Origin of the sequence: Pseudomonas sp. FBF18 (assembly GCF_024261405.1) — a bacterium.
Classification (GTDB): Bacteria; Pseudomonadota; Gammaproteobacteria; order Pseudomonadales; family Pseudomonadaceae; genus Aquipseudomonas; species Aquipseudomonas palmensis.
In genome coordinates this window covers 424,101-480,479 of sequence record NZ_QKRS01000001.1, presented here as the reverse complement: position 1 = coordinate 480,479, position 56,379 = coordinate 424,101, and the positions used below count along the sequence as shown (strand labels likewise).

General features: G+C 65.0%; 55 protein-coding genes (2 of these 55 running past the window's edge). 33 read left to right on the top strand and 22 right to left on the bottom strand.

The features are described 5' to 3' along the window. Nucleotides 1-425 carry the 3' portion of an ATP-binding protein gene (locus DN387_RS02270; RefSeq protein ID WP_054914717.1) on the top strand. Its footprint begins 790 nt before the window's first position, so the window shows 425 of its 1,215 coding nt (coding positions 791-1,215); its start codon lies off the left edge, out of view; the stop codon is at nt 423-425. Here DN387_RS02270 and DN387_RS02265 read toward each other — a convergent pair. Beyond that, on the bottom strand, nt 364-1,281 hold the full coding sequence (locus DN387_RS02265; RefSeq protein WP_054914718.1) for a LysR family transcriptional regulator: 918 nt from the start codon (nt 1,279-1,281) through the stop codon (nt 364-366). The two genes, DN387_RS02270 and DN387_RS02265, sit on opposite strands and share 62 nt — an antisense overlap. A gap of 116 nt (nt 1,282-1,397) precedes the next feature. Between DN387_RS02265 and DN387_RS02260 the strand changes: the two genes are divergently transcribed. After that, nucleotides 1,398-2,156 (top strand): SDR family NAD(P)-dependent oxidoreductase, encoded by a 759-nt coding sequence (locus DN387_RS02260; RefSeq protein WP_043862595.1) that lies wholly within the window; start codon nt 1,398-1,400, stop codon nt 2,154-2,156. A gap of 4 nt (nt 2,157-2,160) precedes the next feature. Here DN387_RS02260 and DN387_RS02255 read toward each other — a convergent pair whose 3' ends face one another. The 7 genes from DN387_RS02255 to DN387_RS02230 form a co-directional block, all read right to left on the bottom strand. After that, on the bottom strand, nt 2,161-2,580 hold the full coding sequence (locus DN387_RS02255; RefSeq protein ID WP_043862596.1) for a DUF4375 domain-containing protein: 420 nt from the start codon (nt 2,578-2,580) through the stop codon (nt 2,161-2,163). Nucleotides 2,581-2,632: 52 nt separating this feature from the next. Further along, on the bottom strand, nt 2,633-3,490 hold the full coding sequence (locus DN387_RS02250) for an HlyD family secretion protein (protein WP_054914719.1): 858 nt from the start codon (nt 3,488-3,490) through the stop codon (nt 2,633-2,635). 11 nt (nt 3,491-3,501) lie between these two features. Beyond that, on the bottom strand, nt 3,502-3,708 hold the full coding sequence (locus DN387_RS02245) for a DUF1656 domain-containing protein (RefSeq protein WP_043862598.1): 207 nt from the start codon (nt 3,706-3,708) through the stop codon (nt 3,502-3,504). After that, complete coding sequence (locus DN387_RS02240; protein WP_043862599.1) at nt 3,695-5,683, bottom strand: FUSC family protein; 1,989 nt, start codon at nt 5,681-5,683, stop codon at nt 3,695-3,697. The genes DN387_RS02245 and DN387_RS02240 overlap by 14 nt, the downstream gene beginning before the upstream one ends. A gap of 243 nt (nt 5,684-5,926) precedes the next feature. After that, the gene (gene ccoM / locus DN387_RS26015) at nt 5,927-6,043 is read right to left on the bottom strand and encodes a cytochrome c oxidase subunit CcoM (protein WP_043862641.1); all 117 of its coding nucleotides are present in this window, start codon (nt 6,041-6,043) and stop codon (nt 5,927-5,929) included. Nucleotides 6,044-6,176: 133 nt separating this feature from the next. Next, nucleotides 6,177-6,338 (bottom strand): hypothetical protein, encoded by a 162-nt coding sequence (locus DN387_RS02235; protein ID WP_088513942.1) that lies wholly within the window; start codon nt 6,336-6,338, stop codon nt 6,177-6,179. A gap of 70 nt (nt 6,339-6,408) precedes the next feature. Further along, nucleotides 6,409-6,738, bottom strand: coding sequence for a hypothetical protein (locus DN387_RS02230; RefSeq protein ID WP_043862600.1), 330 nt, complete (start codon nt 6,736-6,738; stop codon nt 6,409-6,411). A 151-nt stretch (nt 6,739-6,889) separates the two neighbouring features. Here DN387_RS02230 and DN387_RS02225 point away from each other — a divergent pair, with 151 nt between their 5' ends. Beyond that, a complete protein-coding gene (locus DN387_RS02225) occupies nt 6,890-7,504 on the top strand; it encodes a hypothetical protein (protein WP_054914720.1) in 615 nt (204 codons plus the stop codon). Between the two features lie 6 nt (nt 7,505-7,510). Here the strand turns inward: DN387_RS02225 and DN387_RS02220 are convergent, their stop codons facing one another. Further along, nucleotides 7,511-8,209: a M949_RS01915 family surface polysaccharide biosynthesis protein gene (locus tag DN387_RS02220; protein ID WP_054914721.1), complete on the bottom strand. Its 699-nt coding sequence runs from the start codon at nt 8,207-8,209 to the stop codon at nt 7,511-7,513. 116 nt (nt 8,210-8,325) lie between these two features. Between DN387_RS02220 and rapA the strand changes: the two genes are divergently transcribed. Both rapA and DN387_RS02210 read left to right on the top strand, forming a co-directional pair. Beyond that, on the top strand, nt 8,326-11,172 hold the full coding sequence (rapA, locus tag DN387_RS02215) for an RNA polymerase-associated protein RapA (RefSeq protein WP_054914722.1): 2,847 nt from the start codon (nt 8,326-8,328) through the stop codon (nt 11,170-11,172). Between the two features lie 215 nt (nt 11,173-11,387). Beyond that, on the top strand, nt 11,388-13,640 hold the full coding sequence (locus tag DN387_RS02210) for a bifunctional diguanylate cyclase/phosphodiesterase (protein WP_054914723.1): 2,253 nt from the start codon (nt 11,388-11,390) through the stop codon (nt 13,638-13,640). Here the strand turns inward: DN387_RS02210 and DN387_RS02205 are convergent. Next, nucleotides 13,540-14,427: an NAD(P)-dependent oxidoreductase gene (locus DN387_RS02205; protein ID WP_043862605.1), complete on the bottom strand. Its 888-nt coding sequence runs from the start codon at nt 14,425-14,427 to the stop codon at nt 13,540-13,542. The two genes, DN387_RS02210 and DN387_RS02205, sit on opposite strands and share 101 nt — an antisense overlap. Nucleotides 14,428-14,625: 198 nt before the next feature. Between DN387_RS02205 and DN387_RS02200 the strand changes: the two genes are divergently transcribed. Then, a complete protein-coding gene (locus DN387_RS02200; protein ID WP_054914724.1) occupies nt 14,626-16,812 on the top strand; it encodes a hypothetical protein in 2,187 nt (728 codons plus the stop codon). A gap of 203 nt (nt 16,813-17,015) precedes the next feature. Here DN387_RS02200 and DN387_RS02195 read toward each other — a convergent pair whose 3' ends face one another. Continuing rightward, nucleotides 17,016-17,321: a DUF2288 domain-containing protein gene (locus tag DN387_RS02195; protein ID WP_043862607.1), complete on the bottom strand. Its 306-nt coding sequence runs from the start codon at nt 17,319-17,321 to the stop codon at nt 17,016-17,018. Between the two features lie 355 nt (nt 17,322-17,676). On the opposite strand from DN387_RS02195, the gene DN387_RS02190 reads away from it, so the two are divergent. The 5 genes from DN387_RS02190 to DN387_RS02170 all read left to right on the top strand — a co-directional run bounded on the left by DN387_RS02190 (nt 17,677) and on the right by DN387_RS02170 (nt 22,661). Next, a complete protein-coding gene (locus DN387_RS02190; RefSeq protein WP_054914725.1) occupies nt 17,677-18,795 on the top strand; it encodes a branched-chain amino acid ABC transporter substrate-binding protein in 1,119 nt (372 codons plus the stop codon). Between the two features lie 223 nt (nt 18,796-19,018). After that, the gene (livH, locus tag DN387_RS02185) at nt 19,019-19,942 is read left to right on the top strand and encodes a high-affinity branched-chain amino acid ABC transporter permease LivH (protein ID WP_043862609.1); all 924 of its coding nucleotides are present in this window, start codon (nt 19,019-19,021) and stop codon (nt 19,940-19,942) included. After that, nucleotides 19,939-21,195, top strand: coding sequence for a high-affinity branched-chain amino acid ABC transporter permease LivM (locus tag DN387_RS02180; protein ID WP_043862610.1), 1,257 nt, complete (start codon nt 19,939-19,941; stop codon nt 21,193-21,195). Before livH ends, DN387_RS02180 begins: the two co-directional genes overlap by 4 nt. Further along, on the top strand, nt 21,192-21,959 hold the full coding sequence (gene livG, locus DN387_RS02175) for a high-affinity branched-chain amino acid ABC transporter ATP-binding protein LivG (protein WP_054914726.1): 768 nt from the start codon (nt 21,192-21,194) through the stop codon (nt 21,957-21,959). Before DN387_RS02180 ends, livG begins: the two co-directional genes overlap by 4 nt. Further along, a complete protein-coding gene (locus tag DN387_RS02170; RefSeq protein WP_043862612.1) occupies nt 21,960-22,661 on the top strand; it encodes an ABC transporter ATP-binding protein in 702 nt (233 codons plus the stop codon). A 33-nt stretch (nt 22,662-22,694) separates the two neighbouring features. On the opposite strand, the gene DN387_RS02165 is transcribed toward DN387_RS02170, so the two are convergent. Then, the gene (locus tag DN387_RS02165; RefSeq protein WP_043862613.1) at nt 22,695-23,645 is read right to left on the bottom strand and encodes a LysR family transcriptional regulator; all 951 of its coding nucleotides are present in this window, start codon (nt 23,643-23,645) and stop codon (nt 22,695-22,697) included. Nucleotides 23,646-23,748: 103 nt separating this feature from the next. On the opposite strand from DN387_RS02165, the gene DN387_RS02160 reads away from it, so the two are divergent. The 4 genes from DN387_RS02160 to nhaA all read left to right on the top strand — a co-directional run bounded on the left by DN387_RS02160 (nt 23,749) and on the right by nhaA (nt 28,169). Then, on the top strand, nt 23,749-24,348 hold the full coding sequence (locus DN387_RS02160; RefSeq protein WP_043862614.1) for a short chain dehydrogenase: 600 nt from the start codon (nt 23,749-23,751) through the stop codon (nt 24,346-24,348). A gap of 70 nt (nt 24,349-24,418) precedes the next feature. After that, nucleotides 24,419-25,093 carry a COG3650 family protein gene (locus DN387_RS02155; protein ID WP_043862615.1) on the top strand — a complete coding sequence of 225 codons (675 nt, stop codon included), beginning with the start codon at nt 24,419-24,421 and terminating at the stop codon, nt 25,091-25,093. 105 nt (nt 25,094-25,198) lie between these two features. Beyond that, nucleotides 25,199-26,818 carry an NAD(P)/FAD-dependent oxidoreductase gene (locus DN387_RS02150; protein ID WP_054914727.1) on the top strand — a complete coding sequence of 540 codons (1,620 nt, stop codon included), beginning with the start codon at nt 25,199-25,201 and terminating at the stop codon, nt 26,816-26,818. A gap of 169 nt (nt 26,819-26,987) precedes the next feature. Continuing rightward, entirely contained in the window at nt 26,988-28,169 is a 1,182-nt protein-coding gene (gene nhaA / locus DN387_RS02145; protein ID WP_054914728.1) for a Na+/H+ antiporter NhaA, read from the top strand. A 91-nt stretch (nt 28,170-28,260) separates the two neighbouring features. Here the strand turns inward: nhaA and DN387_RS02140 are convergent, their stop codons facing one another. Continuing rightward, on the bottom strand, nt 28,261-28,725 hold the full coding sequence (locus tag DN387_RS02140) for a glycine zipper 2TM domain-containing protein (protein ID WP_043862618.1): 465 nt from the start codon (nt 28,723-28,725) through the stop codon (nt 28,261-28,263). 147 nt (nt 28,726-28,872) lie between these two features. On the opposite strand from DN387_RS02140, the gene DN387_RS02135 reads away from it, so the two are divergent. After that, nucleotides 28,873-29,109, top strand: a complete 237-nt coding sequence (locus DN387_RS02135) for a hypothetical protein (protein ID WP_043862619.1) — start codon at nt 28,873-28,875, stop codon at nt 29,107-29,109. Here the strand turns inward: DN387_RS02135 and pdxH are convergent. The 5 genes from pdxH to dinG form a co-directional block, all read right to left on the bottom strand. After that, a complete protein-coding gene (gene pdxH, locus DN387_RS02130) occupies nt 29,106-29,753 on the bottom strand; it encodes a pyridoxamine 5'-phosphate oxidase (protein WP_043862620.1) in 648 nt (215 codons plus the stop codon). The genes DN387_RS02135 and pdxH overlap by 4 nt on opposite strands. Before the next feature lie 18 nt (nt 29,754-29,771). Then, on the bottom strand, nt 29,772-30,749 hold the full coding sequence (locus DN387_RS02125; protein WP_054914729.1) for an OmpA family protein: 978 nt from the start codon (nt 30,747-30,749) through the stop codon (nt 29,772-29,774). Between the two features lie 98 nt (nt 30,750-30,847). Continuing rightward, nucleotides 30,848-31,993 carry a serine hydrolase domain-containing protein gene (locus tag DN387_RS02120; RefSeq protein ID WP_054914730.1) on the bottom strand — a complete coding sequence of 382 codons (1,146 nt, stop codon included), beginning with the start codon at nt 31,991-31,993 and terminating at the stop codon, nt 30,848-30,850. 108 nt (nt 31,994-32,101) lie between these two features. Further along, nucleotides 32,102-34,288, bottom strand: a complete 2,187-nt coding sequence (locus DN387_RS02115; RefSeq protein ID WP_054914731.1) for a beta-galactosidase — start codon at nt 34,286-34,288, stop codon at nt 32,102-32,104. A gap of 81 nt (nt 34,289-34,369) precedes the next feature. Then, nucleotides 34,370-36,514, bottom strand: coding sequence for an ATP-dependent DNA helicase DinG (dinG, locus tag DN387_RS02110; protein WP_054914732.1), 2,145 nt, complete (start codon nt 36,512-36,514; stop codon nt 34,370-34,372). 97 nt (nt 36,515-36,611) lie between these two features. On the opposite strand from dinG, the gene DN387_RS02105 reads away from it, so the two are divergent. Next, nucleotides 36,612-37,076, top strand: a complete 465-nt coding sequence (locus tag DN387_RS02105; RefSeq protein WP_043862625.1) for a CopD family protein — start codon at nt 36,612-36,614, stop codon at nt 37,074-37,076. An 87-nt stretch (nt 37,077-37,163) separates the two neighbouring features. Here the strand turns inward: DN387_RS02105 and DN387_RS02100 are convergent, their stop codons facing one another. The 4 genes from DN387_RS02100 to DN387_RS02085 form a co-directional block, all read right to left on the bottom strand. After that, nucleotides 37,164-37,922 carry a hypothetical protein gene (locus tag DN387_RS02100; RefSeq protein WP_054914733.1) on the bottom strand — a complete coding sequence of 253 codons (759 nt, stop codon included), beginning with the start codon at nt 37,920-37,922 and terminating at the stop codon, nt 37,164-37,166. Next, entirely contained in the window at nt 37,915-38,190 is a 276-nt protein-coding gene (locus DN387_RS02095; RefSeq protein ID WP_043862627.1) for a DUF1145 domain-containing protein, read from the bottom strand. The genes DN387_RS02100 and DN387_RS02095 overlap by 8 nt, the downstream gene beginning before the upstream one ends. 111 nt (nt 38,191-38,301) lie before the next feature. After that, on the bottom strand, nt 38,302-39,015 hold the full coding sequence (locus DN387_RS02090; RefSeq protein WP_054914734.1) for an OmpA family protein: 714 nt from the start codon (nt 39,013-39,015) through the stop codon (nt 38,302-38,304). A 90-nt stretch (nt 39,016-39,105) separates the two neighbouring features. Continuing rightward, entirely contained in the window at nt 39,106-39,798 is a 693-nt protein-coding gene (locus DN387_RS02085) for an OmpA family protein (protein WP_043862629.1), read from the bottom strand. Nucleotides 39,799-39,957: 159 nt separating this feature from the next. On the opposite strand from DN387_RS02085, the gene DN387_RS02080 reads away from it, so the two are divergent. The 16 genes from DN387_RS02080 to DN387_RS02005 all read left to right on the top strand — a co-directional run. Beyond that, on the top strand, nt 39,958-40,452 hold the full coding sequence (locus tag DN387_RS02080; RefSeq protein ID WP_043862630.1) for a DUF6231 family protein: 495 nt from the start codon (nt 39,958-39,960) through the stop codon (nt 40,450-40,452). Nucleotides 40,453-40,456: 4 nt separating this feature from the next. After that, entirely contained in the window at nt 40,457-40,927 is a 471-nt protein-coding gene (locus tag DN387_RS02075; protein ID WP_054914735.1) for a YchJ family protein, read from the top strand. Continuing rightward, complete coding sequence (locus tag DN387_RS02070) at nt 40,879-42,033, top strand: GTP pyrophosphokinase family protein (RefSeq protein WP_082405708.1); 1,155 nt, start codon at nt 40,879-40,881, stop codon at nt 42,031-42,033. The genes DN387_RS02075 and DN387_RS02070 overlap by 49 nt, the downstream gene beginning before the upstream one ends. 86 nt (nt 42,034-42,119) lie before the next feature. Next, nucleotides 42,120-42,602: an LEA type 2 family protein gene (locus DN387_RS02065; RefSeq protein ID WP_054914737.1), complete on the top strand. Its 483-nt coding sequence runs from the start codon at nt 42,120-42,122 to the stop codon at nt 42,600-42,602. 6 nt (nt 42,603-42,608) lie between these two features. Beyond that, nucleotides 42,609-42,815, top strand: a complete 207-nt coding sequence (locus DN387_RS02060; protein WP_078480560.1) for an SEC-C metal-binding domain-containing protein — start codon at nt 42,609-42,611, stop codon at nt 42,813-42,815. A 98-nt stretch (nt 42,816-42,913) separates the two neighbouring features. Further along, a complete protein-coding gene (locus DN387_RS02055) occupies nt 42,914-43,555 on the top strand; it encodes a glutathione binding-like protein (protein ID WP_043862633.1) in 642 nt (213 codons plus the stop codon). A gap of 116 nt (nt 43,556-43,671) precedes the next feature. Beyond that, on the top strand, nt 43,672-46,110 hold the full coding sequence (locus DN387_RS02050; RefSeq protein ID WP_054914738.1) for a penicillin acylase family protein: 2,439 nt from the start codon (nt 43,672-43,674) through the stop codon (nt 46,108-46,110). A gap of 176 nt (nt 46,111-46,286) precedes the next feature. After that, nucleotides 46,287-48,314, top strand: a complete 2,028-nt coding sequence (locus DN387_RS02045) for a c-type cytochrome (RefSeq protein WP_054914739.1) — start codon at nt 46,287-46,289, stop codon at nt 48,312-48,314. 110 nt (nt 48,315-48,424) lie between these two features. Next, nucleotides 48,425-49,441: a ligase-associated DNA damage response exonuclease gene (locus tag DN387_RS02040; protein ID WP_054914740.1), complete on the top strand. Its 1,017-nt coding sequence runs from the start codon at nt 48,425-48,427 to the stop codon at nt 49,439-49,441. After that, nucleotides 49,438-51,075 (top strand): ATP-dependent DNA ligase, encoded by a 1,638-nt coding sequence (locus tag DN387_RS02035; protein ID WP_054914741.1) that lies wholly within the window; start codon nt 49,438-49,440, stop codon nt 51,073-51,075. Before DN387_RS02040 ends, DN387_RS02035 begins: the two co-directional genes overlap by 4 nt. Before the next feature lie 111 nt (nt 51,076-51,186). Further along, nucleotides 51,187-51,969, top strand: a complete 783-nt coding sequence (locus DN387_RS02030) for a transporter substrate-binding domain-containing protein (RefSeq protein WP_043861953.1) — start codon at nt 51,187-51,189, stop codon at nt 51,967-51,969. A gap of 103 nt (nt 51,970-52,072) precedes the next feature. Continuing rightward, a complete protein-coding gene (locus DN387_RS02025) occupies nt 52,073-52,801 on the top strand; it encodes an ABC transporter permease (protein ID WP_043861954.1) in 729 nt (242 codons plus the stop codon). After that, nucleotides 52,798-53,508, top strand: coding sequence for an ABC transporter permease (locus tag DN387_RS02020; protein WP_043861955.1), 711 nt, complete (start codon nt 52,798-52,800; stop codon nt 53,506-53,508). The genes DN387_RS02025 and DN387_RS02020 overlap by 4 nt, the downstream gene beginning before the upstream one ends. 8 nt (nt 53,509-53,516) lie before the next feature. Then, a complete protein-coding gene (locus DN387_RS02015) occupies nt 53,517-54,632 on the top strand; it encodes a succinylglutamate desuccinylase/aspartoacylase family protein (protein ID WP_054914742.1) in 1,116 nt (371 codons plus the stop codon). Between the two features lie 10 nt (nt 54,633-54,642). Then, nucleotides 54,643-55,407: an ABC transporter ATP-binding protein gene (locus DN387_RS02010; RefSeq protein ID WP_054914743.1), complete on the top strand. Its 765-nt coding sequence runs from the start codon at nt 54,643-54,645 to the stop codon at nt 55,405-55,407. 83 nt (nt 55,408-55,490) lie between these two features. Then, on the top strand, nt 55,491-56,379 hold the 5' end (the start) of the coding sequence (locus tag DN387_RS02005; RefSeq protein ID WP_054914744.1) for a ligase-associated DNA damage response DEXH box helicase. Its footprint extends 1,571 nt past the window's final position; 889 of the gene's 2,460 nt are visible here — the first part of the coding sequence; its start codon is at nt 55,491-55,493; its stop codon lies beyond the right edge, outside the window.

The following is a 56,379-nucleotide window of genomic DNA, read 5'->3' as shown; positions in this document are numbered from 1 at the left end:
GGGTCTACCCGCAGCGGGTGATACGCCTGCATATCGATGACCTCAGCGGCATGTGCTGCGACCGTGAGCGGATCACCCAGCTGCTCTCCAACCTGCTGGCCAACGCCCTGAACCATGGCGACGCCAACAGCCCGGTAGATGTATCGGCGCGTATCGAGCAGCAGGTGTTCACCCTGGGCGTGCACAACCAGGGCGCGCCGATTGCCCCGGCGGTGATGGCGCAACTGTTCCAGCCGTTTTCGCGCCCGCTCGACGGCACCCCGCAAAGCGGCCTGGGGCTGGGCCTGTACATCGCCAACCAGATTGCCCTGGCCCATGGCGGGCGCATGGAAGTGGTGTCCAGCCGCGAGGCCGGCACGCTGTTCAGCCTGCGCCTGCCACTGGATCGAGTTGCCCCGCCAGAACCTGCTCCAGCCACCCCATGAACGCCGCCACCCGCAATGGCAGGTGTACCTGCCGAGCGAACAGCAATGACACCGGCATCGGCTCGGGCACCTGCTGGTCCAGCACGCTGACCAGTTGCCCGCTCTCCAGGTACTCGCGCACACCGGCAAAGGGCGCCTGGATGATGCCCAACCCGGCCAGGCAGGCGCTTTCGTAGGCATCGGTATTGTTCACCGTGACCGCACCGCCCATGGGCTGATACCGCGTCGTGGCGCCCTGTCGGTACTCGAACCCCGGGCAGCGCCCCCCCAGGTTCTGTACGTAGTGGATCAACTGGTGGTCGCGCAGGGCCTCCAGCCGTGTCGGCACCCCCATGCGCTGCAGGTAGGCAGGGCTGGCGCAGTTGACCATGCGCAGGCTGCCCAGGGGCCGGGCAACCAGCGCAAGGTCGCTGAGCGCACCAATGCGCAGCACGCAGTCGAAGCCCTCGCGCACCAGGTCGACCTGGCGATCGGTGCAACTGATCTCCAGCGCCAGCCCCGGGTGCTGCTGCATGAACGCCGGCAAGGCCGGCAGGATGATGCGTCGTGCCATCAGCGTCGGCAGGTCGATGCGCAGGCGACCGTGCAACTGGGCCGGGTCGGGCCGAAACAGCCCTTCGAGCTCGTCCATTCGCGACAGCAGGTCTTTGCTACGCTCGTACAGTTGCAGGCCATCCTGGGTGGCCTGTACACGCCGCGTGGTGCGGTTGAGCAGGCGCGTGCCCAGGTGCCTCTCAAGCAGGCGCACCTGTTCCGAGACGGTAGAACGCGGCAGCCCCAGGCTCTCACCGGCCAGGGTGAAGCTCGATAGTTCGGCAACCCGCACAAAGGTGCGCAACAGCTCCAGCGTGTTCATCCCAGCCCCCTCCATTGTTCGGCCCTGCCGAACAGTATTTCCGAATCCAGCGGATTTATCAGTACCGGAGCGACCAATAGACTGTGCTCGACTTCAGCCACCCCGAGGAACCGACCATGACCCGCAAGATCGCACTGATTACCGGCGCCAGCCGTGGCCTGGGCAGGAACACCGCGTTGCACCTGGCAGCCCAGGGCATCGACATCATCGGCACCTACCACAGCAAGGCCGACGAGGCCCACGCGCTGGTGGCCGAGCTTGAGCAAAAAGGCGTGCGCGCCACCATGCTGCAACTGGACGTGAGCAACAGCGCCAGCTTCGAAGCGTTCGCCGCCACCCTCGATGACACCTTGCTGCGTACCTTCGGCCGTCGGCAGTTCGACTTTCTGGTGAACAACGCCGGCATCGGCATCAACGCAAGCTTCAGCGAAACCACCGAAGCGCAGTTCGATACCCTGCTCAACATCCAGCTCAAGGGCCCGTTCTTTCTCACCCAGCGGCTGCTGCCGCTGCTTGCCGACCAGGGCCGCATCGTCAACATCTCCACCGGGCTGACCCGCTTTGCCCTGCCCGGCTTTGCCGCCTACGCGGCGATGAAGGGGGCGATGGAGGTGCTGACCCGCTACCAGGCCAAGGAGCTCGGTGCGCGTGGCATTCGCGTGAACATCCTGGCCCCCGGTGCCATCGAGACCGACTTTGGTGGCGGTGTGGTGCGCGACAATGACCAGGTGAACGGCTTTATCGCCAGCAACACTGCCCTGGGCCGCGTGGGCCTGCCGGATGATATCGGCGCGGCGGTGGCTGTGCTGCTCGGCGACGGTGGCAGCTGGATCAACGGCCAGCGGGTGGAGGTGTCGGGCGGGATGTTCCTGTGAAACCTCAGAGGTGCCTGTACAGCTCGGTGAGGCGGTCCAGCGCGGCCTGCACGAAGTCCTCGGGCAGGTCCTGGATCAATCGCGACGGGGCCTCGAACAGGTCCTCGCCGTGCGCTGCCTCAAGCGCCTCGAGCACCTCCATGCGCGCGTCACGACGCTCGGGATAGTGCGGGCCGAACAGCGCCAGGGCATCACCGAACGCCTTGGCAGTGACCGGCATGTGCAGGGCATGCAGGCCGCGCAAGGCGATCAGGGCCTGGTCGCCGGCACTGTTCCAGAAATACTGGTCCAGCCGCCCGTTCATGGTTTCGGCCTCCAGCCACCACAGCGCGATGGCTTCCTGCTCCTGCGCCAGCAAGGTGTCGAAACCATGATCCCAGCGCGCTTCGAGTTGCGCCCAGGTGGGGCTGTTGGTGATGCTCATGTACTTCCCTCGCCCACGTGCCAAATCGATGGGCGCGATTATAGGCGCTGCCTCAGTCCTCGCGCACCTGCACGCTGGCGGTCATGCCTGCACTGAGGTTGACCCCCGCCGGCACCTCGTCGAGCCGGATGCGCACCGGAATGCGCTGGGCCAGGCGCACCCAGTTGAAGGTCGGCTCCACTTCGGCCAGCAACTGGCTGTCGGGGGTGGCGTTGCGATCGGTGATGCCGCGGCTGATGCTCTGCACATGGCCCTGCATCGGCTCGCCGGCGCTCATCAGCCACACCTTGACCGGCGCACCGACCTTGATGCGCGGCAGCTTGGTTTCTTCGAAATAGGCCTGCACATAGAAGGTCGAGTCGTCCACCAGCGCCATCACCGGCTGCCCGGCATTCACATAATTGCCCTCGGCCAGGCGCAGGTTGGTGATGTGCCCGTCCCGCGGTGCCTTGACCTGGCTGCGCGCCAGGTTGAGCGCGGCCACCTTGACCTCGGCCAGGGCCTGGCGCAGCTCGCCACGGGCCACGGCGGCGTTGATCTGGGCGTTTTCGCGCAGCTCGGCGCTGATCGCCTGCGGGCCCAGTGCAGCGCGGCGCGAGGCCTCGTGTTCGCGCAAGCGCAGTTGCTGCTGGCGGGTCTCGGCCACGGCATTGGCTTTATCCAGCGCGGCCTCGAAGCGGTCCTTGTCGATGGACATCAGCAAGTCCCCCGCCTTGACCTCCTGGTTGTCGTGGACCTTGAGCTCGCGCACCCAGCCCGACACATCCGGGGCGACGATCACCACGTCGGCGCGGATCTTCGCGTCGCGGGTCCAGGGGGTGAGCATGTAGTAGCGCCACAGTTCGAGGCCGGCGAACACCGCCACCACCACCAGGCACAGGGTTACGGCAACACGCACATAGGTACGCATGGTCAAACTCCTTACAGGGGCCCCAGTACGCGGGTGACCAGGGCCAGAATACAAACGAACAGTGCAGTGTCGAACAGGGCTTCATGCCACACCCAGCGCCCCAGCGGGGTCAGACGCAGCAGCAGCCGCACCGCGAAGGTCAGCAGCAGCGCCAGCACCGCATAGATCAGAAAAGGGCTGAGCAGTACCCCGCCCATTGCCCACTCACGCAACCCCATGGAGTTCCTCCTGTCGCCGGCACCATTTGGCCCAGCTGTGTCGAAGTTGCAGTACCGCGCCCACGGCAAGACGCAGCGGGTCGCTGTCGGGGCGTTGCTGCAACGCCGCGATGAAGGCTTCGCTGGCAGCATCCAGGCGCTGCCCGCGCCCGGCACCCGGGCCCTGTGCCAGCACGTTTTCCAGCTGCTGGAAATACGCGCGCTGCGCCGCGTCCGGTGGCACCTGGGCCACCGCAAGGCACATGCGCAGGTGCAGCAGTTCGTCGCCGATGTCCAGCCCGTGCAGGCCATCGTCCCAGTGGCCGCGCTCCTGCTCGGGCAGCGCGGTGTAATGGCGCGCCAGCTGCAGCAGGCGGTCGGCCATGCGCCCGCCAAACCAGGTTTCGGCGCCGCGCAGGTCGCGCCGGGTCAGGCGTACCAGGTCGTTCTGGGTGGCGGCGCGCAGGCGCCGGCCGTGCCATGCGGGGTTGCGCAACACCAGCAGCTTGAACGCCAGCACCGCTGCGCCCACCCCCAGCAGCATGGCCTGGGCACTGTTGAGAAAGTTGGCCACATCGAACGTCATGGTATTGAGCGGTGCCACCAGCACGATGAAGTGCAGGCAGTACGAAGTGGCTGTGGCGCCGATTTTCGGGTTGGCCATGCCCAGCGCGCCCAGGAACAGCGGCACCCCCATGCCCATGCACAGCAAGGCAAAACCGCTCCACTGCGGCAGCAGGATCTGCCCGACGAAGAACGCCACGGGCACCGCCAGCAGGATGCCGCGCAAAAAACTCATGCCGATCTGCGCGCCGTTCTCGCGACTGGCGAACAGGCTGCACACCACGCAGGTGAGCACCAGGCCGCCGGGCGCCGCCGACCAGGCGGTGGCCAGCCAGAAGCTGGCCATGGCCAGGAACGCCAGCGCACTGCGCGAGCCGAACAGCAGTGCCAGCGGCACGTCGCGGTGCACCGCCAGGCTGTCGGGCAGGTCGGCCGGTGCCTTGCCCTCCTCCACCGCGCGCAGGGCCAGGGTCGCCGCCATGGCGTTGTCCAGCAGCAGGGTCAGACGCGCCAGGCAGTAATGCTGCGCGGGGCTGTTGTGCTCGTCATGGGCGGCATCCCAAACGCGCTGGCGCAGCACCAGCAGTGCGGCCTGATCGGGCTCGGCCAGGGCGGCCTGCACCTCGCTCAGCCATGGGGCCATGTGCTGCGCCTGTTCGTCGTCGAGCTGGCGCCACTGACGGCGTACAGAACGGGCGATGCGCAACAGGATCAGCAGCTTCTGGCTGAGCCCGCGAATCGCCCGGGCACGCTGGCGACCCAGGCTGCCTTCGAACCAGGCGTGTTCGCGCTGGGCATCCACCGCGACGATGCGCCCCAGAATCTCCAGAAGGCCCTTGCGCCCCTGCTCCTCGCCGGTCAGGGTCGCACTGGCAGCCTGCAGGCCGCTTTGCCAGGCTTGGCGAGCCTGCCCGCTGAGCTGCTGCTCGACCCGCATCGGCCAGAGCAAGGCGCTGACCAAGGTGGCGCAGATGATGCCCAGGCTGATCTCGGTGCAGCGTGCCACCGCCTGGTCGAACACCAGCAGCGGGTGATTGATGGCCGGCAAGGCAATGATCGCCACGGTGTAGCCGGCCAGCACGAAGGAATACGCCCAGGCGCTGCGCAGCAGGGTCGAGCAGGCCGTGCACAGCGCCAGCCACAGGGCCAGCGCCAGCAGAAACAGCCACGGCGTCTGGGCGAACAGGCCCATGAACACCACTGACATGATCGTCCCGACCAGCGTGCCGAACAGCCGTGCCAGGCCCTTCTGCAGCACCATGCCCGACAGCGGCTGGGCCACGATGAAAGCCGTCATCAACGCCCAGGCCGGTTGTTCCAGCCCCCAGCGCAACGCCAGCCACAGCGCCAACCCGCCGCCAAGCAGGGTTTTCACGGCAAATTGCACAGCGAGTCGGTTGGGCGCCAGCAGGGCCTGCAGAGTGATGGGCACGGATCGAACCTTGGGAAGCGATGAAGTAAAGATAGACACAGATACGCGGGAAAGGTCAGATGCGAATTATTAGCTAGCTAACTACTTATAGTCCAGAATTTTTCTGCCTTCCCGCGCCGGCAAGGCCGGTGCCTACAGGGCCCATCCCGGCAGCCCCCGGTACTGCCACCCCAAATTCCAGGCAAAAAAAATGGGCAACCGAAGTTGCCCTAAATGCCTTGCGTGCTCGTGTATCGGAAAGGATCAGCCCTGCTTGCGCTTGTTCGAGTCCTTCCAGATGAAAATACCCAGGCCTGCGAAAAACAGCAGCATCAGGCCGACTGTCACAACGCCAGCGATAACCACATTATCGAAGAACATATCGGCCTCCATTCGCCTGCACCTGTCTGATGGGGTAACAGTAGCGAATGGGGCGGGAGAGGAAATTGACCGAGGTCAATGGCGCCCATCAACGGACGCGCGAGGCGGGTGCAGGGTTGACCTGCATCAAGAATCAGCGCTTCTTCGGCTTGCCCTTGGGCTTTTTCTTGCCCTTGCCCAGGGGCATTGCCTGCTCGAACGCCTGACGCACTTCGTTCAGGCGCTTTTCCTTGAGGTCGTGCACGCGACGGGCGCGCTCGGCGCCGAAATCGATCAGGTTGTCGTCTTGGCTCATGTTCAGGCTCGTGGAACGGACTGCGGAAGTCGCCATGATGAGGGCTCGCGCCCGCACTGAACAGCCCCGTTCAGACTTCGATGTCCACCAGCAGGCCCTGGCGCGGCTGTTCGCCCATCAACGGCGCCACCGGCACGGTGTTGTCGGCGTTCACCTCGTCGCCCGGCAGGGCCTGGTACAGCTCTTCGTCCGGGGCCTTGCGGCGTTTGCCCTGGCGGCGGCGCTGCTCGTCACGCAGCAGTACCCCCGACTCCTGCGGGTCGCGCTTCTTGAAATCGATATTGCTGTCGGTGGCGCTTGGCTGGGCCGGCACCACGGGGGCGATGGTTGGCGGCTGCTTGACCGGGTCGTGTTGCGTGGTGACCGGGGCGGCACTGAGGGGAATGATGGGCGGCAGCATGGTTGTTGTTCTCCTGTCGCCAATGTGTCGGCTGCCAAACGGCAGCCTTGAGCGCCGATGGCAAAAGTGTGGCACCCGTCACAGCCAGGGGTGTGCCTGAGTATAGTACGCTGCGCTTCCCGTTTTTCGCCCTATAAGGCAGGAGCCTACGATGCGTACCCCCTATCGCCTCCTGGCGAGTATCGGCCTGGCCACGGCCGGCCTTGCGGCCATGGCCGACCCGGCCCCGGTGCTGTTCGGTGGCTGGCGCAACCTCGCCACGGCGGCCGATGCCGGGTATGTCGAAGAGAACATGGCATTCGCCATGCTGCCGGCAGTGGTTGCCCGCGGCACGCGCATGGCCGTGCTGGACGAGCAGCGCAAGCAGACCGTGTGTTGCCTGGAGGTGGTCAGCGTGCCGCTTGAAGACAGCCTGCTGCGCCACCGTTTCGACCTGCCGGGCGTCTGGGTGAGCGACCTGCGCAATGACTGGAACATCGACCACCGGCCCTACCTGCCCGAGGTGTTCGCCCTGCAACGACGCGACGCCCTGGTCGACTATCACTTCGATGAAAATGGCTACGGCCACCTGGGGGGCCTGCTCGTCCCGGCCGATGCGCGAATCACACCCCAGGGCACGCTGCACACCGGTGGCCAGACGTTCACCGTCGACATCGATACCCAGCCGATGGCCAACGACAACGGCTCGATGAGCCGCTACACCCTGACCGACACACGCAACCCGCAGCACCGCTATACGGTGGAAGTCCCCGTCGCCACCTACTGACGTGCCCTACTGATCGGGGTCGTCATCGTCCGGTTCGGGCGCCGCTTCGCTCCACGGGCGCTTGAGCACGCTGTTCCAGACCTTCTCCAGGTGTTCGCGCAGCACCGGCGGTGCGTCCTTGAGGGTGGGGCCGTCTTCGCGTTCACCACCAAAGGCATCCTCGCCTTCCGGGGCGATCAGCGACTGGCCGTTGATCACGTAGCTGGCGGCCCCTTCGCGCAGTTCCACATGCAGGTCCTGCGGGTCGACACCGCCACCGCAAAAGGAATGACTGGCAACGGTCAGTTCGGCCACACCATCGTTGTTCAGGTCGCTGGCGCCGCTGACGTCGGTATAGAAGCCCACGTCCAGGTCCAGCCCCGGGCAGATGGTTTCATTCTCGATGGTCCAGCGCGCCTTGTAGGTTTGGGCGTCGTGGCTGCGGCCATACAGGGTGGCGGTGAGCACCACCCGGTCGACCTCCTGCTGGGTTTCCTCGTCGCTGACCTGGTCGTCCAGGCGGCTGAGTACCAGCACCGCCTCGCCGTCGCGGTCGCGAAAGTGCACGTTCTGCACCGGCACCTGCACGCCCAGCGCCGCCAGCGCCGGGGGCTCCAGTGGTGGCAGCAGTTCGAAACCCTGCTGGTCGCAGGCGCCGAGCGAGGCCAGGCTGGCCAGTACGATGCAGTGGCGTAACGGGAGGGACAGCAGAGGGTGTCGGAGCATGGGTCGAGGCCTGTGGTGGCAAAGACGGCTTTCGTCGATGAAATCGCCAGACGCTTTGGTCTGTGCAGCCCTATCCGTTAAGATAGTCGCCTTTTGAATGGCGGGAGTCAGGCAGTATGGCGCAGCAGTATCAACCGGGGCAACGCTGGATCAGCGACAGCGAAGCCGAGCTGGGTCTAGGGACCGTTCTGGCACAGGACGGCCGCTTGTTGACCGTGCTCTACCCGGCCACTGGCGACACCCGCCAGTACTCCCTGCGCAATGCGCCCCTGACCCGCGTGCGTTTCTCGCCGGGCGACCAGATCACTCACTTCGAAGGCTGGAAGCTGACCGTGCGCGAAGTCGAGGTCATCGACGGCCTGATGGTCTACCACGGCCTCGATGCCCAGAACCAGGCCTGCACCCTGCCTGAAACCCAGCTGTCGAACTTCATCCAGTTCCGCCTGGCCAGCGACCGCCTGTTCGCCGGGCAGATCGACCCGCTGGCGTGGTTCTCGCTGCGCTACAACACCCTGGAACACACCAGCCGCCAGTTGCAGTCGTCGCTGTGGGGCCTGGGCGGCACCCGTGCCCAGCCGATCGCCCACCAGTTGCACATTGCCCGCGAAGTGGCCGACCGTATCGCCCCGCGCGTACTGCTGGCCGACGAAGTGGGCCTGGGCAAGACCATCGAAGCCGGCCTGGTGATCCATCGCCAGCTGCTCACGGGTCGCGCCAGCCGCGTGCTGATCCTGGTGCCGGAGAACCTGCAGCACCAGTGGCTGGTGGAAATGCGCCGCCGTTTCAACCTGCAGGTGGCTCTGTTCGACGCCGAGCGCTTCATCGAAAGCGATGCCAGCAACCCGTTCGAGGATGCGCAACTGGCGCTGGTGGCGCTGGAGTGGCTGACCGAGGATGAAAAGGCCCAGGACGCGCTGTTCGCCGCCGGCTGGGACCTGCTGGTGGTCGACGAGGCGCACCACCTGGTGTGGCACGAAGACCAGGTCAGCCCGGAGTACGCGCTGGTCGAGCAACTGGCCGAGGTCATCCCCGGCGTACTGCTGCTGACCGCCACCCCCGAGCAACTGGGCCAGGACAGCCACTTCGCACGCCTGCGCCTGCTCGACCCCAACCGTTTCCACGACCTGGCCGCATTCCGCGCCGAGAGCGACAACTATCGCCCGGTGGCCGAGGCGGTGCAGGAGCTGCTCGATGAAGGCCGCCTGTCGCCCAAGGCCCACGCCACCATCCAGGGCTTCCTGGGTGCCGAAGGCGAGGCGCTGCTGGCCGCAGTCAACGATGGCGACACCCAGGCCAGCGCACGCCTGATCCGCGAGCTGCTGGACCGCCACGGCACCGGCCGCGTGCTGTTTCGCAACACCCGTGCCGCGGTGCAGGGCTTCCCGCAGCGCCAGCTGCACGCCTACCCGCTGCCGTGCCCCGACGAGTACATGGAACTGCCGGTGGGCGAGCATGCCGACCTGTACCCGGAAGTCAGCTTCCAGGCCCAGGGCGACAGCGACGAAGAGAGCCGCTGGTGGCGCTTCGACCCACGTGTCGAATGGCTGATCGACACCCTCAAGATGCTCAAGCGGGTCAAGGTGCTGGTGATCTGCGCCCACGCCGAAACCGCGATGGACCTGGAAGACGCCCTGCGCGTGCGCTCGGGCATTCCGGCCACGGTGTTCCATGAGGGCATGAGCATCCTGGAGCGCGACCGCGCCGCCGCCTACTTTGCCGACGAAGAGTTCGGCGCGCAGGTGCTGATCTGCTCGGAAATCGGCAGCGAAGGCCGCAACTTCCAGTTCGCCCACCACCTGGTGCTGTTCGACCTGCCGGCCCACCCCGACCTGCTGGAACAGCGCATCGGCCGCCTGGACCGTATCGGCCAGAAGCACACCATCGAACTGCATGTGCCGCACCTGCAGAACAGCCCGCAGGAGCGCCTGTTCCAGTGGTACCACCAGGCACTCAATGCCTTCCTCAATACCTGCCCTACCGGCAACGCCCTGCAGCACCAGTTCGGCCCGCGCCTGCTGCCGCTGCTGGAAAGCGGCGACGACGGCGAGTGGGAAGCGCTGGTCAACGAAGCCTGCGCCGAGCGCCAGCGCCTGGAGTCTGAGCTGCACAGCGGCCGCGACCGCCTGCTGGAGCTCAACTCCGGTGGTGCCGGCGAAGGCCAGGCGCTGGTGGAGGCGATCCTCGAGCAGGACGACCAGTTCGCCCTGCCGATCTACATGGAAACCCTGTTCGACGCCTTCGGTATCGACAGCGAGGACCACTCGGAAAACGCCCTGATCCTCAAGCCGAGCGAGAAGATGCTCGACGCCAGCTTCCCGCTGGGCGACGACGAAGGCGTGACCATCACCTACGACCGCAACCAGGCGCTATCGCGCGAGGACATGCAGTTCATCACCTGGGAACACCCCATGGTGCAGGGCGGCATGGACCTGGTGCTCAGCGGCTCGATGGGCAATACCGCGGTGGCGCTGATCAAGAACAAGGCGCTCAAGCCGGGCACCGTGCTGCTCGAACTGCTGTACGTCAGCGAAGTGGTCGCCCCGCGCGCCCTGCAACTGGGCCGCTACCTGCCGCCGGCAGCGCTGCGCTGCCTGCTCGACACCAACGGCAACGACCTGGCGGCGCGGGTGTCGTTCGAGACCCTCAACGACCAGCTCGAAAGCGTGCCCAAGGCCAGCGCCAACAAGTTCATCCAGGCCCAGCGCGATGTCCTGACCCCGCGCATCAATGCCGGCGAGGCCAAGATCATGCCGCGCCACGCCGAGCGTGTGGCCGAGGCGCAGCGCCGCCTGGCAGCCGAAACCGATGAAGAACTGGCGCGCCTGACCGCGTTGCAGGCGGTCAACCCGACCGTGCGCGACACCGAAATCCAGGCCTTGCGTGCGCAACGCGAGCAGGGCCTGGCGATGCTGGAGAAGGCCGCCCTGCGCCTTGAGGCAATTCGGGTACTGGTCGCCGGCTGACCCACTGGCCGGCTCCTGCATGATCGATGCAGGAGCCGGCCTTGCCGGCGAAGGGCGCGACTCGGTTTTAGAACCAAACGCTATCGCCCCAATCTCCAATCCATACAAGTCAATCTGCCATTAATCCCGATGGGTTAATGCTCTCTTCCTATACTCAGCCAAAACCGTCTCCACTCCGCTGGAGGCCGCGTGCACACCGGACCAAGAGGCATGCTATGGAGTGGCAGGGGCTGCATGTACTCGCCGAACTTCCCGCAACCGGACAATTGCTCCTCGATTGCCGGCACAACCCTTACCTGGTGGCACTTGCCTACCTGGTCGCCTGCGCGGGCAGTTTCGCCACCCTCGACATCATCGAACGCGTGGGCAATGCCGAGCACAGCGCCGCCCAACGTCAATGGCGCCTGCTCGGCACCTTCTGCCTGGCCTGCAGCGTGTGGGGCATGCACTTCATCGGCATGCTCGCCTTCCAGGCCCCCCTCGAGGTGCACTACGACCTGGCCCTGACGGCCGTATCGCTGCTGCTGATGCTGCTCGCCGCCTGGAGTGCGATGAACCTGCTCGGCACACCCCAGCCGCGCCTGCACCAGCATGTGCTGGCGGCCATCGCCATCGGCCTGGGCATCGGCGCCATGCATTACACCGGCATGGCAGCCATGCGCTCCAACGCCTCGCAGTTCTACCGCGCCGACCTGCTGGCAAGTTCGGTGGTGGTCGCCTTCGGCGTCAGCCTGCTGGCGTTGCTGCTGACCCGCTACCGCCCGGCCCACAGCAACTGGCCCAGGTACGTCGCCAGCCTGGTGATGGCCACCGGCATCATTGCTACCCATTTCACCGGCATGTGGGCCTTGACCCTGGTGCTGCCCGTGGACGCGCCGCTGCAGTTGCCGATCACCGACAACAGCCTGCACCTGAGCCTGGCCATCGCCTTCGTCGCCCTGCTGATCAGTGCCAGTTGCATCAGCGCCGCCCTGTCGGACAAGAAGCTGCAGAGCAAGGAGCACGACCTGCGCCGGGTCAACATGCTGCTCAGCCAGCTGGACCAGGCACGGGTCTCGCTGCAACAGGCGGCGCACTACGATGCACTGACCAACCTGGTCAACCGTCGCGGTTTCAACCAGCTGTTCGCCGAGCGCCTGGCCGAACAGGCGGCCAGCGGCGGCATGCTGGCGGTGATGTTCCTGGACATCGACCACTTCAAGCGCATCAACGACAGCCTGGGCCATGACGCGGGGGATCAGCTGCTGCAGGTGATCGCCGCGCAGATCAAGAGCGCCACCCGCACCCACGACGTGGTGGCCCGCTTCGGCGGCGACGAGTTCTGCATTCTGATCGGCCTGCACAACCGCGACGAGGCCCGCCACCTGGCGCAGCGCATCATGCACAAGGTCAAGGAACCGATCGACCTGAGCGGCCGGCGCATGGTGATGACCACCAGCATCGGCATCAGCGTGTTCCCCGACGATGGCGAAAGCTGCGACGAGCTGCTCAAGCACGCGGACCTGGCGCTGTATCAGTCCAAGGGCTGCGGGCGCAACAACCTGAACTTCTTCAGCAGCAACCTGAAAACCCGCGCCACCCTGGAGCTGCAACTGGAGGAGGAGCTGCGCGTGGCCCTGCTCGAAGAACGCGGGCTGCGCATCCACTACCAGCCGATCTTCGACCTGGCCAGCGGCCAGGTGGCCAAGCTCGAAGCGCTGATCCGCTGGCAGCACCCGCAGCACGGCCTGCTCAGCCCCGACCGCTTCATCGGCATTGCCGAAGCCAACGGCCTGATCGGCGAGCTCGACCTGTGGGTGTTGCGCCGCGCCTGCCAGGACCTGGCGCAGTTGAGCCGCCATGGCTTCGACCAACTCAAGGTCACCGTCAACTGCTCGGCGCTGACCCTGGGCCGCGAAGAACTCGTCAGCGAAGTGGAAGATGCGCTGTTCAGCGCGGGGCTGCCGGCCTGGCGCCTGGAAATGGAGGTGACCGAAAACGCGCTGATGGGCAACATCCACAACACCATCGCCCTGCTCAAGCGTATCCGGGCCAAGGGCGTTTCACTCTCGATCGACGACTTCGGCACCGGCTACTCATCGCTGGCCTACCTCAAGCGCCTGCCGCTGGACACGCTGAAGATCGACCGCTCGTTCATCCAGGACATCCCCCACTCCGAGCAGGACATGGACATCGTGCAGGCCATCATCATCATGGCCCACACTCTGCACCTGAAGGTGGTGACCGAGGGAGTGGAAACCGTCGAGCAGTACCAGTTCCTGCGCCAGCAGGGCTGCGACTTTCTGCAGGGCTACCTGTTCAGCCGCCCGGTACCGATGGGCGAGCTGCACGCGGTGCTCGGCAGCCTCAACCAGTGCAGCGACCTGCCTATGGCTTGCGGCGAAACAGCTCGACCAGGGTTGCGGGATCCTTTTCCAGGTAACCCTGGCTGCCGTGCAAGCGCATCAGCTGCGCCGCCAGGCCGCTGATCGGGGTGGCCGAGCCCTGCTCGCGGGAAAACTTGACCGCCGTATCCAGGTCCTTGAGCAAGGTGCGCACGTGCCACTTCACCGGCTCGTAACGCTGCTCGGCCATTTGCGGGGCCAGGATCTGCAACGGCCTGGAATCGGCGAAACCGCCCGCCAGGGCTTCGGCGATCAGGCTGGCATCCACCCCTGACTGTTCGGCCAGGGCCACCACCTCGGCAATCACCAGTGCGTTGCAGGCCACGATCATCTGGTTGCAGGCCTTGGTCACCTGCCCTGCCCCCACCGCGCCCATGTGCGTGACCCTCTGCCCCAGCACCTGGAGCACCGGGCGCACCCGCTCAAGATCGGCCGCCTCGCCGCCGACCATGATCGCCAGGCTGCCGGCCTCGGCGCCCGGGGTGCCGCCCGACACCGGTGCATCCAGCCAGTGCATGCCGCAGGCCTGCCTCAGCTGTGCGGCCATTTGCCGCGTGGCGCCGGGCTCCAGGCTGGAAAAATCCACCAGCAGTTGCCCGGCCGCGCCGCCTGCGGCGATACCATCGTCACCGAACACCACCTCGTGCACCACCTGGGTGTCGGCCAGGCACAGCATCACCACGTCCGCCGCCGCGCAGAGCTCTGCCGGGCTGTTCGCCTGGCTTGCCCCGGCGGCCACCAGTGGCGCGCACTTGTCCGATGAACGGTTCCACACGGTCAACGGAAAACCGGCCGCCAGCAGCCGCCGACACATGGGCAATCCCATCAGACCGATACCGGCGAACCCCAGCGAAGGTAGTGCAATGCTCATGACAGCTCCTGGCAAATTAAAGAAGTTGGCGATGCGGACGATTCAGTTCTCAGACGTGACAGGAAAACCCTTAGAGGGTTATAGGGCAGGACCCTATCGCTCACGCCAAAGGCGCACTGATACAGTCGCGAAACTTATCCCGTGATGGCTCGATGATATCGACTTTTACCAGCCGTCCACCCAGGCAAATGGCGCAAAATGACCTCAAAGAATACTTCTGCCACCGCGGTTTCCGAGCTGATGTCATCCTCCACCGCGCTCACCGCCCCGGCGCCTCGAGAATACTACAGCCCGCGCGCGGCTACGCCGCAGCAGTACCTGTATTACACCGAGACCGATATCCAGCGCATCCTGGACAACCTCGACGGCCTGCGCGACCTGGTGTTCCCGCCCAGTGTGCATGTCGAAGATGACACCCAGTTGCGCCTGGACCAGCAGTTCCCTTCGGTGTGCCTGATCGGCCTGGGTCGTTGCGGTTCGAACATTGCCCTGGATGTGGCGGAGCTGGTGTACAACGCCCGCACCTTCTACCTCAACGAATTCAACAACGAAGACCGCCACGCCGGCGAGCAGCCCTACAGCCCGGGCCGCTGGATCCGCAACAACCTGCGCCTGGTGCAGAACAAGGGCGCCAAGCCGGTGTTCCTGGTGGAACCGCTGGTGATGCTGGGCGACCTGGACAAGGATATCGCCGGGCGCATCCGTTTTTCGCGCAAGGGCGAGAAGAGCGGCTTTCTGCGCGACTACAGCAAGATGAAGATCATGGACCTGTCCGAGGTGCATGCGGGCGGCGCCGGCAACGCGCCGATCCTGGGCCAGTACCTGGCCAAGATCATCCTCAACAAGGAAACCCAGCGCTTCTCCAGTGCCGACTGGAAGCTGATCCACTCGTACCTGATCGACTCGTGCGGCATCAAGGCCAACCAGTCGCGCCTGTACTTCTACATCTTCAGCGCCGGTGGCGGTACCGGCTCGGGCATGGCTTCGGAGTTCGGCCTGGCCCAGCAGTTCTCGTACATGAACAAGACGTTCGACACCAAGCCGGCCGACGAGAACGACACCAAGAGCGGGCACTCCTTCGTCTTCGAGCCGATCTTCACCAGCGGCATCTGTGTGCTGCCGAACATCTCCGACCACCGCAGCGAGATGTCCGAGGCACTGCACATCAACGCCGGCCGCCTGCTGTGCAAGTACCTGTCGGAGGAATGGGACTTCTCGTACAACTTCGACAACGAGGACAGCAGCGAAGCCAGCGTGATGGGGCGTATCCGTCCGTGGAACGCGATGATGCTGATCTCCAACGACATCATGCGCTATGCCGAGGAGAACGATGACGGCAACATCCAGGACATTGACGTCAATGCCATGGAGAAGCACGCCAACCAGTACATCTCGCAGCAGATCTTCAACATCCTCACCGCCCAGGCGGTGACCACCGACTACGACCAGAACTACTTCCGACGCGCGGGCATCGACATCGGCGAGACCATCCGCCTGGATGCCAACGACCTGTTCATGAGCCTGGCCGGCCCGGTGGCCATCGCCTACGCCGAATCGGTAGTGCCCGAGCAGCCGACACCAGGCAACGACAAGTTCAAGGTGTTCGAGAAAGAGAAGCCGCAGCTCAACATCGACGACCTGTTCTTCCGCTCCATCGACCTGCCGCACTTCAACAAGGTGACCCAGGCGATCGAGGGCATCAGCCTGCTGCCGATCGAGTCCAAGCGCTATCGCGCGGCCCTGGAGCAGTACAAGACCTCCGGCTACGACGCCGCGGCGCTGCATGACCTGCACTTCTTCAAGAACTGCTCGTCGGTGGTGTCGATCGTGTCCCTGCCCAAGGACTACAAGCTCTCGTACATGGACCTGAACCGGCTCAAGACCCACCTCAACAGCCTGTTCCCCAACACCACGCTCAAGCGCTACGCGCTGGTGATCGGCGCCTCGGCCAACCTGTCGCTGACCACCCTGATCGCCAAGAGCCCGTGCCTGTCGGACGACTTCCTGACCCTGATCGTGGCGTTCATCAAGCGCTGTTTCGCGCGCACCCCGTACCGTTTCGACGACACGCTGGACAACGCCATCCTCGACTTCATCACCCGTGAGGAATTCGACGAGGACCGTATCGACGACCTGCTCAACGAGTTCGAGAACCCGGCCAAGATCCTTGATACCAACTGGTACGCGATCAAGCCGATGTACGAGAAGAAGTACCGCGAGCTGATCAACGACAAGAGCAAGTTCGTGTCGATCAACGATATCCGCCTGTCACGCGAGTGCGTGAAGAAGGCGGTGAAGTACCTGCGCGAGATCTACCGTCACCGCATCGGCAAGACGCGGGTGATTTCGCTCAACAGCCATACGGGCAAGACAGACTACGAGTAATCTGCGCGGCGCCTCTGCGGCCATCGCGGGTCAAGCCCGCTCCCACAAGGTCTCCACCAACCTGTGGGAGCGGGCTTGACCCGCGATGAGGCAAGAACTGTTACCGCGTTTTTTGAACCCCTGCCCCACTGTTACCAACAACCACCCCGCCTGAACGCCCTCGCGCACCAAAATCTTCCGGCTGTTCGTTTTTGCGCACCAGATCAGGGCGCGGACTTTTTCTGAATCACGATAAACGGCGAAACCACCACTGCCCAGATCGGCGCAATCGTGTGCGAAAGGTCTAGCGCCTGCTCGGCAGTCACCGGCACGACCGTGCCATCATTTCGCCATTTTTCCACGGTTTCACTGCGGTTTTCGGCCATTGCCGACGCCACCTCGATCAGGTCCAGCGACGGGTCGACCCAAATCAGGTCACCCTTGGCCCAAAAACGCTCCAGCGCTTTCCACTCGATGATTGCAGTCTCGCCGAGCAATTTGGCATAGAGGGTGCTTGGTTGATCTGTCATGGGTTCCTACCAGAAATAATTCGACCACTGAAAGGTCGCTATTTTTGCAGAAAAACCCAGTTTCAAATAAGTAATTGATCGACAAGGCCATGAAGATCACGCCCCGCCGCAGCATGCTGGCAAATTGGCGGCGCCTTTATGTAACTTTCTGTCGATTAGGCGACACCCCCGGATTTTGCCCCGAAAAGCCCGCTTTTCAATCGATCAAGCGGCGCTCTACACTGTACCGGTACAGTTGCCAGGGCATTTTGCGGGGGAACACGGGAAAGGCGGGACGGCGTGGCCGTCACGGTATCCCGGTCCGTAGCCCTGGGCACCAGGACTATAAAAATTACAACAGAATGAGTGGAGCACTATGAGTAAGCAGATTTCCAAGCTGTTCGCCGCAATGGTTCTGGCCGGGGTTGCCAGCCATGCAGTTGCCGCCGATACCATCAAGATCGGCATCGCCGGCCCGAAGACCGGTCCGGTTACTCAATACGGTGACATGCAGTTCATCGGTGCAAAACAGGCCATCAAGGACATCAACGCCAAGGGCGGCGTTGACGGCAAGATGCTCGAAGCCAAGGAATACGACGACGCCTGCGACCCTAAACAGGCCGTGGCAGTCGCCAACAAAGTGGTCAACGATGGTGTCAAGTTCGTGGTCGGCCACCTGTGCTCCAGCTCCACTCAACCAGCGTCCGACATCTATGAAGATGAAGGCGTGATCATGATCACCCCGGCTGCCACCAGCCCGGAAATCACCGCCCGCGGCTACAAGCTGATCTTCCGTACCATCGGCCTGGACAGCGCCCAGGGCCCGGCCGCCGGCAACTACATCGCCGACCACGTCAAGCCCAAGGTGGTTGCGGTACTGCACGACAAGCAGCAGTACGGTGAAGGCATCGCCACCGCGGTCAAGCAGACCCTGGAAGGCAAAGGCACCAAGGTTGCCGTGTTCGAAGGCCTGAACGCCGGCGACAAGGACTTCTCCTCGATCATCCAGAAGCTCAAGCAAGCCAACGTCGACTTCGTGTACTACGGCGGCTACCACCCAGAGCTGGGCCTGATCCTGCGCCAGGCTCAGGAAAAAGGCCTGAAGGCCAAGTTCATGGGCCCAGAGGGCGTGGGCAACGACTCGATCTCGCAGATCGCCCAGGGCGCTTCCGAAGGCCTGCTGGTAACCCTGCCCAAGTCGTTCGACGCCGACCCTGCGAACAAGGCCATCGTCGACGCCATCAAGGCTGACGGCAAGGACCCGAGCGGTCCGTTCGTGTTCCCGGCCTACTCGGCGGTGGAACTGATCGCCGAAGGCATCAAGGCGGCCAAGAGCGAAGACACCGACAAGGTCGCACAGGCCCTGCACACCGGCACCTTCAAGACCCCTACCGGCGACTTGTCCTATGACAAGAACGGCGACCTGAAGGACTTCAAGTTCGTCGTCTACGAATGGCATTTCGGCAAACCTAAAACCGAAGTTTCCCCTCAGTAATCCCGTCACTCCATGACTACAAGCCCACTGTGCGAGCAGTGGGCTTTGTTTTACGAGGTTCATGGGCCTGATTCCCGCGATCCGGGAGCAGGTTCACCTGAAAATCTTAAAACCGTCACCAGCGGTTCGCTGGCAGTGCCCGTGCGAAGTGGCCTCAGACCACAAGCCGGGACGGGTGCAAGCCCACCAGTGAAATGCGTATCGGGTTTTTAGGAGCGCTGTAATGCCTGAGATCTATCACTTCTTCCAACAGCTGGTTAATGGCCTGACCATTGGCAGCACCTATGCCTTGATAGCCATTGGCTACACAATGGTTTACGGCATCATTGGAATGATCAACTTCGCCCACGGCGAGGTGTACATGATCGGTTCCTACGTGGCCTTCATCGCCCTTGCCGGGCTGGCCATGATGGGCATCGACTCACTGCCGATACTGATGACCGCCGCGTTCATCGCGACCATCGTGGTCACCAGCGCCTATGGCTACAGCATCGAACGGGTCGCCTACCGCCCCTTGCGCAACAGCAACCGGCTGATCCCGCTGATCTCTGCCATCGGCATGTCGATTTTCCTGCAGAACACTGTCTTGCTTGCCCAGGATTCCAAGGACAAGTCGATCCCCAACCTGATTCCGGGGAGCATCTCCTTCGGGCCGGGCGGCGCCGAGGAAGTCCTGATTTCCTACATGCAGATCCTGGTCTTCGTCGTCACCCTGGTGGCCATGACCGGGCTGACCCTGTTCATCTCGCGTTCACGCCTGGGCCGCGCCTGTCGCGCCTGTGCCGAAGACATCAAGATGGCCAACCTGCTGGGTATCAACACCAACAACATCATCGCCCTGACCTTCGTGATCGGTGCGGCCCTGGCGGCCGTGGCAGCGGTACTGCTGAGCATGCAGTACGGCGTGATCAACCCCAACGCCGGCTTCCTGGTGGGCCTGAAGGCCTTTACCGCGGCGGTGCTGGGCGGCATCGGCAGCATTCCGGGCGCCATGCTCGGCGGGCTGGTGCTGGGCGTGGCCGAGGCCTTTGGCGCCGATATCTTCGGTGACCAGTACAAGGACGTGGTGGCATTCGGTCTTCTGGTTCTGGTGTTGTTGTTCCGTCCGACCGGCATCCTGGGCCGTCCGGAGGTCGAGAAAGTATGAGCAGAAATCTCAAATCGGCGTTTTTCAGCGCCTTGCTGGTCTGGGCCGTGGCATTCCCGGTACTTGGCCTGAAACTCAGCATCGTCGGTATCAGCCTGCAGGTGCATGGCCAGGGGCCCCTGGCCCTGAGCGTGATTGTGGTGTGCTCGGTGCTGATGTTCCTGCGCGTGCTGTTCGACAAGCAATGGAGCGCGATGATGCGGTCCGCCCCCCGGGGTGCACTGATATCGCCCAAGGTCAGCAACTTCCTGACCCTGCCGCGTACCCAGCGCTACATCATCCTGGGCCTGATCGCGGTTGCCCTGGTGTGGCCGTTCTTCGGTTCGCGCGGTGCGGTCGACATCGCCACGCTCATCCTGATCTACGTGATGCTGGGCCTTGGCCTGAACATCGTGGTCGGCCTGGCGGGCCTGCTCGACCTGGGCTACGTGGGCTTCTACGCCGTGGGCGCCTACAGCTATGCGCTGCTGTCGCACTACTTCGGCCTGAGCTTCTGGGTGTGCCTGCCCATCGCGGGGATGATGGCGGCCACGTTCGGCTTCCTGCTGGGCTTCCCGGTGCTGCGCCTGCGCGGTGACTACCTGGCCATCGTGACCCTGGGTTTCGGCGAGATCATCCGGCTGTTCCTGCGTAACCTGACCGACCTCACCGGCGGCCCGAACGGTATCAGCAACATTCCCAAGCCGTCGTTCTTCGGCCTGAGCTTCGAGCGCAGGGCGGCTGAAGGCATGCAGACCTTCCACGAGTTCTTCGGGGTGGAATACAACTCGATCAACAAGGTGATCTTCCTGTACCTGGTGGCATTGCTGCTGGCCCTGCTGGCGCTGTTCGTGATCAACCGCCTGCTGCGCATGCCGATCGGGCGCGCCTGGGAAGCGCTGCGCGAAGACGAGATCGCCTGCCGTGCGCTGGGCCTGAACCCGACCATCATCAAGCTCTCGGCCTTCACCCTCGGTGCCTGCTTCGCCGGTTTTGCCGGCAGCTTCTTCGCCGCGCGCCAGGGCCTGGTGACGCCGGAGTCGTTCACCTTCATCGAGTCGGCGATCATCCTCGCCATTGTCGTGCTCGGCGGCATGGGCTCTCAGCTGGGCGTGATCCTCGCGGCCATCGTGATGATCCTGCTGCCCGAACTGATGCGCGACTTCAGTGAATACCGGATGCTGATGTTCGGTGCCCTGATGGTATTGATGATGATCTGGCGTCCGCAGGGCCTGCTGCCTATGCAACGTCCACACATGGAGCTGCGTCGATGAGCCGCGAAATTCTGCAAGTGAGCGGCCTGAGCATGCGCTTCGGCGGCCTGTTGGCGGTCAACGGCGTGGCCCTGTCCGTCAAGGAAAAACAAGTGGTGGCACTGATCGGCCCCAACGGCGCCGGCAAGACCACCGTGTTCAACTGCCTGACCGGCTTCTACAAGCCCAGTGGCGGCAGCATCCTGCTCGACGGCCAGCCCATCCAGGGCCTGGCCGGCCACGAGATCGCCCGCAAGGGCGTGGTGCGTACCTTCCAGAACGTGCGCCTGTTCAAGGAAATGACCGCGCTGGAAAACCTGCTGATCGCCCAGCACCGTCACCTGAACACCAACTTCTTCGCCGGCCTGTTCAAGACCCCGGGCTTTCGTCGCAGCGAGCACGAGGCGATGGAGTACGCGCAGTACTGGCTGGAAAAGGTCGACCTGGTCGAGTTCGCCAACCGTAACGCCGGCACCCTGGCCTATGGTCAGCAACGCCGGCTGGAAATCGCCCGCTGCATGATGACCCGCCCGCGGATCCTCATGCTCGACGAGCCGGCGGCAGGCCTGAACCCGAAAGAGACCGAAGACCTCAAGGCGCTGATCGGCACCTTGCGTGAGGAACACGGGGTGACCGTGCTGCTGATCGAGCACGACATGAAGCTGGTCATGAGCATTTCCGACCATATCGTGGTGATCAACCAGGGCACGCCGCTGGCCGATGGCACCCCGCAACAGATCCGGGACAACCCCGAAGTGATCAAAGCCTACCTGGGGGAAGCGTAAATGCTGCAGTTCGAAAACGTTTCCACCTTCTACGGCAAGATCCAGGCGCTGCACAGCGTCAACGTGGAGATTCGCCAGGGCGAGATCGTCACCCTGATCGGCGCCAACGGCGCAGGCAAGTCGACCCTGCTGATGACCCTGTGCGGGTCGCCCCAGGCCCACAGCGGCAGCATCCGCTACATGGGCGAGGAGCTGGTGGGGCAAAGTTCGGCGCAGATCATGCGCAAGAGCATTGCCGTGGTGCCCGAGGGTCGGCGCGTGTTCGCACGCCTGACCGTGGAGGAGAACCTGGCCATGGGCGGGTTCTTCACCGACAAGGGCGACTACCAAGAGCAGATGGACAAGGTGCTGCACCTGTTCCCGCGGCTCAAGGAGCGCTTCAGCCAGCGTGGCGGCACCATGTCCGGGGGCGAGCAGCAGATGCTCGCCATCGGCCGTGCGCTGATGAGCAAGCCCAAGCTGTTGCTGCTCGACGAACCGTCACTGGGGCTGGCGCCGATCATCATCCAGCAGATCTTCGACATCATCGAACAGCTGCGCAAGGATGGTGTAACGGTGTTCCTGGTGGAGCAGAACGCCAACCAGGCCCTGAAGATCGCCGACCGTGCCTATGTGCTGGAGAACGGCCGGGTGGTGATGCAGGGCACCGGTGAAGCGCTGCTGACCGACCCGAAAGTACGCGACGCGTACCTGGGGGGCTGAACCAGACGGCCCCTTCGCCGGCAACGCCGGCTCCTACAGTGCAGGAGCCGGCGTTGTCGGTGAAGGGGCCGGTACCGGCAACGCACCCAGCGCCTGGCTGCCACGCTTGAACCAGCGCACCAGGTAATCGGCCACCACCTGCACGCGTTTGGGCATCCCGCCCTGATACGGGTGCACCAGGAACAAAGGCGTACTGCGTGTCTGGTAATCGCGCAGCAACCAGCACAAGCGCCCGTCCGCCAGCTCGGCATGCAACATGTAGGACGGCAGCCGCGCCACCCCCGCCCCCACCAGCACCGCCTTCTTCAACAGGCTGTAGTGATTGCTGGCAAAATTCCCCGCCACCTGCACCCGCAGCAATTCATGCTGCTGGTGGTACAGCCATTCCTCGCGTCCGCTGTAATGACTGTTGAGCAGGCAGCGATGCTCGGCCAGCGCCTGCGGCGTGGTCGGCGTGCCGTGGCGCTCCAGGTACGCCGGGCTGGCGCAGGTCAGCTCCTGCATGGCCAGCAGCGGCCGCGCCACCAGGCGCTCGTCATTGCCCGGGATCTGTCGGATGGCCAGGTCGAAGCCGTCGCGCAGCAGGTCGCGGTAGGCATTGTCCAGTTCCAGTTCGATCTGCAACTGCGGGTACTGGTTGCCCAGCTCCAGCAGCAGGCCTTCGAAGAAGGTTTCACCCAGCGACACCGGCACCGTCACCCGCACCGGGCCCGACAGGTCATCCTTGAGCCGCGACAGTGCCTGGCGCGCCTGGGTCACCTGGCGCACCAGCGCCTGGGCCTGGGGCAGCAGCGCTGCGCCCGCGGCGGTCAGGCTCAGGCGCCGCGTGGTGCGGTGCAGCAGCTTGACCGAATGGCTGCTCTCCAGCTGGCTGATGCGCTTGGACAACTGCCCCTTGCTCCAGCCCAGCTGCTCCGCGGCCAGGGTAAAACTGCCCGCATCCATCAACACCGCAAAGGCCGCCAGATCGTCCAGCTCGCTCATGGATTGTTTCCGCATGAAAACCAAAGGTTGCCTATTAGCAGGCTTATTCACGCAAAAATCCACCCTAGACTGAAACCTCACCCCACACGCGAGGAACAGCCCCATGAAAATCATTCTGATCGGCGCCGGCGGTACCATCGGTTCGGCCGTGGCCCGTGAACTGGAACAGCGCCACGAGGTGATCCGGGTCGGTCGCAACAGCGGCGACCTGCAGGCCGATATCAGCGACAGTGCCTCGATTCGCCGCCTGTTCGAGCAGACCGGGCGCTTCGATGCCCTGGTGTGCGCCGCCGGCAACGTGGTGTTCGCGCCCCTGGACGAACTGGACGAACAGGGGTTTGCCCTGGGCCTGAACGACAAGCTGATGGGCCAGGTCAACCTGCTGCTGATCGGTCGCGAGTTCATCAATGACGGCGGCTCGTTCACCTTCACCACCGGCGTCACCAGCCACGACCCGATCCGTACCGGCACTTCGGCCAGCCTGGTCAACGGTGCCATCGACGCCTTCGTGCGCGCCGCCGCCATCGAGCTGCCACGCGGGCTGCGGGTCAACGCCATCAGTCCGACCGTGCTGCTCGAGGCCATGCCCGACTATGCCCCCTACTTTCGCGGCTTCAAGCCGGTACCGGCGGCCGACGTGGCGCTGGCCTACGCCAAGAGCGTGGAGGGGCTGCAGACCGGGCAGACCTATCACGTGGGCTAGGGCCTTGTGATTGCGCCCCAGGCTGCGTAACGTGACGACACTTTTCTGGACCCGATGCTGGAGCCCCCCGATGCGTGCCGCCCCTTCGCTGCTGTTAGCCGCCCTGCTGCCCCTGTTCGCCGGTTGCCAGATGCTGGCAGACAAACCCGAGACGGTGTCCACCGTCGGCATGACTCGCCTGCAGGGCGAGCTGTCCGCCGCTGGCGGCCAGTTGCTGTTCAAGCCGTGCGAGGAGAGCCGCCGCTTCGTGGTCCGCGACACCGGCAACACCGGCCTGCTGCAGGAAGCTTCGGCACTGGCGGCAACCCCCGGCACCCTGTTCGCCGACGTGCGCGGCAAGCTGGCCGGCAGCCAGCAGGCCGGCAACGATGGCCAGCTCGACGTGCAACAGCTGTACCGCGTCGAGCACTCCTCCAGCGCCTGCAGCGACCCGAACTTCAAGCGCCTGATCCTGCGCGCCAGCGGCCATGAGCCGGACTGGAACATCAAGGCCAGCGGCCAGGGCATGGTGCTCGACCGCCCAGGCCAGCCCTCGTTGGCGGTGCCGTACCTGGAAGAACAGATGCCCGACGGGCGCCTGTCACTGAGCACCGAAGCCAATGGCCAGCGCATCGACCTGTGGGTCGCCCCGCAGCGCTGCGTGGACATCGCCACCGGCGCGGTCAGCCACCTGAGCGCCGAACTGCGCATCGATGGCCAGACCCTGCGTGGCTGCGGCTACTACGGCGGCTCGCGCAACGACTGACCGGCCGCACGCGTTTAAGCTGCCTTAAGCGCCTGCGAACAGCTTATACTTGGCGGTTTGTGCAAAGCCGCCGGCCCTTTGATGGCCGGGATACTGGACCCTGTCATGCTACGAATCACTGAACTGAAGTTGCCGCTGGATCACCCGGACGAAGCCCTGCGCGAAGCCATCGTGCAGCGCCTGGGGATCAGCGACGACCAGCTGCTGGACTTCACGCTGTTCAAGCGCAGCTACGATGCGCGCAAGAAGAACACCGAACTGCTGTTCATCTACACCATCGACCTGACAGCCAGCAACGAAGCTGAGCTGCTGCAGAAGTTCGCCGACGATCACAACATCACCCCGGCCCCGGACGTCAGCTACAAGCCGGTCGGCCAGGCGCCGGCCGAGCTTGCCGAACGCCCGATCGTGGTCGGCTTCGGCCCGTGCGGGATCTTCGCCGGCCTGCTGCTGGCACAGATGGGCTTCAAGCCGATCATCCTCGAACGCGGCAAGGAGGTGCGCCAACGCACCAAGGACACCTGGGGCCTGTGGCGCAAGAGCGTGCTCAACCCCGAGTCCAACGTGCAGTTTGGCGAAGGCGGTGCCGGCACCTTCTCCGACGGCAAGCTGTACAGCCAGATCAAGGACCCGAAGCATCACGGCCGCAAGGTGCTGCACGAGTTCGTCAAGGCCGGTGCGCCGGACGAGATCCTGTACGTCAACAAGCCGCACATCGGTACCTTCCGCCTGACCGGCATGGTCGAGAACATGCGCCAGCAGATCGAAGCCATGGGCGGCGAGGTGCGTTTCGAGCAGAAGGTCATCGACCTGATCAGCGAGGGCGAGCAACTGACCGGCGTGGTACTCGAAAGTGGCGAACAGCTGCATTCGCGCCACGTGATCCTGGCCCTGGGGCACAGCGCCCGCGACACCTTCCGCATGCTGCATGCGCGGGGCGTGTTCATGGAAGCCAAGCCGTTCTCCATCGGCTTTCGCATCGAGCACCCGCAGACCCTGATCGACAAGGCCCGCCTGGGCAAGTATGCCGGACACCCGAAACTCGGCGCGGCCGACTACAAGCTGGTGTACCACGCCAAGAACGGACGTTCGGTATACAGCTTCTGCATGTGCCCGGGCGGCACGGTGGTAGCTGCCACCAGCGAACCGGGCCGCGTGGTGACCAACGGCATGAGCCAGTACTCGCGCAACGAGCGCAATGCCAACTCTGGCATCGTGGTCGGCATCACCCCCGAGCAGGACTACCCGGGCGGCCCGCTGGCCGGCATCGAACTGCAGGAACGTCTGGAGAGCCTGGCCTATGAGCTCGGTGGCAGCAACTACCAGGCACCGGCGCAACTGGTGGGCGACTTTGTCGCCGGCAAGCCATCCACCGCCCTGGGCAGCGTGGAACCCTCGTACAAGCCGGGCGTGAGCCTGGGCGACCTGGCGCTGAGCCTGCCGGCCTTTGCCATCGAGGCGATCCGTGAGGCACTGCCGGCGTTCGACCGCCAGATCAAGGGTTACAACCTGCCCGATGCGGTGTTGACCGGCATCGAGACGCGTACCTCCTCGCCGCTGCGCATCACCCGCGATGCCAGCCTGCAGAGCCTGAACCTGAAGGGGTTGTTCCCCGCCGGTGAGGGGGCTGGGTATGCAGGCGGGATTCTGTCGGCGGGCGTGGACGGAATTCGCGTGGCCGAGGCAGTGGCGCGCAGCATGCTGGGGCTGGACCTGGAAGCGTGAGGTAGGGCTTGCGGGCCGTTTCGACGGCAAGATCGGCCCCTGCAGGGGTTGGCCTTGCTGGCGGAAAAGCCGCAATAGCATATAACAAAAAAGAATATAGTTTTTGTTCTAAAGCATATCCCCACAGGGTAGGGTGTTCCTCTTCGAATTTCAGGATGGAGGAGCACCCTTGCCTCTACGCAGCACATTCACGCGTTTCTTCCAGCTCGAATCAGCCAGCGGCCTGCTGCTGATTGCCGCGGCTGCCCTTGCGCTGATCATCAACAACTCCCCCCTCTCCTACCTCTACAACGGCCTGCTCGACGTGCCCGTGGTGGCCCAGGTGGGCGCGCTGCAAATCGCCAAGCCCCTGCTGCTGTGGATCAACGACGGCCTGATGGCACTGTTCTTTCTGCTCATCGGCCTGGAGGTCAAGCGCGAGATCATCGACGGCCACCTGTCCAGGCCCTCGCAGATCGTGCTGCCCGGCGCAGCCGCCATCGGCGGCATGGTGGTACCGGCACTGATCTACTACTTCCTCAACAAGGACAACCCCGCCGCCGTGGCCGGCTGGGCGATCCCCACCGCCACCGACATCGCCTTCGCCCTCGGCGTGCTGGCCCTGCTCGGCAAGCGTGTACCGGTGTCGCTCAAGCTGTTCCTGATGACCCTCGCGATCATCGACGACCTGGGCGCGATCATCGTCATCGCCCTGTTCTACTCCGGCGCCCTGTCCACCCTGTCGCTGATGCTGGCCGCCGCCTGCCTGGTAGCGCTGGTGGCGATGAACCGGATGGGGGTGGTCAAGCTGGGGCCGTACATGGTGATCGGGTTGATCCTGTGGGTGTGCGTACTCAAGAGCGGCGTGCATGCCACGCTGGCCGGTGTCACCCTGGCGCTGACCATCCCGCTGCGCACTCGCAACGCCGAGCCGTCGCCCCTGCTGGCGCTGGAGCACGCCCTTCACCCCTGGGTGGCGTTCGGTATCCTGCCTCTGTTCGCCTTCGCCAATGCCGGCGTGTCGCTGGCCGGCGTCACCGCCGAGAGCTTTACCCACCATGTGCCGATGGGCATCGCGGTCGGCCTGCTGCTGGGCAAGACCGTCGGAGTGTTCGGCCTGACCTGGCTGGCGATCAAGCTGGGCCTGGCCGCCCTGCCCAGTGGCGCCAACTGGGGCCAGGTGCTGGGGGTGGCGATCCTGTGCGGCATCGGCTTCACCATGAGCCTGTTCGTCGGCTCGCTGGCCTTCGTGCCGGGCAGCAGCGAGTACGCCGGCATGGACCGCATGGGCATTCTCACCGGTTCCATCCTGGCAGCGGTGATCGGCTACGCGGTAACCGCCATGGCCAGCCGCAAGGCCGTCGGCAGTTGATGCCGAACCGGCAATGAAAAACCCCGACCGGCGGTGCCGAGTCGGGGTTTTGTTTGCACGCCCTCATAGCCAGAGGGCTGCAGGACAAGGTTCAGTGAGAAACCCGGCTGGTGCCATCCACGGTCATGATGCGAACGCGCTCGCCCACCCGGAATATTTCGTTCTGCTGAACCTGCTGGACATAGGCGCGCATGCTGCCATCGTCTTCACGCACGGTGATTTCCACACCCTGGGTGCGGGTCAGGCCTTCCTCGGCTGCAGAACCTGCCAGGCCGCCGGCTACCGCACCGATGACTGCCGCGACGATACTGCCACGACCGCCGCCTACCGCGCTGCCGGCCACGCCACCCACGATGGCACCGGCGCCGCCGCCGATCGGGGTCTTGGTGCCTTCGATCTTGACCGGACGCAGCGACTCGATGGTACCCATGCGCACTTGTTGCACGCGACGGGCTTCATCGCGGGAATAGGAATCGCCGGTCAGGTTGGAGGTACAGCCGCCAAGCAGCAGCGACATCGTGGTGAACGACGCCACCAACAAAACTGATTTACGCATAGGATCATCTCCAGAAGACAGGTAGTCATTAGACTCCGCGCGTTGACCACTGTCACGACACACGGTGTATAAAATTGCTTCCATTCAGCGTCGGTACAGGCACTTGATCCCCGCCATGACCCCAACACTCAACAGGCAAGGATAGACATGGATTACTTCATCATCGCCGTAACCACCCTGGCGGGTCTGTATTTTCACGGGTGGCTGTATGTACGCATCAAGCGCTGGATGGACCGCGACCTGGCCCTGTCGCTGGCCGGGGACGACGAGCACAAACGCGTCTTCATGCTACAACGTCTGGACAGCGCCAGGGCGCAAAAGGTCAAACGCAAGGAATTGGCGGCCTGGCTGGAACGCGCGGCCGCCGAATACCGCGCCGGTTAAGGGGCCAGGCGCTCGCGCAGCCACAGGCCCTGTTTGAGCCGGTAGTTGAGACGATCATGCAGGCGGCTCGGGCGGCCCTGCCAGAACTCGATGCGTTCCGGCAGCAGGCGGTAGCCACCCCAGTGCTCGGGGCAGTGCGGCTGGGTATCGCTGAAGCGCTGCTCGGTGGCCTTGACCAGATCCTGCAGCTCTTCACGGTTGGCGATCACCCGGCTCTGCGGCGATGCCCAGGCGCCCAGGCGGCTACCCAGCGGGCGTACCTGGTAATACGCATCGGATTCCTGCGCCGTGACCTTCACCACCTTGCCTTCGATGCGCACCTGGCGTTCCAGGGTGGGCCAGAAGAAGGTCATGGCGGCGAACGGGTTGGCGCGCAGGTGATGGCCCTTGGCACTTTCGTAGTTGGTGAAGAAGGTGAAGCCCTGCTCATCCAGCCCCTTGAGCAGCAGGATACGGCAATGCGGACGCCCCTCGCCGTCCACCGTTGCCAACGTCATGGCGTTGGCTTCGACGGGCGGCTGCTCGGTCTTGACGGCATCCTCGAACCATTGGTGAAACAACGCGAACGGCTCTGCCGGCGCCTGGGTTTCGGTCAGGCCGTCGCGAGTGTAGTCGCGGCGCATATCGGCCAGGGTCTGGGTCATGCTGCGTTTCCTTGACGATCAGTTGGTCTTCGCAGGGCTGGTGCTGCTGGCAACGACTTTCTTCGCGGCCGGGGCGGCTTTCTTGGCGGCCGGCTTGGCAGCGGCTGCAGCCGGCTTCTTCTTGGCCACCGGCTTGGCGGCCGGGGCTTTTTTCGCAGTGGCTTTCGCCGCTGGTTTGGTGGCGGGCTTGGCAGCGGCCTTGACCGGTGCCTTGACGTCCTGCACGGCAACCAGTTCGGCCGGGCTAGGGGTCGGCTGCTGGTACTTGGCCACCAGCGCCAGCATGGTGTTCTGTGGCGTCAACAGCAGCTCGACGCGGCGGTTCAAGGCGCGGCCCTGCACACTGTCGTTGGCGGCGCGCGGCGCCACCGACCCCATGCCACGCAGCATCAGGCGATCACGCTGCAGGCCGCTGAGGCGGAAAATCGCCGATACCGACTGGGCGCGCTCCTGGCTCAGCTTCTGGTTGGCAGCAGCTGCGCCGCTGCTGTCGGCATGGCCGAGTACCAGCACGGCGGTCTTGGAGTCGGTCTCGATCACCTTGGCCACGCGCGTGATCGGGCCGAGGGTGGCCGGCAACAGCATGGCGGGGCGGTCAGGGTTATACGAAGAGTCGACCGGTACGGTCACCACCAGCACGTCTTCGCGGCGCTCGAGCTCGAACTTGCTGTCCTTGATCGCTTCGCGCAGCTTGGGCTCGTAGTCGTCGAGCCAGGCCTGGGTGGCCTTGACGTCGATCTTGGGTACCGCCTGGGCCTGGCTCTGGGCCTTGTCGCTATTTCCGAACGGCCACCACCAGCGGCTGCTGCTTTCAGACTTGGCATCAGCCTGGGCAACCTTCTCGGTGACCACATCCTTCACGTCCTTTTCGGCCACCTTGTCGGAGCCGAAGGGCCACCAGCCATGGCCGCCATCGGCCGAGCCGTTCTGAGGGTGCTGTGCGCAACCGGTCACGGCCAGGCACAGGGCGAGAGCTAAGGTTTTATGTGAAGACATCAGCGATACACCATGAAAATGAAAGAAATTTGACCCGACAGCGCAGGCTGTTGGAATCCAGAATAGACAATGGGTTCCGGTTGCAGGGACTTACCCGATCAAAGGCAGCCGGCCAGCACCCGAACCAGTTTCTGTGCCCGCGGGTCCATCAGGACATACGGGCCCAGGGTATTGGTGACAAAGCCAAAGGCCACGTCGTGCTCCGGATCGGCAAAACCGACCGAGCCGCCGGCCCCCGGGTGCCCGAAAGCCTTGGCGCCCAGCCCGAACGTGGCGTTGGGCACCTGTGGCTGATCAAGCATGCAGCCCAGGCCGAAACGGGTCTGGGTCAGCAGGGTCATGTCCTGGCCCAGACTGTGTTCGCGGGTCAGTTCGTCGAGCAGTTCCGATTCCAGCAGGCTGCCGTCCAGCAGCCCGGCATAGAACCCGGCCAGGCTGCGTGCGTTGCCGTGGCCATTGGCCGCCGGTTGCTGCATGCGTCGCCACTCAGGCTTGTTGGTACTGGTCAGGATGGCTGGCGGGTTGGTGAAGGCGCGGGTGGACAACGCCTCGGGCTCACGCATCGTCACCTGCAGCAGCCGCTTGGCTGCCTCGTCACCCGGGTTGCCTTTGCCCCGGGCGATGTGCGCGACACGGTAGAACTCTTCATCGTCCAGTCCCACATGGAAATCCAGCCCCAGGGGCCTGGCGGTGCGCGCCACGATCGACTCGCCCGGGCCGCGGCCGTCGGCGCGGCGAATCAGCTCGCCCAGCAGCCAGCCGTAGGTGATCGCGGCGTAGCCGTGGGCGGTGCCGGGGGTCCACCAGGGGGCTTCGGCGGCCAGGGTGTCGACCATGGTCTGCCAGTCGTACAGGGCTTCGGCGGGCAGCAACTGGCGGATCGCCGGCAGGCCGGCCTGGTGGCACAGCAGTTGGCGCAGGGTTACCGAGCTCTTGCCGGCCTGGGCAAATTCTGGCCAGTAGCGAGCGACCGGTGCATCCAGCGCCAGCTTGCCTTCGGCCACCAGTTGCAGGGCGGTGACGGCGGTGAAGGTTTTTGTGCAGGAGAACAGGTTGGCGATGGTATCGCTGTGCCAGGCTTGCTGTCCGTCCTTGTCGGCGGTGCCGGCCCACAGGTCGAGGACCGTTTCGCCACCGACCTGGATGCACAGTGCGGCGCCGCGTTCCTGGGGATCATCGAAAAGTGCTGCGAAGGCTTCGCGTACCGCCTCGAACTGGAGTTCGTAATGACCTTGAATCTGCACCCGTAATTACCCCGCCGTACTGCGCCACAAAATGGCTGGCATTGTTCCAGCACTGGAGGTTTTTGGGAACACCGCAAAGCCAGGCGGTCCCCTTGCGCTCTCAGGCGCCTACCGTGCCGGCATCACCAGCGGCTTGTTCAGTTGCTCCACCACCCCAAGATTGCTCTTGCGCACACTCTCCACAAACCCCTGAAACGGCACGTCGGTAATCCCCACCAAGCCGAAATGCCCATTCTCGCCATCGAGCAAACGCCCGCTGGCCGGCTGATCCAGGTACTGGAACCAGTGCACCCCCACAATCGAAGGCTCCTTCAAGGCCGCCTTGACGAAGTTCGCATAGGCCGGCCCACGGTCCTCCTCACGCGCCACTTCCATCGGCCCCGGCCCGAACGGCCCACGATCACGCGAGCCAAACTGGAACTCCGACACCAGCACCGGCTTGTCCAGCGCATTGAGCTGGGCAAAGTCGTAGCCATCCTGCGGCGTGGGTGCATACACATTGAAGCTCACCACATCACAGTACTTGGCACACGCCGCCACCGCTTCAGGCGTACTGACCGCAAACCGCCCACCCAGCAGCAGGTGATTGGGCGCATGCCATTTCAGCGAGTCGGAGATGGTCTTGAAGTAGGTCTCGGCAAACACCCGCTGGAAATACTTGAAGTCGGCCTCGATTTCCGGGTGCGCGGGGTCGGGCAGCGGCGGCTCGAAACCCGGGTCCTCCATCAGTTCCCACGCCGTCAGTTCGATGCCCCACGCCTTGGACAGGCCTTCCTGGTTGCGGTACTTGTCGCGCAGCTGCTTGAGAAAGGCACGCTTGGCCGGCGAGTCGGTGGTCAGGCGCAAGGTGCCATAGGCCAGCGCATAACGCTGCTTCGGTTCATTACCCGGCACCGCCCAGGCCAGCTCGTTGTCGGCGAAATAGCCAATCAGCCACGGATCGTCGCGATGGTCGCGCGCGGCAATCGCCACAGCACGTTCGGTGGCCATGGCAAAGCGCGGGTCGAACGGGTCGGGCATCGCACCCCACCAGTCCACCCCCGTGCTGATGCTGGTGTAGTCGCCGCCGATGGACAACGGCAGGGTGTAGGCCAGGCGTTCGCTCTGCAGGCCGTTGTCGCTCCAGTTGCCCAGGGTGTTGAAACCCCAGGCCTGCAGGCGATCCAGGCTCTGGCCCTGCCAGCGCGCCTGGTCGAACGTCGGCGTGGCGTGACCACGGCCCAGGTTGGCGGCGTAGAAGTCGAACCAGCGCCCCTTGCCGAAACCGCGCCCCTGGGAAGAACCGTTGCCGTCCAGGTTGTCGCCCTGGCCGTAGTACTGCGCCAGCGGGGTCTGCGCCTCGGGCAAGGCGGTGAACATCGACTCGCGCCCTTCCACGTAGGTGCGACCGCCATCGGCCGCCACGGCATTGACCCCCAGCGAGTAGAACGGATGCCCCAGCGGCGTGACCAGAAACCAGCGACCCTCACGCTTTTCGGTGCGAAAGAACCCCTTGGCCTCGAATGCCTCAGCGCCAAGCAGGCCGCCGAACGTGTCCAGCTTGAGCTTGCTGCGCTCGTCCAGCCAGCCCTTGAGCTGCTGCTGCTCGCGCTGGGCAGCCGCCTTGAGCTGGTCGTCACTGCTGATCTTTTCGGGCCAGCGACCACGGGTGGACTGCCCATAACCGTCGATGAGGCCGGCATAGGCGGCCTTTTGCAGCACGTCGTCGTCCTGCACGCCAAAGCGCTCGATCAGCAGACTCTGCGCCACCTTGGGCCTGGGCATCGACAGCGTGACCGATACCACCTGCTTGAGGTCGGCCTTGCCCTCGCTGCTGGTCAGCAGCACCCGCTGGCCCTGATGACGGAACGGCATCGGCGGACCGACGCGCATGCCCTGGGTGAGCGGCGAGCTGGCGGTCAGCGGTACCATTACGGTCTGTGCCGGGCCGGCCGGCAGGTCGATGCGGCTGGTGAGGGTACTGCCGTCGCTGCTGAGCACCGTCACGTCGACGCTCAGCGCCCAGTCCATGGCGCTCTGCATGCGCAAGGTCAGCGCGGTAGCGCCCGTCCAGTCCCACACCCCGGTCTGCGGGCTAAGGCGCAGGCTCGGGCGCTCCACGGGGTTGAACACCACGCGCCGCAGTACCTCGCCCTCGGCTGTCTGCTCCGCGTTGTACTGCGGCAGGCTGGCATCTTCGGTCACCACATTGACCACCGCGGCCGGGCGAACGAAGTTGAACAGCGTCTGTTGCCCGGCCAGCAGCGGCGAGCTGAACAACAGTGCAATCACGGCAGGCAGGGTACGGCGCAACATAGGGCTGGAGTTCTCCTTGATGGCCCTTGCGGGCCTTGATCTGTGCAATAGACAACGGGGCACTGCAAAGCGCTGTGCCGCTCAGGAAATTTCCCGGCGAAACGGCGGCAGCGCATTGAGGATAGCCTTGCCGTAGCGCTGGGTGACCACGCGCCGGTCAAGCAGGGTGATGGTGCCGCGGTCCTGTTCGGTACGCAGCAGGCGCCCGCAGGCCTGGATCAGGCGCAGCGAGGCATCCGGCACGGCGATCTCCATGAACGGGTTGCCGCCACGGGCCTCGATCCACTCGGCCAGGGCCGCCTCGACCGGGTCGTCCGGCACCGCGAAGGGAATCTTGGCGATGACCACGTGCTCGCAATACGCACCCGGCAGGTCGACCCCTTCGGCAAAGCTGGCCAGGCCGAACAGCACGCTGGAGTCCCCGCCGTCGACGCGCGCCTTGTGCTTGTTGAGGGTTTCCTGCTTGGACAGGTTGCCCTGGATGAACACCTGCTTGCGCCAGTCGCGGTCCAGGCCGTCGAACACGTCCTGCATCTGCTTGCGCGACGAGAACAGCACCAGCGAGCCACGCGAGCCTTCCACCAGCTCGGGTAGGTCGCGGATGATCGCGGCGGTATGCGCCGGAGCATCGCGCGGGTCGGCACGTAGGTCCGGCACGCGCAGCACGCCCGCATCCACGTGGTGGAACGGGCTGGGCACCACCGCCGTGACGGCCAGCTTGGGCAGCCCGGCGCGCATGCGAAAGCGATCGAACTTGCCCAGCGCGGTCAGGGTGGCCGAGGTCACCAGGGCGCCATGGGCGACGTTCCACAGGTTGCGGCGCAGCATCTCGGCCGCCAGGATCGGGCTGGCGTTGACCTCGATATCGAACAGCGCACCGCTTTCGGCCAGGGTCAGCCAGCGCGCCATCGGCGGGCTGTCTTCCGGGTCTTCGGCGGTAAAGGCGGTCCACAGCTCCCAGTTGCCCTGGGCACGGGTCTGCAGGCTGCCGAACAACGGGTACCACTCCTCGGCCTGGTGGCTGGGGATGCCGATGCTGACTTCGGCGTCCATGCCTTCCTTGAGCAGGTCGGTGAGTCGGGTGAACAGGTCGGTCAGGCGCGAAAAGCCCTTTTTCAGTTCGATGCCCATCTCGCGCATGTGCTCGGGCACCACGCCGCCGACGAAGCGATAGCGCGGGCGTTCGCGGCCTTCCATGTCTTCGCCGGGGCGAAACTCCGCCACCTGCTCGCAGGCGCTGAACATGAACTGCTGCTGGGCCTTGATCTCGCGGGCCAGTTGCGGCACCTGCTCGATGTACTTGCCCAGGTCGCCCGGCAGCGGGTTCTGCGCCAGCAGCTTGGCCAGGTTCTTGGCGGTCTGCTCGAGCCAGTCGGCGGTCGAGCGCAGGCGGGTGTAATGGGCGAAATGGCCGATGGCCTTGTCGGGCAGGTGATGGCCTTCGTCGAACACATAGATGGTGTCGCGCGGGTCGGGCAGCACGGCGCCGCCGCCCAGGGCCAGGTCGGCCAGCACCATGTCGTGGTTGGTGACGATCACGTCGACCTTGCCCATGCCCTCGCGGGCCTTGTAGAAGGTGCACTGCCCGAAGTTGGGGCAGTGGCGGCCGGTGCACTGGCTGTGGTCGGTGGTCAGGCGCGACCAGTCCTGGTCTTCCAGGGCCTGTGGCCAGCTGTCGCGGTCGCCGTCCCATTTGTTGCCGGCCAGCTTCTCGATCATGCTGGTGAACAGCTTCTGACTGGCCTCGTCCACCTCGATGCGAAAGCCCTCCTCCTCGAACAGCTGCGCGGTGGCGGTCTGGGCGTGGCCTTCCTGCAGCAGCAGGTCGAGCTTGGACAGGCACAGGTAGCGACCACGCCCCTTGGCCAGGGCGAAGCTGAAGTTCAGGCCGCTGTTGCGCATCAGGTCCGGCAGGTCCTTGAACACGATCTGTTCCTGCAGGGCCACGGTGGCGGTGGCGATCACCAGGCGCTTGCCAGCAGCCTTGGCCGCGGGAATCGAGGCGAGGCTGTAGGCCACCGTCTTGCCGGTACCGGTGCCGGCCTCGACCGCGACCACGGCGGGCTCGCCGCTGCGGCGGCCTTCGTCGTCCACGGCGATGTCGCCCAGCACCTTGGCCACTTCGGCGATCATCAGACGCTGGCCGTAGCGGGGCTTGAGGCTCTTGGCTTCGAGAAAACGCGAATAGGCGCCCTGAATCTGGGATTTGAGTTCGTTGCTGATCATGGTGTCGGGGCGCCCGGAGGGCTGGATAAATTTTCAGTGTTTCGAATGGGTCGCTATCATACCCCGCTATTGCCCCTTGCGCCGAATGGAGTTCCCGATGACCGCCTTTGCCATCCCCTACAGCCTGCATTTGCTGGCCGCCCTGATCTGGGTGGGCGGCATGTTCTTCGCCTGGCTGATCCTGCGCCCGGCCATGGTGGCCGCGCTTGACGGCCCTTCACGGCTGACGCTGTGGGTAGAAGTGTTTCAACGTTTTTTCGTGTGGGTCTGGGTGGCGGTCGCGGTGCTGGCGATCACCGGCGTTGGCATGATGCACATGCGCTTCTCGGGGTTCGAGACTGCGCCACGTTATGTGCAGGTGATGATTGGCGCAGGGATTGCGATGTTTGCGCTGTTTCTGAGAATCCAGGCGCTGCTGCTGCCAGAGTTGCGCAAGGCAGTGAAGGCGCAGGACTGGCCCGCCGGGGCCGCAGTGCTCGGGCGCATTCGGCGCCTGGTGGGGATCAACCTGCTGCTGGGTATTGCGGTGGTGCTGGTGGCGTCGAGCCGGCTGCTGGTGTGAGGTGATCGCTTCGCCAGCAAGGCGGGCTCCTGCAAAGGCCACGTTTGCCTGCAGGGGCCGACCTGGCCGGCGAAGAAGCCCTGAAGATCAGAGGCGCTGAAGTATCAGCTCCCCGTCAGCCCCGGCCGCCCCCGGTTGCCCGGGCTGCCCGGGTCTTCCCGTCGCCCCTGCATCGGTACGGTACACCAGGCACCCCTTGCTGGCCCCGCCTGCGCCCGGCTTGCCCGGCGCACCTGCCAGCCCCGGTGCACCGCCGTCGAGCCTGACCTTGATCTGCTCGGCCGGGAAGCTGGCCGGCAGTGCCAGGCGCACCCGGCCTCCGGGCGCCCCGTCATGGCCATCGCCCCCGTTGTCGCCATTGGCGCCACGGCTGGCCTGGCCCCAGGTGCAACCACCCGCCTTGCCGTTGCCACCATCGAGCCCCACATACCCCGGTGCCCCCGCGCCGCCACGGGCGTCGATGGCCAGTTCTGAAGCCTCCAGCGCCTGAATGCGCAAGCTCAGTTCACGTCCGGGCCTGGCGACCCGCTCATAGGTACCCGGCGCACCGTGAGCAGCAATCTCACTGCCCTGGCCCAACTGCGCCTGGGCCACTTCCATGCTCAGCGCATGCTCGGCCGGCACGATGGCAATGCGCGCCTGGTTGCCCAGGTGCAGCTCATCCACCTTCAATTCCACCAGGCTCGCCGGCAGCACCAGGGTGGCCGAATCCGCCACCTCCAGGCGCTGCAGGTGCACCACGCTGGCCTTGTTCGGCAGGCGCAGCACCGAGTGCGCCGCCACGCTGATTGCATCGGCCAGGGCCAACGGGCTGAACAGTGCTGCCAACAACACGACCTTACGCATGACCAGCCTCCTGGCGCGGGGCCGGTATCGATTGGATATGAAAGATGCCGACCAGCAGAATCTGCAAACGGTCGAACCAGCGATGGCTGCGCTCACGCAACCGTCCGTTGAACATCAGCACCTCGAGCACGTGCAGCACCAGCAGCATGGCCCCCGCGAGGTTGATCAGCTGGTGGAACGGCTTGTCTGCCGGCATCAGCAGATTCACCAGTACCACCCACCAGAACACTACCGTCAGGGCCTTGCCCAGCCCCCACAACGCCTTCATACCCGCGCCCCTTGTTGTTGCGTTTTCTTGTTTGGCGGCCCGCTTACGCGACACAGGCACTGCACGCCACATTACCGGCTGGCACCCTCCGGATGCCAGCCCAGCTGTCGATCAATTGAGGTGCAATTCGACCCGGCGATTCTGCGCGCGGCCCGCATCGGTTTCGTTGTCGGCAATCGGCTCGCGCTCGCCACGCCCCTGGCTGGTGATTTTCTGCGGTGCCAGGCCCTGGCTGATCAGGTACTCGGCCACGCTGCTGGCACGCCGCTCGGACAACGCCTGGTTGTAGGCATCGCTGCCACGGCTGTCGGTGTGTCCGATCACCTTGATGCTGGCCACGCTCGGGTCATTGAGCTTGCCGGTCAGGGTACGCAACTGCTGCTGGGCGGCCGGGGTGAGTTCGGCCGAGTCGTAGGCGAACATCACGCTGCCCTGGTCGTTGAGGGTGATCACCTCGGGCTCAGGCGCCGGGGCCTTCTCGCTCGGCGGGTATTGGGGCAACGGGCAACCGTTGTGGCTCACCGGGGTGTTGGGCGGGGTATCGGGGCAGCGGTCGCGGCGGTCGAACACGCCATCGCCGTCTTCGTCACCGTCCTGGGCAAAGCAGATCAGGCCACCGGCGATGGCACCCAGCGCCGCGCCGCCACCGGCCCAGGCAGAGCTTTCGATGGCGCCCAGGCCGCCACCCACGGCGCCGCCCAGCAGGCTGCATAGGGGCCAGGTTCTTTGGTTCAACGGGGCGCTGCCATCGCTGTGGGTGGCGCAACCGGACAGCAGGCTGGCGACCACGAGCACGGGCAGCGCAGCCTTGGTGATTACATTCATGGGGAATGCTCCTGTGTCACCGGCCAGTACCGGTCACACAGGAGTAAAGACGCGCCCGCGACACTTCACAAGCCGCGGGGCGCAAGGGCTTCAGCGATCGATGCGAATTTCCACGCGGCGGTTCATCGCGCGTCCGTCGGCGGTGTTGTTGTCTGCCACCGGCTGGGTTTCACCGGCGCCCTGCACCGAAACGAAACTGCTGCGCGCAATGCCGCTCTCGACCAGGTAGTCGGTCACCGAATGGGCGCGGCGCTCCGAGAGTTTCTGGTTGTAGGCATCGCTGCCGCGGCTGTCGGTGTGCCCGGTGACGCTCAGGCGTGCGCTCGGGGCTTCGGCCTTGAGGCGCGTGGCGATCTTGTCCAGGCGCAGTTTGTCAGCCGTGGTGAGCCTGGCCGAGTCGAACTCGAACAGCACATCGCGGATCACGATGACCTCTTCCTTGACCACCACGACTTCCTCGACCACCGCGACCGGCTCCGGCGGGCAGCCGTTGGCATCGACCTGAACGCCACGCGGGGTGCCCGGGCACTTGTCGCGGCTGTCCGGTACGCCATCACCGTCTTCGTCGCCGTCGCCATGGGCCCAGCAGTAACCGGCCGCCAGACCGCCGCCGAGCAGCGCGCCCCAGCCGGCCCAGCTGGAGCTTTCGATGGCGCCCAGGGCGGCACCGCCAACGCCCCCGACGGCGGCACACTTCGGCCAGTCGGTTTTTTGCAAACCTGCACAACCAGTCAATACGCTGGTTAGCAGAACCAGAGGCAATGCTGTGCGAACTATGCTCATTTTGTCGCGTCTCCTAGGGGGAATCGGTGCAAAACCGATGCTCTGGGAGTAAAGACCGGTGATTCCATCTGCGCCAGCAATAAGCCATGGCGCTTTGCGCGTGCCTCTATGCCTTGCGTCGCGGGCCGGCTAGTCTTGACGCATTAACGAGGAGCTTCGATGACTGACCGTTTTTCTTCGCGCACGCCCCAGCAGGCCCTCGCCGCCCTGCTGGAGCACCATGCCCCGCAACGCCTGTTGCTGGTGGGCACGTCGTTTCCGGCACTGGAGGCCTTCGCCGCCGCGCACCCGCAGGCGCAGATCGCCGTGGCCCGCCCCGGCGCGCTGCCGGCCGAGCTTGCCGCGCAGCGTTTCGACCTGGCGGTGCTGGTGGACTGCCTGGAACACCTGAGCAACCAGCAGGGCCTGCAACTGCTCGGCGGCATTCGCAACCTCAACGCCAGCCGCGTGGCGGTGCTGGTCGACCTTGCGGCCAGCGGCTGGCGCGACACCGACTTCTACGCACTGGCGCTGCAGGATAGCGAGCGTTTTCAACGTGACGAGCAGGTATTGAACCTGTTCACCTATGATCTACGTGACTACAAACAGGTACCCGACTGGCTCAACGCCAAGTTCTGGGCCAACCCGCAAAATTTTGGAAAGTACTGGTGGTGATGCAATGAGTGTCTCGGTTTGCCCGTGCGGCAGCGGTAACCTGCTCGATGCCTGCTGCGGGCATTATCATGCCGGCCACCCGGCGCCCGATGCACAGACGCTGATGCGCTCGCGCTACAGCGCCTATGTGCTGGGGCTGGTGGATTACCTGATCAAGACCACCCTGCCGGTGCAGCAGGCCGGGCTGGATCGCGCCGGCATTGCCGCCTGGAGCGCGCAAAGCACCTGGCTGGGCCTGGAGGTCGAGAGCGCCGAGGTGTTCGGCGGCCAGCCCGATCACGCGTTCGTCACCTTCACAGCGCGCTGGCACGACAACGACGGCGAGCACAGCCACCGCGAGCGCTCGGCCTTCGTGCACAACGGCGGGCACTGGTACTTCATCGACCCCACGGTGGGCCTCAAGGCCGGGCGCAACGACGCCTGCCCATGCGCCAGCGGGCAGAAGTTCAAGAAGTGCTGCGCCAGCTATGTTTGAACCACAACGAAGAGAGCTTGACGATGCCGCCTATGGACGAGCGTGAAAGAATACTGCGGGAAAGGTATCGACAACAGTTCGATCAGTACAGGCGCTGTGCCGAGCACTTGCGCGAGGAGCTCACCAAGACGCTGCAGGACAATAAAATCAGCGTTCATCTGGTGGAAGCACGGGCCAAGGACGAAAAAAGCTTTATCACAAAAGCCCTGAAACCTGAAAAAGACTACTCGAACCCTTTCCTCGATATCACTGACTTGGTCGGCCTCAGAGTCATTGCCTACTACGAGACCGATCTGGATAACATCGGCGATGCCTTGCTGGCTCGCTTTGGCAAACCGCAGGAACAGCAGAACAAGAAGCCGGAAAACGAGGCGCACTTCGGCTACCGCTCGCAACACTACATCATACCCTTCACTAGCGACCTGGCAGACGCTGCCCAGGTGAGTGGTGTTGAAGGGCTGAGCTTCGAGATCCAGGTGCGGACCGTGTTGCAGCACGCGTGGGCAGCCGTTTCCCACAAACTCGACTACAAGGGCGAAGGCACCGCACACGAGCAACTGAAACGAAAACTGTGCCGACTCTCGGCCCTGTTCGAAATAGCCGACGATGAGTTCGTTTCGCTAAGAAATGCGTACCAGAGCTTGAGCGCCGATATTGCCGACAAACTGAAGGAAAGCGCACAAGGCATTCCGCTGGATGAACTGTCACTGAGCCAGTTTCTCGAGGCGTCGCCGCTTGTAAGGAGTCTGGATGAAAGGGCTCGCGCCGCACACTTCATATTCAACGACCCCTTCAGGACCGAACGGGACGAGCGTGATGCGCTTGCCAAGCTGATTCAACTCTGCGCCCGTGCGGGGCTCAGGACCATCGATGAACTGGCCGAAGTACTCAAAAAAAACGATTTGGATCCTCGTGATTACCTGGGTAGGCAATACCGCGAGAATCAGAAAAAGGGCAGAGCCTACTGGTACGCAACCAGTGCGTTCATCTGCCAGTTGCTGATCATCAAGGAGCACACGCATTCGCTGGACGAAGATGACTTGATAGATCTTGGCTGGGACCAAGCAATGGCCATGCAAGTTCTGGGGGTCGCCAAGAACTGTTGATGCTCGTCTGCCGCGCCGATGCCGGATCTCGTGATCATCGCTGCCTTCTTTCGATAGCTAGACTAATGTGTCAAAAGGAGACCAGCATGATTAGTCGAGGGTGGATGAGAGCAGCGTTGCTGCTCGCCCTGCTTGGGCTGAGTAGTTGTGCGTCCTGGTTCAGTACCGACACGGCCGCCCCTCTAGTGCATCTGCAGAAGGTCGAAGTGGTGCGTGCCAAACTGATGCAGCAGGAGTTCATCCTGCACTTTCGCATCGACAATCCCAACGACAGCACCCTGCAGGTGCGCAACCTGCATTACGCGGTGTACCTGGCCGACCTGTTGCTGGTCGAAGGCGACCACGGCCAGTGGTTTCGGGTGGACGCGCACAGTCGGCGCACCATCCAGGTACCGGTGCGTACCAACCTGTGGCGCCAGCTCAAGCCCATCGCCAAGCTGCTCAAGCGCCCCGATCAGGCCATCCCCTATCGCCTGGAGGGAGAGCTGAGCACCGGATTATTCTTTGCCCACGACCTGCACTTGTTGCGCAAGGGTGAGATAATTCCCGCCGATCTCATTCCGGAGTAACCCTCGATGACCCAGCAACCCCACGTTCATGGCCCCGACTGCAATCACGATCATGACCATCACGCGCATGATCATGACCACGGCCATGTGCATGGCCCGCACTGCAACCATGCCCCTCAGGAACCTGCGCGCAATGCCCTGAAGGACGTTGGCCGCAACGACCCTTGCCCATGCGGCAACGGCAAGAAGTTCAAGAAGTGCCACGGGGCCTGATGCCTCCCCTGTGGGAGCGGGCCTGACCCGCTCCCACACACGTTGCGCCTCGACATCAAGCACAGTTCCAGCAGACGACCATCAAACGGAGCGTGACCATGATCGACCTGTATTACTGGACCACCCCCAACGGCCACAAGATCACCCTGTTTCTCGAAGAGACCGGCCTGCCCTACACCCTTCACCCGATCAACATCGGCAAGGGCGAGCAATTTGCCGAAGACTTTCTGAAAATCGCCCCCAACAACCGCATCCCGGCCATCGTCGACCACGACACCGCCGACGGCCAGCCGCTGTCGCTGTTCGAGTCCGGGGCCATCCTGCTCTACCTCGCCGAAAAAACCGGGCAGTTCATTCCCAAGGACCTGCGCGGCCGCCAGGAGGCCCTGCAATGGCTGTTCTGGCAAATGGGCGGCCTGGGCCCGATGGCCGGGCAGAACCACCACTTCAACCGCTTCGCCCCCGAGAAGATCCCCTACGCCATCAAGCGCTACGTGGACGAAACCGCGCGCCTGTACGGGGTACTGAACAAGCGCCTGGCCGACCGACCATTCGTCGCCGGCAACGACTACAGCATCGCCGACATGGCGATCTACCCGTGGATCGTTTCGCACACCTGGCAGCAGCAGAACCTGGACGACTTCCCGGCCCTCAAAGGCTGGTTCCAGCGCATCCAGGCACGCCCCGCCACACAGCGCGCCTACGCCCTGGTCGAGCAGATCAACCCGCCGCCAGCCTGAACCACGACAAGGCCGCGCGGTACTTTGAAAATAAAGCCCGCGCCCCCGCTTGCATGGCGTGATCGCGCTCACTAACGTAGCGCCTTTTAGCGCCATCCCCTGCAGGAGCCTTGCCCATGGCCTCGCCAGCCCTTTCCCCCGTTCTACCCCGGTTCGGCGTCGCCGCGACCCTGCTCGGGCTGCTCAGCCTGGGCGGTTGCCAACTGGGCAACCATCAGGACAGCGTCATCCCCACCAGCGGCGTGCAACCGCTCAAGGGGCTGGCACAGAACGTCTCGGTGCGGCGCAACGCCCTGGGCATGCCGCTGATCGAGAGCAGCAGCTTCCACGATGCGCTGTTCACCCTGGGCTATGTGCACGCCGGCGATCGCATCGGGCAGATGGTCGGCATGCGTCTGCTGGCCCAGGGGCGCCTGGCCGAGATGGCCGGCCCGGATGCGCTTGAGGTCGACCGCTTCATGCGCGCGGTCAACCTGAAAAAGAACGCCAGCGACCTCTACGCCGACGCCTCGCCGCGCCTCAAGCGCTTCTTCGAGGTGTACGCACGCGGGGTCAACGCCTACCTGTTCCGCTACCGCGACCGCCTGCCGGCCCCGTTGGCCCAGAGCGGCTACCGCCCCGAGTACTGGAAGCCTGAAGATTCGGCGCTGATCTTCAGCCTGTACAGCTTCAGCCAGTCGGTGAACCTGCAGGAAGAAATCGCCGCACTGACCCTGGCGCAGAAAGTCGGTGCCGACACACTGCCGTGGCTGCTGCCCAGCTACCCGGACGAACCGCTGGCCATGGCCGAAGCCGACAAGCTCAAGGGTTTGAACCCGGGCAGCCAGCTGCCGGGCCTGGCCACACTGAACAAGGTCAGCGAGCAACTGGCCGCGCTCAACCTGCTGGGCACCCCGGCGTCGAGCAACTGGGCCATCGCCCCGCAGCGCAGCCGCAGCGGCCGCAGCCTGCTGGCCAGCGACAGCCAGGGCGCCTGGGCCTTGAGCCCGGTGCAGGTACGTACCACCAAATACCAGGCCGCCGGCTTCAGCCTGGCCGGCCTGCCGTTCGTGCTGTCCGGCTTCAACGGCAAGCTGGCCTGGAGCAGCAGCGCGGCAATGGGCGACAACCAGGACCTGTACCTGGAAAAACTCAAGCGCGAAGGCAACCGCGTGCTCTATGAAGTCGACGGCCGCTGGCAGCCGGTGCAGGCGCGCAACGAGACCTACTTCGTCAAGGGCCAGCGCCCGCAACGCGAAACCCTGTACGAAACCCGCCACGGCGCCCTGCTGACCGGCACCCAGGGCAGCCTCGGCCTGGCCCTGAAGATGCCCGAACTCAAGGGCGACAAGAGCCTTGATGCGTTCTTCGACCTGTCGCGGGCACAGAGCGTCGAACGTGCCTTCGACGCCAGCCGCGAAATCGGCGCCGCCGCGCTGAACCTGGTGTTCGCCGACGCCGCCAACGTGGGCTGGCAGGTTACCGGCCGCTACCCCAACCGCCGCGAAGGCCAGGGCCTGCTGCCCTCCCCAGGTGCCGACGGGCGCTATGACTGGGATGGCTACGCCGACGCCATGCTCCACCCCTACGACCAGGACCCGCCGCAAGGCTGGCTGGGCAATGCCAACCAGCGCAGCATTCCCAAGGGCTATGGCCTGCAACTGTCCAACAGCTGGTACTACCCCGAGCGTGCCGAACGCCTGGCGCAGCTGGCCGGCAACGGCAAGCACGACAGCCGCAGCCTGATCGCCATGCAGTACGACCAGACCACCCTGTTCGCCGCCAAGCTCAAGGCCATGTTCGAAGCACCCGGCATGGCCCAGCCGCTCAAGCAGGCCATCGACGCCCTGCCCGCCGAGCAGAAGGCCCGCGCCCGCGAGGCCTACACCCGGCTGATGGCGTTCGACGGGCGCCTGAGCCCGCAATCGGCGGATGCCGCGGTGTACGAGCTGTTCCTGCAGCAAAGCGCCCGGCAGATCTTCCTCGATGAACTGGGGCCTGAAACCAGCCCGAGCTGGCAAGCCTTCGTCGCCAATGCGCGGCTGTCGTACTCGGCCCAGGCCGATCACCTGCTGGGCCGCGACGACAGCCCGTTCTGGGACGACCGCAACAGCCCGGGCAAGCAGGACAAGCCGACGATCCTGGCCCGGAGCCTGGCCGCGGCCATCAGCGCCGGCGAAGCGCAGATGGGCACCGACCGCCGGGCCTGGCAATGGGGCAAGCTGCACCAGTACCACTGGCCCGTCAGCGCACCCTATGGCCTGGGCGACACACTCAAGCGCGGCCCGCTGGCCACCGGCGGCGACCACACCACACTCAACGCCTCGGCCTATGCCTGGGGCCAGGACTTCGATGCCCGCCTGATGCCGTCGATGCGCATGGTGGTCGACTTCGGCCTGGCCGAGCCGCTGCAGGGGGTGAGCAGCAGCGGGCAGTCGGGCAACCCGGCCAGCGCGCATTTCGCCGACGGCCTGGATGCCTGGTTCAAGGGCAGCTACGTGACCTTCCCGATGCAGCCGCAGAACTTCGAACGCGCCTACGGCAGCAAGCGCCTGACCCTGGTGCCCGGCAAGTAACCCCTTCGGCTCGCCGTCGCCCTGGCGGCGAGCCCCCTTCTCGCCCCGCGCTGATCCATATCAAAGTGCCACCCTCGTCCATCGGCTATAACCGGGTTTGTCTGATGACCCTATAAAAACGATTGCGGATACGTGCCTACAGGACCACCTGCGGCCGCATCCAAAGGACGATTGCGATGGCTTCTCTTGTATCGCGTCTGGCCATGCTTGGCTCGACGCTGCTGTTTGCGTACCCCGCCTCTGCCAGTGAGCCGCCCCCGGCAACGGCAGTCGAACGCGGCGCCTACATTGCCCGTCTGGGCGACTGCGTGGCCTGCCACACTGCCAAGGGCGGCGAGTTGATGGCCGGCGGCCTCGAACTGACCACGCCGATGGGCACCATCTACTCCAGCAACATCACCCCCGACAAGGTCACCGGCATCGGCCGCTACAGCTTCGAGCAGTTCGACCGCGCCATGCGCGAAGGGGTGAACGCGGCCGGCACCAACCTGTACCCGGCCATGCCCTACCCCTCCTACGCGAAAATGACCGAAGGCGACATGCGCGACCTGTACGCCTACCTGATGGAGGACGTGAAGCCGGTCAACCAGCCCAACCTGGAAGCGGACATGAAGTTTCCGTTCAGCCAGCGCTGGGGCCTGTCGCTGTGGAACCTGGTGTTTCTCGACAAGCAACCCTTCGTGGCCGACCCGGCTCGCAGCGACGAGCTCAACCGCGGCGCCTACCTGGTACAGGGCCTGGGCCACTGCGGCGCCTGCCATACCCCGCGCGGCGTGGCCTTCCAGGAAAAGGCCATGGACGACGCCGGCAGCGGCGGCCAGCACTTCCTGGCAGGCGAGACCGTGGAGCACTGGCGCGCCCTGAGCCTGCGCAACCTGTGGACGGTGGACGACACCGTGCAGTTGCTCAAGACCGGGCAGAACCGCTTTGCCACGGTGTCGGGCAACATGGCCGAGGTGATCTCCCACAGTACCCAGCACTTCACCGACGCCGACCTCACCGCCATCGCGCGCTACCTCAAGTCGTTGCCACCGGGCAAGGACGACCTGCCGATGCCGATGGTGGAACGAACCCCTGCCCCAGCGCCGGACAACCTGTTCACCAGCCGCGGCGGGCTGGGCTACACGCAGTTCTGCAGCGACTGCCACCGCCCGGACGGCGCCGGCGTGGCGGGCATGTTCCCGCCACTGGCGCACAACCCCAGCGTGGCCTCGGCCAACCCGACCTCGCTGCTGCACATCACCCTGACCGGCTGGCAGACCGCCGAAACCGTCGCCCACCCACGGGTGTACACCATGCCCGGGTTCTCGCGCCTGACCGACACCGAGATCGCCGAGATCCTCACGTTCGTGCGCAGCAGCTGGGGCAACGACGGCTCGGCGATCAGCGCAGCGCAGGTGGCCAAGCTGCGCCAGCAGCTCAAGCCCCAGGACCGCGACGCCTCGACCTTCGAGACCCCGCGCCTGGCCGACCTGCTGGCGGCCAGCAATGCCGATCAGGTGGTGCGCGGCATGCGCCTGCACCTGCAGACCCGTGACCTGCTGCCCGACAACGTCGGCAACGCGCTCAACTGCACCAGTTGCCACCTGAACGCCGGCACCGTGGCCGACGGTTCGCCGTTCGTCGGGGTATCGGCCTTCTTCCCCGGCTATGCGCCACGGGCGGGCAAGGTGATCACCCTGGAGGAGCGCATCAACGGCTGCTTCCGGCGCTCGATGAGCGGCTCGCCGCTGCCACCGCAAGGGGCCGACATGCAGGCGATGGTGGCGTACTTCGAGTGGATGAAGAACAACACCAAGCCCGAGGACAAGGTGCCAGGGCGCGGTGTAGGCAAGGTCGACCCGTCGATCAAGCCCGACCTGGACAACGGCAAGCAGGTGTATGCCCAGCAGTGCGCGGTGTGCCATGGCAACGACGGCGAAGGCCTGACCCGTGCCGACGGCACCTGGATCTTCCCGCCGCTGTGGGGCGAGCAGTCGTTCAACATCGGTGCCGGCATGGCGCGCACCTACACCGCGGCCGCCTTCGTCAAACGCAACATGCCGATCGGCATGCACGAGAAGTTCCCGCTCGGCCAGGGCGGCTTGTCCGACCAGGACGCGGTGGACGTGGCGGCCTGGTTCTCCAGCCAGCCACGCCCGGACTTCCCCGACAAGGTCAAGGACTGGCCCAACGGCGGGCGCCCGGTAGACGCGCGCTACTGAAGCAGCCCCCCACTGCAGCGTCGCCGGCAGCACGCCGGCGACGCTTTCGGATCGAACTTCACCGGCCCGGCCGCGCTCCTAGGTTAAACCCCCAGCGCAGCGGCCTTGGCATGGACCTGGTGATTGCACGACCCGAAGGATTGTATTGCCCACCCGGGGATTTCTACATCGACCCGTGGCGCCCCGTTGAACGTGCGGTGATCACCCACGGCCATGGCGACCACGCCCGCAACGGCAACCGCCACTACCTCACCGCCAGCCCCGGCGCGGGCATCCTGCGCAGCCGCCTGGGCGCCGACATCAACCTGCAGACCCTCGACTACGGCCAGCGCCTGGACCACGGCGGGGTGACCCTGAGCTTGCACCCGGCCGGCCATGTGCTGGGCTCGGCCCAGGTGCGCCTGGAGTATCGCGGCGAGGTGTGGGTGGCGTCCGGCGACTACAAGGTCGAACCCGATGGCACCTGCGCACCGTTCGAACCGGTGCGCTGCCACACCTTCATCACCGAGTCGACCTTCGGCCTGCCGATCTACCGCTGGGAGCCCCAGCAGCAGATCTTCGACCAGATCAATGCGTGGTGGCGCGAGAACATCGCACTGGGCAAGGCCAGCGTGCTGTTCTGCTATTCGTTCGGCAAGGCGCAGCGCATCCTGCATGGCCTGGACCCGAGCCTGGGGCCGATCCTGGTGCATGGCGCGGTCGAGCCGCTGAACCGGGTATACCGCGAAGCGGGTGTCGCCCTGCCCGCCACGCTGCATGCCAGCGAGATGGACAAGCACGACCCACGCATGCGCCAGGCGCTGATCCTGGCCCCGCCCTCGGCGGCCGGCAGCAGCTGGATGCGCCGCTTCGGCGACTACAGCGACGCCTTCGCCAGCGGCTGGATGCGCCTGCGCGGCACCCGGCGCCGGCGCGGGGTGGACCGCGGCTTCGTGCTCTCCGACCACGCCGACTGGCCCGGCCTGCTATGGGCCATCGAACAGACCGGGGCGCAGCGGGTGATGGTGACCCACGGCTCGGTGGCCGTGCTGGTGCGCTACCTGTGCGAGCGCGGGCTGGATGCCCAGGCGTTCGTCACCGAATACGGTGACGAGGATGAAGGCGCCCCGACCGAGGCCAGCGCATGAAGGCCTTCGCCGAACTCTACGGCCAGCTCGACGCCACCACCTCGAGCAACGCCAAGCGCGATGCACTGGTGCGCTACTTCGCCAGCGCCAGCCCCGCAGACGCCGCCTGGGCGGTGTACTTCCTGGCCGGCGGGCGGCCGCGCCAGCTGGTACCCACACGGCTGCTGCGCGAACTGGCAATCAGCCTGTCGGGTTTGCCCGACTGGTTGTTCGAGGAGAGCTACCAGGCCGTGGGCGACCTGGCCGAGACCTTTTCGCTGCTGCTGCCCGAAGCCGCCCACAGCAGCGACGCGGGCCTGGCCTACTGGGTCGAGGATTGCCTGCTGCCGCTGCGCGGACTGCCGCCCGAAACCCTGGCGCAGCGCCTGCCGCCCCTGTGGGCACAGCTCGACCGGCAGAGCCTGCTGGTGTGCCTGAAGCTGGTCACCGGCAGCTTTCGTGTCGGCGTGTCGAAGCTGCTGGTCACCCGCGCCCTGGCGCAACTGGCCGACATCGACAGCAAGCGCGTGGCCCAGCGCCTGGTGGGCTACACCGACCTGTCGCACCGCCCCACGGCCCAGGGCTACCTCAAGCTGATCGCGGCCGAGTCCGAAGACGAACATGCCCAGCGCGGCGGCCAGCCGTACCCGTTCTTTCTGGCCCATGCGCTGCAACAGCCGGTGGACCAGTTCGACGCCCTGCTCGGCCCGCCCCAGGCCTGGCAGGCGGAATGGAAGTGGGACGGCATCCGTGCGCAGGTGGTCAAGCGCGAGGGCCAGCTGTGGGTGTGGTCACGCGGCGAGGAGCTGCTGACCGAGCGCTTCCCCGAACTGCAGGCGCTGGCCGCCGTGCTGCCCGATGGCTGCGTGGTGGACGGCGAGATCGTGGTGTGGCGCGACGGCGTGCAACCCTTCGCCCTGCTGCAGCAGCGCATCGGGCGCAAGACCCTGGGCAAGAAGATCCTGGCCGATGCGCCAGTGGTGCTGTTGGGCTACGACCTGCTCGAATGGCAGGGCGCCGACTGGCGCAGCCGCCCGCAGGCCGAGCGCCGGGCGCAGCTGGAGGCGCTGGTTCAGACCACTGCGCACCCGGCGCTGCGCCTGTCGCCGGTGCTGCAGGGCGACACCTGGGCCGAGCTTGCCGCCCAGCGCGAGGCTTCGCGCAGCCTGGGGGTCGAGGGCCTGATGCTCAAGGCCCGCGACGCCCTGTACGGGGTGGGCCGCACCAAGGACATGGGGGTGTGGTGGAAGTGGAAAATCGACCCGTTCAGCGTGGACGCGGTGCTGATCTATGCCCAGCGCGGACATGGCCGGCGCGCCAGCCTGTACAGCGACTACACCTTTGCGGTGTGGGACGCCCCCGCCGGCAGCCCGCAGCGCAGCCTTGTGCCCTTTGCCAAGGCGTATTCAGGGCTCAGCGACGAAGAGATGCGCAAGGTTGATGCAATCATCCGCAAGACCACCGTGGAAACCTTCGGGCCGGTACGCAGCGTGACCCCGACGCTGGTGTTCGAACTCGGCTTCGAGGGCATCGCACTGTCCAAGCGCCACAAGAGCGGGATTGCGGTGCGCTTCCCGCGGATGCTGCGCTGGCGCCTGGACAAACCGGTGGACGAAGCAGACGACCTGGCCACGTTGCAGTCGCTGCTGGGGTAAGCGAAACGCAGCAATTGGGACTATGGTGCGGAAATTGCTGTGAGCTTGATGTCGAGCGGCCAGCGGTAACGCTGCGCAGCCACCCATCACTTGCGCTTGAAGGACCACACCATGAAAAAAGCTCTGCTGACGCTGTCTGCTCTGGCGCTGTGCCTGGCTGCGGGCAACACCCTGGCCAAGGACTACAAGGAACTGCGCTTCGGCGTCGATCCCTCCTACGCCCCTTTCGAGTCCAAGGCCGCCGACGGCAGCCTGGTGGGCTTCGACATCGACCTGGGCAACGCAATCTGCGCCGAGCTCAAGGTCAAGTGCAGGTGGGTCGAGAGCGACTTCGACGGCATGGTTCCGGGCCTCAAGGCCAACAAGTTCGACGGCGTGATCTCGTCCATGACGGTGACCCCGGCGCGGGAGAAGGTCATCGATTTCTCTGACGAGCTGTTCTCCGGGCCTACCGCGCTGGTGTTCAAAAAAGGTGCAGGCATGAGCGCCGACCCGGCCTCGCTCAAGGGCAAGACCGTCGGCTATGAGCAGGGCACCATCCAGGAAGCCTATGCCAAGGCCGTACTGGACAAGGCCGGGGTCAAGACCCAGGCCTACCAGAACCAGGACCAGGTGTATGCCGACCTGATTTCGGGACGCCTGGACGCCTCGATCCAGGACATGCTGCAGGCCGAACTGGGCTTTCTGAAATCGCCACAGGGCGCGGGCTACGAAGTGAGCCAACCGGTGGACAGCGAATTGCTGCCGTCGAAGACGGCAGTGGGCATTAAGAAAGGTAACAGCGAGCTGAAGGCCCTGCTGAACAAAGGTATCAAAGCGTTACACGATGATGGCACCTATGCCGACATCCAGAAGAAGCACTTTGGTGATCTGAACCTGTACAGCGGCAAGTAGGGCCGGCCTCTTCGCCGGCAAGGCCGGCTCCTACACGGGTACGCGGTGCGTGCAAGAGCTGACGCACTGCGTACCCAAGGTCCCACCCGCACAGGCTCGCCCCATGCTTGACGACCTCCTGCAACACCTGGGCCTTGGCGCCTTCAGCCTCAGGGGCTTCGGCCCGCTGCTGCTGCAAGGCACCTGGATGACCCTGCAACTGTCCTTCATGTCGCTGCTGGTCAGCGTCGGCCTGGGCCTGCTCGGCGCCAGCGCCAAGCTCTCCGCGTTGCCGCTGCTGCGCATCCCCGCGCAGCTCTACACCACGCTGATCCGCGGGGTGCCCGACCTGGTGCTGATGCTGTTGATCTTCTACAGCCTGCAGACCGGGCTCACCAGCCTGACCGACGCCATGGAGTGGGACTACATCGAGATCAACCCCTTCGCTGCCGGGGTCATCACCCTGGGCTTCATCTACGGTGCCTATTTCACCGAGACCTTTCGCGGCGCGATCCTCGCGGTGCCGCGCGGCCAGGTCGAAGCGGCCACCGCCTATGGCCTCAAGCGCTTTCAGCGGTTTCGCTTCGTGGTGTTCCCGCAGATGATGCGCTTCGCCCTGCCGGGCATCGGCAACAACTGGATGGTGATGCTCAAGGCCACCGCGCTGGTGTCGATCATCGGCCTGGCCGACCTGGTCAAGGCCGCCCAGGATGCCGGCAAGAGCAGCTACCAGCTGTTCTACTTTCTGGTGGTGGCGGCCTTCATCTACCTGCTGATCACCAGCGCCTCGAACGTGGCCCTGCGCTGGCTCGAACGGCGCTACAACGTCGGCACCCGGGAGGCACTGCGATGATCGAGCTGCTGCAGGAATACTGGCGCGCGTTTCTCTATACCGACGGCACCCACATCACCGGGCTGGCGATGACGATGTGGCTGCTCAGCGCCTCGCTGCTGATCGGCTTCGTGGTATCGATCCCGCTGTCGATCGCACGGGTGTCACGGCGCCTGTGGGTGCGCTGGCCAGTGCAGTTCTACACCTACCTGTTTCGCGGCACGCCGCTGTATATCCAGTTGCTGATCTGCTACACCGGCATCTACAGCCTGGAGGTGGTGCGGGGGCAACCGCTGCTCGACAGCTTCTTTCGCGACGCCATGAACTGCACCATCCTGGCCTTTGCCCTGAACACCTGCGCCTACACCACCGAGATCTTCGCCGGCGCCATCCGCAGCATGCACCACGGTGAAGTCGAGGCAGCCAGGGCCTACGGCCTGCGCGGCTGGAAACTTTATGCTTATATCATCATGCCGTCCGCGTTGCGCCGCTCGCTGCCGTACTACAGCAATGAGGTGATCCTGATGCTGCACTCGACCACCGTGGCCTTCACCGCCACCGTGCCGGACATCCTCAAGGTCGCCCGCGACGCCAACTCGGCCACCTTTCTGACCTTTCAGTCGTTCGGTACGGCCGCCATCATCTACCTGTGCGTGACCTTCGCACTGGTGGGCCTGTTCCGCCTGGCCGAACGACGCTGGCTGGCCTTCCTCGGCCCCGCACACTAGGACCGTTCATGCACCACAAGACCCACGACATCCTGGCCCCGGTGCCGGGGATTTGCCGCCAGATCCACAGCTTCCACTTCGGCCCGCGCGGTGCCGGCAAGGTCTATATCCAGGCTTCGCTGCATGCCGACGAGCTGCCCGGCATGCTGGTGGCCTGGCACCTCAAGCAACGCCTGGGCGAATTGCAGAGCCAGGGCCGCCTGCGCCACGAGATCGTGCTGGTGCCCATCGCCAACCCGGTGGGCCTGGAACAGGTGCTGATGGACGTGCCCCTGGGGCGTTTCGAGCTGCAGAGCGGCGAGAACTTCAACCGCCACTTCGTCGACCTGAGCGACACCATCGGTGACCAGATCGAAGCGCACCTGACCCAGGACCCGCGGCACAACGTCGAGCTGATTCGCGAGTGCATGCGCCGGGCGCTGGACGCGCAGCCCGCCGCCACCCCGCTGCAATCCCAGCGCCTGGTACTGCAACGCCTGGCCTGCGATGCCGACATGGTGCTGGACCTGCACTGCGACTTCGAGGCCGTCGCGCACCTGTACACCACCCCGGAAGCCTGGCCCCGGGTCGAGGCGCTGTCGCGCTACCTCGGGGCCCAGGCCAGCCTGCTGGCCACCGATTCGGGCGGGCAGTCGTTCGATGAGTGTTTCACCCTGGTGTGGTGGCAGCTGCAGCAACGCTTTGCCAAGCAGTTCCCCATCCCCCAGGGCAGCTTTTCGGTGACGGTGGAGCTGCGCGGTCAGGGCGATGTGAGCCATCCGCTGGCCAGCACCGACTGCGAGGCGATCCTGAACTACCTGACCCGTTTCGGTGCCATCGAAGGCGAGGCCGCCCCCTTGCCGCCCCTGCCCTACCCGGCCACGCCGCTGGCGGCGGTCGAACCGGTGGCCACGCCGCTGGGCGGCCTGCTGGTGTTTCATGTCACCCCGGGCCAGCCGGTGCAGGCCGGGCAACTGATCGCCGAGGTGATCGACCCGCTCAGCGACCGCGTGACCCCGGTATACAACCAGCAGGCCGGGCTGCTGTATGCCCGCTCGCTGCGACGCATGGCCACCGCTGGCATGGTGATTGCGCATGTGGCGGGCAACCAGCCGTACCGCAGCGGCTACCTGTTATCGCCATGAGGGGCCGTGCATGTACAAACTGACCATCGAAGGCCTGCACAAGCGCTACGGCGAGCACCATGTGCTCAAGGGCGTTTCACTGCAGGCCAGCACCGGCGACGTGATCAGCCTGATCGGCGCCAGTGGCTCGGGCAAGAGCACCTTTCTGCGCTGCATCAATTTTCTCGAACAGCCCGACGAGGGCAGCATGACCCTGGACGGCCAGCCGGTGCGCATGGTGCACGACCGCCACGGCCTGCGCGTGGCCGATGCCGACGAGCTGCAGCGTATCCGCACGCGCCTGGCCATGGTGTTCCAGCATTTCAACCTGTGGAGCCACCTGAGCGTGCTGGAGAACATCAGCATGGCGCCGCGCCGGGTGCTGGGGGTAAGCCGGCACGAGGCCGAGGAACGGGCACGTGCCTACCTGGACAAGGTAGGCCTGGCGCCCCGGGTGGCAGACCAGTACCCGGCGTTCCTGTCCGGTGGCCAGCAGCAGCGGGTGGCGATCGCGCGGGCGCTGGCAATGGAGCCGGAGGTGATGCTGTTCGACGAGCCGACTTCGGCGCTGGACCCGGAGCTGGTGGGGGAAGTGCTGCGGGTGATCCAGGGGCTGGCCGAGGAAGGCCGCACCATGATCATGGTGACCCACGAAATGAGCTTTGCACGGCAGGTATCGAGCCAGGTGCTGTTCCTGCATCAGGGGCTGGTGGAGGAACAGGGCGCACCGGCCGATGTGCTGGGCAACCCCAGGAGCGAGCGGCTGCGCCAGTTCCTGAGTGGCAACCTCAAATAACGCGACGATTGTCACCCGCTAAAACTAATGCCGGGCATTGATGGTCTGTGAAGACACACCCACTGCCCACAAGCGGCCCCGGCATGCGTAAACCGTCCGACCTTGCTGGCCCTTGGTTTGCCACCCGTGGCTGGAAGCCCTTCGCCTTTCAGAAGCGCGTGTGGGCCGCCGTCGCCCGCGGCGAATCCGGGTTGCTGCATGCCAGCACCGGCGCCGGCAAAACCTACGCCCTGTGGCTGGCCGCGCTGCAACACCTCCATGCCCAGGACACGCCACGCGCCAAGCACCCGGCACCGCTGCAAGTGCTGTGGATCACCCCCATGCGCGCCCTGGCCGCCGATACCGCGCGGGCCTTGCAGGCGCCACTGGACGCGTTGCAGATTCACTGGAGCCTGGGCGTGCGCAGCGGCGACACCTCCAGCGCCGAGCGTGCCCGCCAGAGCCGGCGCCTGCCCAGTGCCCTGATCACCACCCCCGAAAGCCTGACCCTGCTGCTGACCCGCGATGCGGCGCAGAGCGAGTTCGCCAGCCTGCGCCTGGTGGTGGTGGACGAATGGCACGAACTGCTCGGCAACAAGCGCGGTGTACAGCTGCAGTTGGCCCTGGCGCGCCTGCGCCGCTGGCACCCGGGCCTGATCGTATGGGGCATCTCGGCCACCCTGGGCAACCTGGAGCATGCCCGCGACGTGCTGCTGCCCGAGGGCGGTTGCCTGGTGCAAGGCCGCCAGGACAAGCGCATCGAGGTCGATACCCTGCTGCCCGAAGCCATCGAGCGCTTCCCCTGGGCCGGGCACATGGGGCTCAAGATGCTCGCGCAGGTGCGCGATGAGGTGGCGCGCAGCAGCAGTTGCCTGGTGTTCACCAACACCCGCGCCCAGGCCGAGCTGTGGTATCAGGCGCTGCTGGAGGCGCGCCCCGACTGGGCCGGCATCATTGCCCTGCATCACGCCTCGCTGGCCCGCGAAACCCGCA

Coding starts and splice junctions, on each gene's coding strand:
- DN387_RS02155 (WP_043862615.1), top strand. CDS start 24,419: ATGCGTGCCGCCCCTTCGCTGCTGTTAGCCGCCCTGCTGCCCCTGTTC.
- DN387_RS02165 (WP_043862613.1), bottom strand. CDS start 23,645: ATGAGCGAGCTGGACGATCTGGCGGCCTTTGCGGTGTTGATGGATGCG.
- DN387_RS02125 (WP_054914729.1), bottom strand. CDS start 30,749: ATGTCTTCACATAAAACCTTAGCTCTCGCCCTGTGCCTGGCCGTGACC.
- livG (WP_054914726.1), top strand. CDS start 21,192: ATGAGCCGCGAAATTCTGCAAGTGAGCGGCCTGAGCATGCGCTTCGGC.
- DN387_RS02210 (WP_054914723.1), top strand. CDS start 11,388: ATGGAGTGGCAGGGGCTGCATGTACTCGCCGAACTTCCCGCAACCGGA.
- DN387_RS02040 (WP_054914740.1), top strand. CDS start 48,425: ATGGACCTGGTGATTGCACGACCCGAAGGATTGTATTGCCCACCCGGG.
- DN387_RS02250 (WP_054914719.1), bottom strand. CDS start 3,490: ATGCGTACCTATGTGCGTGTTGCCGTAACCCTGTGCCTGGTGGTGGTG.
- DN387_RS02220 (WP_054914721.1), bottom strand. CDS start 8,209: ATGCTCCGACACCCTCTGCTGTCCCTCCCGTTACGCCACTGCATCGTA.
- DN387_RS02055 (WP_043862633.1), top strand. CDS start 42,914: ATGATCGACCTGTATTACTGGACCACCCCCAACGGCCACAAGATCACC.
- DN387_RS02115 (WP_054914731.1), bottom strand. CDS start 34,288: ATGTTGCGCCGTACCCTGCCTGCCGTGATTGCACTGTTGTTCAGCTCG.
- DN387_RS02015 (WP_054914742.1), top strand. CDS start 53,517: ATGCACCACAAGACCCACGACATCCTGGCCCCGGTGCCGGGGATTTGC.
- DN387_RS02190 (WP_054914725.1), top strand. CDS start 17,677: ATGAGTAAGCAGATTTCCAAGCTGTTCGCCGCAATGGTTCTGGCCGGG.
- DN387_RS02085 (WP_043862629.1), bottom strand. CDS start 39,798: ATGAGCATAGTTCGCACAGCATTGCCTCTGGTTCTGCTAACCAGCGTA.
- DN387_RS02200 (WP_054914724.1), top strand. CDS start 14,626: ATGACCTCAAAGAATACTTCTGCCACCGCGGTTTCCGAGCTGATGTCA.
- DN387_RS02195 (WP_043862607.1), bottom strand. CDS start 17,321: ATGACAGATCAACCAAGCACCCTCTATGCCAAATTGCTCGGCGAGACT.
- DN387_RS02095 (WP_043862627.1), bottom strand. CDS start 38,190: ATGAAGGCGTTGTGGGGGCTGGGCAAGGCCCTGACGGTAGTGTTCTGG.
- DN387_RS02090 (WP_054914734.1), bottom strand. CDS start 39,015: ATGAATGTAATCACCAAGGCTGCGCTGCCCGTGCTCGTGGTCGCCAGC.
- DN387_RS02080 (WP_043862630.1), top strand. CDS start 39,958: ATGACTGACCGTTTTTCTTCGCGCACGCCCCAGCAGGCCCTCGCCGCC.
- DN387_RS02235 (WP_088513942.1), bottom strand. CDS start 6,338: ATGAGCCAAGACGACAACCTGATCGATTTCGGCGCCGAGCGCGCCCGT.
- DN387_RS02140 (WP_043862618.1), bottom strand. CDS start 28,725: ATGCGTAAATCAGTTTTGTTGGTGGCGTCGTTCACCACGATGTCGCTG.
- dinG (WP_054914732.1), bottom strand. CDS start 36,514: ATGATCAGCAACGAACTCAAATCCCAGATTCAGGGCGCCTATTCGCGT.
- DN387_RS02020 (WP_043861955.1), top strand. CDS start 52,798: ATGATCGAGCTGCTGCAGGAATACTGGCGCGCGTTTCTCTATACCGAC.
- DN387_RS02105 (WP_043862625.1), top strand. CDS start 36,612: ATGACCGCCTTTGCCATCCCCTACAGCCTGCATTTGCTGGCCGCCCTG.
- DN387_RS02260 (WP_043862595.1), top strand. CDS start 1,398: ATGACCCGCAAGATCGCACTGATTACCGGCGCCAGCCGTGGCCTGGGC.
- DN387_RS02205 (WP_043862605.1), bottom strand. CDS start 14,427: ATGAGCATTGCACTACCTTCGCTGGGGTTCGCCGGTATCGGTCTGATG.
- DN387_RS02075 (WP_054914735.1), top strand. CDS start 40,457: ATGAGTGTCTCGGTTTGCCCGTGCGGCAGCGGTAACCTGCTCGATGCC.
- DN387_RS02030 (WP_043861953.1), top strand. CDS start 51,187: ATGAAAAAAGCTCTGCTGACGCTGTCTGCTCTGGCGCTGTGCCTGGCT.
- ccoM (WP_043862641.1), bottom strand. CDS start 6,043: ATGTTCTTCGATAATGTGGTTATCGCTGGCGTTGTGACAGTCGGCCTG.
- DN387_RS02035 (WP_054914741.1), top strand. CDS start 49,438: ATGAAGGCCTTCGCCGAACTCTACGGCCAGCTCGACGCCACCACCTCG.
- DN387_RS02180 (WP_043862610.1), top strand. CDS start 19,939: ATGAGCAGAAATCTCAAATCGGCGTTTTTCAGCGCCTTGCTGGTCTGG.
- DN387_RS02230 (WP_043862600.1), bottom strand. CDS start 6,738: ATGCTGCCGCCCATCATTCCCCTCAGTGCCGCCCCGGTCACCACGCAA.
- livH (WP_043862609.1), top strand. CDS start 19,019: ATGCCTGAGATCTATCACTTCTTCCAACAGCTGGTTAATGGCCTGACC.
- DN387_RS02245 (WP_043862598.1), bottom strand. CDS start 3,708: ATGGGGTTGCGTGAGTGGGCAATGGGCGGGGTACTGCTCAGCCCTTTT.
- DN387_RS02265 (WP_054914718.1), bottom strand. CDS start 1,281: ATGAACACGCTGGAGCTGTTGCGCACCTTTGTGCGGGTTGCCGAACTA.
- pdxH (WP_043862620.1), bottom strand. CDS start 29,753: ATGACCCAGACCCTGGCCGATATGCGCCGCGACTACACTCGCGACGGC.
- rapA (WP_054914722.1), top strand. CDS start 8,326: ATGGCGCAGCAGTATCAACCGGGGCAACGCTGGATCAGCGACAGCGAA.
- DN387_RS02160 (WP_043862614.1), top strand. CDS start 23,749: ATGAAAATCATTCTGATCGGCGCCGGCGGTACCATCGGTTCGGCCGTG.
- DN387_RS02255 (WP_043862596.1), bottom strand. CDS start 2,580: ATGAGCATCACCAACAGCCCCACCTGGGCGCAACTCGAAGCGCGCTGG.
- DN387_RS02025 (WP_043861954.1), top strand. CDS start 52,073: ATGCTTGACGACCTCCTGCAACACCTGGGCCTTGGCGCCTTCAGCCTC.
- DN387_RS02100 (WP_054914733.1), bottom strand. CDS start 37,922: ATGCGTAAGGTCGTGTTGTTGGCAGCACTGTTCAGCCCGTTGGCCCTG.
- DN387_RS02150 (WP_054914727.1), top strand. CDS start 25,199: ATGCTACGAATCACTGAACTGAAGTTGCCGCTGGATCACCCGGACGAA.
- DN387_RS02045 (WP_054914739.1), top strand. CDS start 46,287: ATGGCTTCTCTTGTATCGCGTCTGGCCATGCTTGGCTCGACGCTGCTG.
- DN387_RS02135 (WP_043862619.1), top strand. CDS start 28,873: ATGGATTACTTCATCATCGCCGTAACCACCCTGGCGGGTCTGTATTTT.
- DN387_RS02060 (WP_078480560.1), top strand. CDS start 42,609: ATGACCCAGCAACCCCACGTTCATGGCCCCGACTGCAATCACGATCAT.
- DN387_RS02170 (WP_043862612.1), top strand. CDS start 21,960: ATGCTGCAGTTCGAAAACGTTTCCACCTTCTACGGCAAGATCCAGGCG.
- DN387_RS02050 (WP_054914738.1), top strand. CDS start 43,672: ATGGCCTCGCCAGCCCTTTCCCCCGTTCTACCCCGGTTCGGCGTCGCC.
- DN387_RS02225 (WP_054914720.1), top strand. CDS start 6,890: ATGCGTACCCCCTATCGCCTCCTGGCGAGTATCGGCCTGGCCACGGCC.
- DN387_RS02070 (WP_082405708.1), top strand. CDS start 40,879: ATGCGCCAGCGGGCAGAAGTTCAAGAAGTGCTGCGCCAGCTATGTTTG.
- DN387_RS02065 (WP_054914737.1), top strand. CDS start 42,120: ATGATTAGTCGAGGGTGGATGAGAGCAGCGTTGCTGCTCGCCCTGCTT.
- DN387_RS02010 (WP_054914743.1), top strand. CDS start 54,643: ATGTACAAACTGACCATCGAAGGCCTGCACAAGCGCTACGGCGAGCAC.